Genomic DNA, 49,902 nt, shown 5'->3' with positions numbered 1-49,902 from the left:
CAAGTAGGAAATGTATCAAATGGCAATTAAAAATGTACCACTTGCCAATCCCTATATTTACTTATTGTGTAATAATGATTCTTTATACCGGTAGCTTTCTCCATTAAATACAATTAAATGAGAATGGTGAATCAGCCGATCGATCACAGCTTCCGTTAAGATCGGATCCCCAAATACGTGATTCCACTGACCAAATTGTAAATTCGTCGTCACAATCATGCTCTTTCTTTCATAACACATTGAGATGACTTGAAAAAGAAGTTCTGCCCCCTGTTTATGTAGAGGGATGTACCCTATTTCATCAAGAATCAGAAGATCGAGTTTCTCTATCTGCTTAAAGACCCGGCTCAACGAGCCTTTTTCGTGCGCATCTAGTAAGCTATTCACTAGACCAGTTACCGTATAAAATTTGATGCGCTTCTCTAATTTTTGAATCGCGTTTAAACCAATTAACGTGGATAAGTAGGTCTTTCCGGTACCCACACCTCCATAAAAGATTAGATTTTCTCCATTTTCAATAAAGTGCCCGTTTAACAGATATTCTGCTGTGATGCCTTGAGCCATTTGAATGTGGGTCCATTCAAATGGCTTTCCTGCTATTTTAGGCAACGTTGCCTGAGAGAGTAATTGGTAACCTTTCGTTTTTCCCGTTGTTTCACTTCTTGTTCAAAGAGTTGGAGAAGATACTCCTCATGGCTCATTGCTTCGATTTCATGATAATGCTGACGAATCCAGCTTAATTTCAACCGTTTTGCATATTCTCGAATCTTTTGATCCATCACTGCTTCCCTCCTCTAGAAGGGAAAAGCTGATCATAATGCTCTAACCCTCTTGTCGCATTCGGTATGACAGGTAACGAACCTTTCGGTTGAATGATAGGGCGCTGTCCTCGTCCGTTAATGAGTTGATAAAACACTTGTTTAATCGACTCTACAGATGGATGCCCGTTTTCAGAGGCAAGCTGTAAAGCTTGCGTAGGTAACTCAAAATCGTAGTCTTTTAGAATCACCGATAAGAGCTGTAATGCTTGTTGTTTTTCTGACAGCGTACATTGTGTAAAGTATTGTTGCCACAATGGAGGTAACTGATCGTAAAAACTTGTGTATTTCATCGCTGTCGGTCTTTTCGACATCAACGTTAGATACGGTTGCCATATCATCGATTTTTGTTTATTACCGTAAAGACGTGGATGGCAAACAATCGTGTCATAATCTTCTGTTAGGATCTCGATTCGGTTGTACGAGATTTTTGCCAAAACTGTGGATTTGGCAAAACGCGGAGACGTCGAATAGAGTTTATTTTCCACTCGAATATAGCCATACTTATCAGCTTTTACTTGTTCATACCGCACACACTCATACTCTTTCGCTGGTAACTGTAAAAACTGCTCTTTATCTGCCAAATACAGTTCGGCAAGTACAATACCTTTTTGATAATGAAGACGGTTTCGTTCCTTTTCTGCCTTTCCCCATAGCGTTTCATTCAGTTGTTCTATGTCATGCACCACAAGCTCCGGAAGAAAGAAGTTGTTTCGAACATATTTCACCATCGATTCCACATGTCCTTTTTCGTTTCCACTAGCCGGATTACAAAATTCATATTCAAAACCATAATGGCAAACAAAACGCTGAAACTCCTCCGTTAGCTCTCGCTCCCCATTAGGTAATACTTTTTTCACCGCAGGTGATAAATTATCAAAACGAATTACTCTAGGTACTCCACCTATGTGATGAAAGATTCGTTTCAACCCTTCTAAAAAGCAATCCCGATTTTCAGATGGAAACACCTGAACGTAAAAGGTATTACTATAGGGAAACGATAAAACCAAATATGGCCATGTCACTACTTCTCCACGATATTTAAATGGTGCCTCCCTAAAGTCCACTTGAGCTGTTCCTGGCTTCGACTCTAATGGCAATGCAGCTGTTTCTGTTTCTTCGGAAAGCTGTTTTTTACGTTGGGATACATAATGCCGAACGGATCGTGCGGAACCTTCAAACCCATATTCTTCGACAAGTTGCGTATACATCCGTTGAGCAGTTCGTTGAAACTTCTTTTTCTTCTTCAAGTCTTCTTGAAGCCATTGATCTAGAATCGGTTTCACAGGATCCATGACTTTTGCTTTTCGTTTTTGCTTTGGTACTTCTGAAGGACTAAAATCCTCCACCTCTGCATATTTCCGAACCGTTCTACGGTCTCGACTCATTTGTTTGGCAATAGAGCTATACGAACGCCCTTTTTTATTTGTTCATGTCTGATATAATTAATTTCTGCCACTGCTAACATCTCCTTCATCGCCTCCTGTCATTTTTGCCCAATAACAGGAAGTTTATTTGAATGTAGGAATGTTGGCAAGTGGTTTTTTTATGCCCGAAAAGGGCTACATAAATTAATTGCCAAACTGTACATTTTTAGTTTGCCATAAACAATCAGCGCAGCTTGCTTTAAAATATCATTCTCCATCAGTAAACGCTGATTTTCTTTACGGAGTTTGATCAACTCTTCTTCTTCAGGTGTTCGGTTATCCTTCTCTTTAAATGAACCAGATGTTTGGCTCTGTTTCACCCATTTGTCTAATGCCGAAGGCGTTAAATTGTATTCACTTATAATGTCTTTTCTAGGCTTACCACTTTCATATAGTTTGACCATTTGAGCTTTAAATTCGGGAGTAAATGTTCTTCTAGTTCTCGTCATATCGGCGTACCTCCATTAACTGAATGAGATGAAGTAGACTTCCAAATTTAGAGGGTAAACACCGCAACTTGACAAGGAACCTCTACGGGCATGCTTTCCCAGCCAGGAAACCAGATGATGAAAACATCTGGCTTGCCAAACAGACTAGCATACCCGCCTCTCCTAGTAAAGTTGCTGGTATGGGATCTCTTACGTTTGTTAGCAGTATACCCAGATTAGGTAGTTAGTCTACTTGACCTTAATTTTTTTGTCCAGTTAAGTGTAGCCGATTCAGATGTTTGGCTACTTGGGCAGCATCGATTAGTCTGCGGAGACAGTACAAAGAAAGACACCTTTAATGTCTTGATGGATGGGAAAACTGCTAATTAGGTAGTTACGGACCCTCCATATAATGTTAACTATGAAGGCACTGCTGGAAAAATCAAAAATGACAATATGGCTAACGAAGCGTTCTACGATTTCCTGCTTGCAGCATTTCAGAACACCGAAGCAGTAATGGCGAAGGACGCTTCTATTTATGTATTCCATGCGGATACCGAAGGACTCAATTTTAGAAGAGCATTCTCCGATGCAGGATTTTATCTTTCCGGTACTTGTATTTGGAAAAAGCAGTCCCTTGTTCTCGGTCGCTCTCCTTATCAGTGGCAGCATGAACCTATTCTCTTTGGGTGGAAAAAGAAAGGCAAGCATAACTGGTATTCCGATAGAAAGCAGACCACCATCTGGGAATTTGAGAAACCGAAGAAAAACAGTGATCATCCTACGATGAAACCAGTTGCACTTGTGGCCTACCCTATTTTGAACTCAAGCCTTTCTAATTGTATCGTGCTTGATCCTTTTGGTGGTTCAGGAAGTACACTGATTGCTTGTGAGCAGACAGATAGAATCTGTTACACCATTGAACTGGATGAAAAGTACTGTGATGTTATTGTGAAAAGGTATATTGAGCAAGTTGGAAACTCAGACGGTGTGTTTCTTTTAAGAGATGGTTCGAAAATAAGATATTGTGACCTGCCGGAGGTGAATGCAGATGAGTAAATTGACACTCGGCTCCCTTTTTGATGGGAGCGGAGGTTTTCCTCTAGGCGGTCTGCTCTGTGGCATTGAGCCTTTATGGGCATCTGAAATTGAGCCGTTTCCTATAAGAGTTACGACCAAACGCATCCCTCAGATGAAGCATTATGGGGATATAAACAAATTAAATGGTGCGGAGCTTCCACCTGTAGATATCATAACATTTGGCTCTCCCTGCACAGATATGAGTGTGGCGGGTAAAAGAGCTGGTCTGGACGGAGAACAATCCGTCCTTTTTTATGAAGCAATAAGAATTATCAAGGAAATGAGGTGTAAGACCAATGGACAATATCCAAGGTATGCAGTCTGGGAAAATGTACCCGGCGCATTCTCGTCAAATAAAGGAGAGGACTTTAGGGCAGTCCTCGAAGCGGTCATCGGTGTCAAAGAGCCGAACACCTCGGTGCCTTTACCTGAAAAAGGACGATGGCCATACGCTGACATCTATATGGGAGACGGATGGAGTGTGGCTTACCGAACTATCGATGCGCAATATTTCGGAGTACCCCAACGTCGTCGTAGAATCTACCTTGTCGCAGATTTTGCAGGCAGATGTGCCGCAGAAATACTATTTGAGTCCGAAGGCATGCCAAGGAATTTTGCGCCGAGCGGCAGCCCGTGGCAAAGAACTGCCGGAAATGCTAAAAACTGCACTGGAAAGACAGGCACTGTATGCTTAAACGATCAAGGTGGACAACGCATCGATGTGCTTGATGGTAAGACAGCAACACTTAGAGCAAAAGCAAATCATCCACCCTGTGTAATGTTTGAAAACCACAGTCAAGATACACGATACAAAGGCCCCGTTGATGTAGCACCAACTGTATCCGCTACATATGGGAAGGGTGGTAATAATCAACCTTTTGTAACAACTGCTGGATTCTGCACAGAACATTCATCGGATAGTCGTAGTATTGGATATGAGGAGGAAATTTCACCAACGTTAAGGGCAGGAGTCGTACCAGCGGCTGTATCATTAAATGGTGTGAAGGTGGCGGTAAAGGTGCGTTAATTCAAGATGATAAGTCTGCGACCCTTGGATGCAACAATGACCAGACCGTTTTTGTGCCTACTGCATTTGGCATCTGTTCTGATAAGAGCAACTCTATGCAGTCAAGCAATCCTCATAGCGGTATATATGAAGCGGATACTTCCCGAACCATCGATGCTAATGGTGGAAATCCGGGATGTAATCAAGGTGGTATTGCAGTAGTTGCTCTTCAAGGCTCGATGATTGGAAGACAGGATAAAAACGGTCCTCAAGGCGATGGTATAAATGACAATATGAGTTTCACTCTTAATACAGTGGATAGACATGGTGTTGTGTATGCAATTGATCGTGAAACCTTTAACTGCGGACAGAATTTTGCTAGAAATTTAGGGATAACAGAAGACAGTGTTGCATCAACATTAAATGCTCAAGGTCCATCGGCTGTGGCACAACCTTATCAGAATGTCAGTGGTACGATTTCTGCAGGCGCACATCCAAGTGGTTTTAACGGTCAGGATGCATCAAACGATATGCTTGTTACAGTCAAGAAAAACGATGAGCCAGAATATATCGTTCGAAGGCTTACACCAACGGAATGTGCAAGATTGCAAGGTTTTCCTGATGATTGGTGTGATGACCTCGGTACGGAAAACCCTACAGAGGATGAAATTTTATTCTGGACGGAGGTTTGGGAAACTCACCGCAAAATCATGGGTAAGAGCAGCAAGCCAAAAACAAGAAAGCAGATTATAAAATGGCTTAATAACCCTCATTCTGATTCAGCTGAGTATAAAATGTGGGGTAATGGTGTAGCACTTCCATGCGTCTGTTATGTGCTGACTGGCATTGTGTTATCTGCTGAAAATACCGCCGATTAATGGAAGAGTCTTTTCTACAGAAAGATGCTCTAAATGACTTGATATTAACAGCCTTTAGAGAGATATATGTATGTACCGAAAATAGAAAGGCGGTATAAAAAATGCAGATAAACTATAATGTCACAGGAGAAAAAAGAAAAGAGCTAGTCAACGCAATCAGCCAAAAACTGAATGCTCCTGCAAGATATCTTGGAGCGCCTACATTTGCATATGAGGTGGCAGATTACAACATTGACAAAAACGGGGTGGTCAGAGGACCAGATAATTCTAAACTGGTTAATGATCTATTAGGCCTTCATGACTTTAAGGCGGTTACAGAAGAATATGACACACCACTTCCAGCAGCAGAGCCTGTTCTTGAAAATATTCAAGTTCCCAATGAAGCGGCTCTTGGGGGTAGGGTAAATCCAAATAGTGATTACGAAGAACCTCCCGTATACAGCGAATCAAATGAAACCGAAGAAGCTATTAGTTTGATTATTCAAATGCCGAGGGCGGGTTTTAGCGAAACTGCACTTGGTAACCTAAAAGGATTGGTAGAAAGTAAAGAAACCCTTATAAAGAAAGCACTTGATACTGACTCTATTCCCATTATCATAAATGAGGAATTTATAACCTTCCCTTGGTTCCAGAGTGAGTGCTCCGCAGAGGAGGTTAAGGCTTATACCCACTTTGTAACAGCACTTTGTGAAATGGCAAAGAAGCAGACCCGCGTCAACTCGACCGAGAAATCAGTGGAGAATGAAAAGTACGCTTTCCGTTGTTTCCTTCTAAGACTTGGCTTTATTGGGCCAGAATACAAAACAGAACGAAAAATTCTCCTCTCCAAACTGTCCGGTAGCTCTGCCTTCAAAAGCGGAAGTGCCAAGCATGAGGAGGTGAGTGAATAATGAATATCATTCATCCAGAAATGCTAAAGCAACTTAGAAGTTATTACACTCCAGGAACTCGTGTCATGCTACTTAAGATGAATGACCCTTATACCAAGCTTCAGCCAGGAGATAAAGGTACGGTTACTAGTGTTGATGATATGGGAACTATCCACGTCAGTTGGGATTCAGGCAGTTCCCTTGGAGTGGTTTTTGGAGAGGATTTATGCAAGAAAATCGAAGAATAAAAACACACATTTTAACCCCAATATGGCAGTAAATATGTAGATTTATATTGCAGAATTGTCTTGCTATATAAGCCTTTTAGAGTGATATATGTACATGCCGAAAGGACAAACACACTTTAAAAGGAGCGATACACGATGTTAAGTGCAAAATTCGGGATTGAGATTGAATTTACAGGGATTACAAGGGAAAGGGCGGCTAGAGTCGCTGCAGAGTTTTTGCAAGGCATTTACAGTGAAGGCGGGACTTACTACGACACCAAGAAGGTAAAAACTTCAGATGGTCGAGTGTGGAAGTTTATGTACGATGGGAGCATCAACTGCCAAAGAAAAGAAGGTAGAAGAAAAGTAGCTGCAGGTAGAGATTATAGTGTTGAGCTGGTTAGCCCAATACTAACCTATCGGGAGGACATTGAAACTTTGCAAGAGCTAGTAAGAAAGCTTCGCAAAGCTGGAGCCTTTACAAATACATCTTGCGGAATTCACATTCATCTAGACGGTGCTGAACATACCCCACGAAGCATTCGAAACTTTGTAAATATCATTGCAAGTAAAAATGACTTATTTTATAAAGCACTTCAGATTGCACCGCAGAGAATGAATTACTGCAAAAAGATGGACAGCATTTTGGTTGAGAAGATAAACCGTAAAAAGCCTAGAACCATGAGACAAATTGAGGACATTTGGTACGAGGGCTACAGCGAGAGTAGAAGCACTCATTATCACAACAGCCGCTACCATTTCCTCAACCTTCACAGCTTTTTTACCGGAAACCATACAGTTGAACTTAGAGGGTTCAATAGCGAACTTCATGCAGGAAAGATAAGAAGCTACATTGTTCTAGCACTTGCCATCAACCACCAAGCCTTAACACAAAAGTGTGCATCAGCAAAGAAACCGCAGGTGGAAAACGAGAAATTTGCCATGAGAACCTATCTAAACCGGATTGGTTTCATTGGGGATGAATTTGCAAACTGCAGAGAACATTTGACAGCAGCACTTTCGGGTTCAGCTGCATGGCGGTTTCGGGCGGCCTGAGCTGCCCCTAACCTACAAAGCTAAGAAGGAGGATTACAATGAAGAATAAATTATACCTTGCCTATGGCTCCAACCTTAATCTAAAGCAAATGGCCGACAGATGCCCCACAGCGAAGGTGGTAGGAGCAAGTCAAATCAATGACCACCGCCTATTATTTAGAGGGGCACACGCGGGCGCTGTGGCGACAATCGAGCCTTTTGAGGGTGGCAACGTACCAGTTTTAGTTTGGGAGATTACACCGACCGATGAAGCGGCACTTGACCGTTACGAGGGATGGCCGTTCCTTTATCGAAAGGAAACAATAAAAGTGAAGTTGGGAGGCAAAACCGTCAAGGCGATGGTCTACATCATGAATGATGGTAGACCGCTTGGACAGCCGAGTTGTTATTATTACAGTACAATTTTAGAAGGCTATAAGAGTGCAGGCTTCGATGTGGAAATCCTGCGCAAAGCGACAACCGATTCAGTAGAATCGGAGGAGGTAGCCAATGAATGAGATAATTAAGCAACAAATCCTTTCCATCCGAGAAAGCGGAGTCACAAATATGTTTGATGTGGACCGAGTACAGTATGAGGCAAATGAACGAGGGTTTTATGAATTGGTAGTCTATTTAATAGACCATAAAGCAGAATATGCCCATTTCATACTGACGGGTGAAGTGGATAAAAAGAAATAACTAAATCTAAATAGGATAGAGAAAAGGGCTTCATCTATAGATTGAGGCTCTTTTCTTATGTCCTTTTCCATAAAAGGGGCGGTGTTTATGCGGAAACTGAAGAAATATAAGCCGACCGCCTTTATAGCTGAAGGGTCATATTACGATAAGGACGCTGCTGATTACGCTGTGGCTTTTATCGAAGCACTCTCCCATACGAAAGGTTCATGGGCAGGCAAGCCTTTTGAACTTATCGATTGGCAGGAGCAAATTGTCCGTGATTTATTCGGTATCTTAAAACCTAATGGATACCGGCAGTTTAACACGGCTTATATAGAAATACCTAAAAAGATGGGAAAAAGCGAGCTTGCAGCAGCAATCGCACTTCTCCTCACTTGTGGAGATGGTGAAGAACGAGCAGAGGTATACGGTTGTGCCGCAGATCGCCAGCAGGCATCAATTGTATTTGAAGTAGCAGCCGATATGGTGCGGATGTGTCCAGCGCTGAATAAACGAGTGAAGTTGCTGGCTTCAACTAAACGACTGGTGTACCTGCCGACCAACAGCTTTTATCAGGTATTGTCGGCTGAAGCCTATTCAAAACACGGCTTCAATATACATGGTGTTGTTTTTGATGAACTTCATACTCAGCCAAATAGGAAACTATTTGATGTTATGACAAAAGGGTCTGGTGATGCGAGAACCCAACCGCTATATTTTCTTATCACCACTGCAGGGACGGATACCCAGAGTATCTGCTATGAAACACACCAAAAAGCGGTTGATATTATTGAGGGCAGAAAATACGATCCTACTTTTTATCCCGTAATCTACGGTGCCAAAGAAGAGGATGATTGGACTGATCCTAAAGTATGGAAGAAAGCAAATCCAAGCTTAGGAATTACAGTAAGTATCGATAAAGTTAGAGCCGCTTGTGAAAGTGCAAAGCAGAACCCTGCTGAGGAAAATAGCTTTCGACAGCTGCGTCTGAACCAGTGGGTTAAGCAATCTGTCCGTTGGATGCCAATGGCAAAGTGGGATGCCTGTGCGTTTCCAGTAAAACCAGAGAGCCTTGAAGGTAGAGTATGCTATGGAGGACTTGATTTATCCTCTACCACTGACATTACAGCCTTCGTGCTGGTGTTCCCACCGGAAGATGAAACAGATAAATATACCGTTCTCCCGTATTTTTGGATGCCGGAGGATAATATTGACCTCCGAGTTCGACGAGACCACGTGCAATACGACCTTTGGGAGAAGCAAGGCTATATTTTAACCACCGAGGGAAATGTAGTCCATTATGGATACATTGAAAAATTCATTGAAGAACTGGGGGAAAAGTACAACATTCGAGAGATTGCTTTTGACCGCTGGGGAGCAGTTCAAATGGTTCAGAACCTTGAAGGAGCAGGCTTTACTGTTGTTCCATTCGGTCAAGGCTTTAAAGATATGTCACCGCCAACCAAAGAACTAATGAAATTGACATTAGAAGAAAGAATAGCCCACGGTGGGCATCCAGTGCTTCGTTGGATGATGGACAACATCTTTATAAAAACTGATCCAGCGGGCAACGTGAAGCCGGATAAAGAAAAAAGTACAGAAAAAATAGATGGCGCGGTGGCAACTATCATGGCACTTGATCGTGCTATTCGTTGTGGCTCAGGTAATAGTGGAGATTCGGTGTATGACGAGCGAGGTTTGATTGTCTTTTAAACCTTAATGGTTAGCACAATGTTGATATTCGGAGGTGATGCCTATGAATCTAATAAAAGGACTGTTTCGTTCAAGAGACAAACCGCAAAATCGTGTGGGTAGTGCGTTCTCCTTCCTGTTTGGCGGTACGTCATCTGGCAAAATGGTTAATGAACGTACTGCAATGCAGGCAACAGCAGTGTATGCCTGCGTAAGGATATTAGCTGAAGCGATTGCCGGACTGCCACTTCATGTATATAGATATCGTTCTGATGGAGGTAAAGAAAGGATTCCTTTCCACCCGCTGTATTACCTTCTTCATGATGAACCAAATCCAGAGATGACTTCATTCGTGTTTCGAGAAACACTGATGAGTCATCTTTTACTTTGGGGAAATGCCTATGCACAGGTGGTCAGAAACGGTCGTGGGCAGGCAGTTGCACTTTATCCCCTACTTCCTAACAAGATGGAAGTTAGTCGAGCAACAAACGGAGAGCTGGTCTATACCTACTATCGTGATACTGATGAAAGTGGCCTAAACCCAAAAGGTGGCTATGTCACACTCCGTAAAGATGAAGTTCTACACATACCTGGCTTAGGTTTTGATGGACTCATTGGCTATAGCCCAATCGCTATGGCAAAAAATGCAATCGGTATGTCACTTGCTACTGAAGAATACGGTGCGGCATTCTTTGCCAATGGTGCTAATCCGGGAGGTGTGCTGGAACACCCAGGAGTAATCAAAGATATACAGAGGGTCAAGGATAGTTGGAATAGCGCCTACCAAGGCACAGGAAATGCTCACAAAATTGCTGTGTTGGAAGAAGGCATGAAGTTTCAAGCCATTGGTATCCCGCCGGAACAGGCGCAATTTCTTGAAACACGGAAATTCCAAATTAATGAGATTGCGAGGATTTTCCGAGTACCGCCTCATATGGTGGGTGATCTTGAGAAGTCTAGTTTTTCCAATATTGAACAGCAGTCTTTGGAGTTTGTAAAATACACCCTCGATCCGTGGGTGGTGCGATGGGAACAAAGTCTCCAGCAATCGCTTATTTTGCCTTCTGAGAAAGCTTCACTGTTTATCAAGTTCAATTTGGACGGTCTGCTTCGTGGTGATTACCAAAGTCGTATGAATGGCTACGCTACAGGTCGTCAAAATGGCTGGATGTCAGCCAACGATATCCGTGAACTGGAGGACATGAACAGAATACCGGCTGAGGAAGGCGGCGATTTATATCTGGTTAACGGAAATATGACAAAACTGGCTGACGCAGGTGCGTTTGCCAAAACCGAAGGAGGTCAGTAAATGAGGAAGTTTTGGAACTGGGTGCGAGATTCTGATGAAGAACGTACCCTCTATTTAAATGGAGTGATATCCGAAGAAACGTGGTGGGGCGATGAGGTCACACCTAAGATTTTTAAAGATGAATTGCTGGCAGGCACCGGCGATATTACGGTGTGGATTAATTCCCCTGGTGGTGATGTGTTTGCAGCAGCTCAGATTTATAACATGCTGATGGAGTATACCGGAAAAGTCACTGTAAAGATTGATGGGCTTGCGGCAAGTGCGGCATCCGTTATTGCAATGGCAGGTGGGGATGTGTATATGTCCCCAGTTTCCATGCTGATGATCCATAATCCATCAACCATTGCTATCGGTGACAGTGAGGAAATGATGCGAGCAAAGGCTTTATTGGATGAGGTTAAGGAAAGCATTATTAATGCCTATGAGTTAAAGACAGGTCTTTCTCGAACAAAACTCTCCCATCTGATGGATGCAGAGTCCTGGATGAATGCCAATAAAGCGATTGAACTTGGTTTTGCAGATAAGATCATGTTCATGGAAAGTGAAACACCGGATTTGACAGATAGTCTTATCTTTAGCAGGATGGCGGTTACTAACTCGCTTATCAGCAAACTGCCAAAACAACCAAAACAACCAAAACAGAAAACAGGTACACCCATTGAGTCGCTGGATAAGCGGCTTTCTTTAATTTCGCACTAATTTTAAGGAGGAAATAACAATGAGTAAAATTCTTGAATTGCGTGAGAAACGCGCTAAAGCTTGGGACGCAGCAAAGGCATTCCTTGATTCAAAACGTGGCGGTGATGGACTGTTATCCGCTGAGGACACGACAACCTATGAAAAAATGGAAGCCGATGTGGTGGCTCTTGGTAAGGAAATTGAACGTTTAGAACGCCAAGCATCTATCGACTTGGAACTGTCGAAAGCAACCAGTAACCCAATTACCAACGAACCTACTAGAACTGGAGAGGAAAAGACCGGTCGTGCAAGTGCTGAATACAAAAAAGCTTTCTGGAATGCGATGCGTGACAATGTTAGCTATGAAGTAAGAAACGCTCTAAAGATTGGCACTGATTCTGAAGGCGGATTCCTTGTACCAGATGAGTTTGAACGTACGCTAGTAGAAGCTCTTGAGGAAGAAAATATTTTCCGTAGATTGGCTAATGTAATCACTACATCTTCTGGTGACCGTAAGATTCCTGTTGTTGCAAGCAAAGGTACAGCAAGCTGGATAGATGAAGAAGGAGCTATCCCAGAAAGTGATGACAGCTTCGGTCAAGTATCCATCGGGGCCTATAAACTAGCGACAATGATTAAAGTCTCTGAGGAGCTACTAAAAGATTCCGTGTTTAATCTCGAAAGCTACATCACAAGAGAATTTGCCCGTCGCATTGGGAACAAGGAGGAGGAAGCCTTCTTTGTAGGTGATGGCACAGGTAAACCAACAGGTATTTTAAATGCCACAGGCGGCGGTCAAGTTGGGGTTACTGCGGCAAGTGCCACTGCCATTACTTTGGATGAGGTTTTAGATTTATTCTACAGCTTGAAAGCACCTTATCGTAATAAGGCAGTATTCGTAATGAATGATGCCACTATAAAAGCTATCCGTAAATTAAAAGACGGTAATGGCCAGTACCTATGGCAACCTTCCATCCAAGCGGGAACACCTGATACGATTCTTAACCGTCCGCTGTACACCTCATCCTATGTACCTACTATTGAAGCAGGTGCAAAGACTATGGTATTCGGTGATTTTAGTTATTACTGGGTGGCAGACCGTCAAGGACGCGTATTCAAACGATTAAATGAACTCTATGCTGTTACAGGTCAAGTAGGATTTATTGCGACTCAGCGAGTTGATGGAAAGCTTATCTTACCGGAGGCCGTTAAGGTACTCCAACAGAAAGCCTAACGGAGGTGCTTTATGAGTTATAACACGAAGAATTATACCGAACAAGGCGGAGAAAAAACTGTCATCGGAGGTGTTTTAGAAATTAAAGAAGGGGCCTCGGTTATGGGGCTTCCTGTTGCTGTAAACCAGGCAGACAGCACCGCCACCGATGTTGCTGGTCTAGTTACGGACTTCAATGCCCTGCTTGCCAAACTAAAAGCAGCGGGGCTTATGGAGACTGACTAAGGTGGAATGTAAAGGGGGTTGGTGGTATGGCAGTGACAGACAATCTTTTGCCTAAAGTTAAGGCAAACTTAATTTTGGCGCATGACCAAGATGATGCCCTCCTTATTGGATTTATCACTGCTGCAGTCTCATATGCACAGAGCTATCAGCACGTTCCTGAAGACTATTATGAAACCCATGCCATGCCTCCAACAACAGAACAAGCAGTGATCATGTTGTCGAGTCATTTCTATGAAAGTAGAGATGGCTCGACGGCAGGTTTCTTTGCTGATAGCGTACAGGCGGGACAACAAGTATGGAATACAGTGAACTTGCTTTTACGACTTGATCGAGAGTGGGGTGTTTAGTGTGAGCTTTGGGAAGATGAACACCTTTATCGATATCATTTGCACGATACCCACAAAGGATAAGGAAGGCTTCGCCACAAAAGATGACAACATACTCGCAAGTGTACTTGCTTACAAGGAAGATCGGCATGGCAGTGAGCGATGGACGAATATGGCATCATTTTCATCTGCAACTTCCCTATTCAGGTTTAGAAAAATCTTCGGACTTAAGGTGACCAATGAAATGGTTATCGTCTGCGATGATGGCAGATATCAAATTTTAAGTGTTGAGGATGTAAGAAACCGAGGGATGTATGTCGAGGTTTTAGCCGAAAAGCTAGAACCAACTGTGAGGTGATGGATATGGCAAAAGCGAATATAAAGATGCCAGAAGAATTCCTTTTAAAGGTATCCCGATTAGCTGACCAGACCGATGTGATTCTTCCTAAGGTTTTGAAAGTTGGCGGTGAAGTGGTGCTGGATAAAGTTAAGGGAAATCTAAGTAAGGTGGTAGGCAAGGGCACGAAATATCCATCCAAAAGCACTGGCGAGTTGCTATCTTCATTAGGACTCTCGAGTGCAAAGCAGGATAGAAATGGTAACTTCAATGTAAAAATTGGCTTTGCTGAGCCGCGATCTGATGGTGAGAGCAATGCTAAACTTGCCAGCATTATCGAATATGGCAAACATGGTCAGCCTGCAAAACCCTTCCTAAAGCCTGCGAGGAATGCATCTAGGAAACCTTGCATCAATGCAATGGTCGCCAAGCTGGAGGAGGAGATCGAGAAGATATGAATATTTTAGAGGAATTGAATACCCTTGTTTCCACTATACCGCTCCCCGTGGAAACTGGGGTTTTTTCGGGTTTGGCACCAGATGAGTATGTCGTGATTCTCCCTCTTTCGGATATTTTTGAAGTTCATGCGGATAACCGTCCAGGCTTTGATGTGCAGGAAGCGAGGATATCACTGTTCTCAAAAAATAACTACCTAGAGCGGAAAAGACAGCTCACAACTGCTTTAATAAATGCAGATTTTACTTTGACCGAACGAAGATATATCGGTCACGAGGATGATACTGGATATCATCATTACGCCATCGATGTGGCGAAAAACTATAGATTGGAGGATTAACACATGGCAACGATTGGTCTTGATAGACTGTACTATTCAAAAATAACCGAGGACGCTAACGGTGAGGAAACTTATGCCCAACCTTCCGTACTTGCAAAAGCCATCACTGCTGAACTCTCGGTAGAACTGGTGGAAGCAATTCTGTATGCTGACGATGGTGCGGCTGAGGTTGTGAAAGACTTTAACAGTGGTACTCTCACTCTCGGTGTTGACGACATTGGTCCGACAGTTGCAGCGGATTTAACTGGTGCTTCTACAGATGACAACGGAGTATTAATCTCAGCCAGTGAAAATGTGGGTATACCAGTTGCAGTAGGGTTTCGTGCACAAAGGGCTAATGGAACATACCGCTATTTTTGGCTGTATCGCGTTAAGTTTGGACTACCAGCAACCAACTTGCAGACAAAGGCTGATTCCATTACCTTTTCTACACCCACCATCGAAGGAACCGTTATGCGTAGGAATAAGCTGGATGGATTGGGCAAGCACCCATGGAAAGCGGAAGTTACAGAAGGTGATCCTGGTGTTTCATCGACCACCATAACAGGCTGGTTCACTGAAGTCTATGAACCTGTATATACACCTGAACCATAGGAGGGGAAATCATGGATAATGATAGAAGTGCCTCAATCAACATAGGTGACAAAGAGTATGAACTGGTTTTAACTACACGTGCAACAAAGGCCATTGCCGGTCGTTACGGTGGTCTTGAAAACCTTGGAGAAAAACTGATGAAATCAGAAAACTTCGAGATGGCACTGGACGAGATTGTTTGGCTAATCACGCTGCTTGCAAACCAGTCCATTTTGATTCGTAATCTTAAGAATAAGAACGCACCAGAAGAATTGCTTACAGAGGAAGAAGTGGAGCTTCTTACTTCACCGCTTGACTTAGCGGCATATAAAACTGCAATTACCGAGGCAATGTTCAAAGGTACAAAGAGAAATGTAGAAAGTGAGGAGGAAACTCCAAAAAACGTGGAAGTCGGGTAACGGACGCTGAGGTCTTTACCCGGCTTCTTTATTATGGAACAGTCCAGATGGGCATGGAGGCAGAGGAGTTCTGGCTTCTGCCAATTGGACTGTTTTTTGATTTATGGGCTTGCCATAAGCAGTGGCATGGCATTGAAAAGCCAAAGAAAACTCAGACCATTGACGATATTATCCCACTAGGCATATAGGAGGAGGTGAAGGTATGGCGGATAATTTTGGATTAAAAATAGGTGTCGAGGGTGAGCGAGAATTTAAGAAGGCACTCTCCGAAATCAATCAATCATTTAAGGTACTAGGTAGTGAAATGGCCCTTGTAACCAGTCAATTTGATAAAAACGATAAATCCATTCAATCGATCACGGCACGAAATGCCGTTTTAAATAAAGAAATTGACGCACAGAAAGAAAAGATTTCTACCCTTAAGGCTGCCCTTGATAATGCCTCCTCCTCTTTCGGTGAAAATGACCGTCGTACCCAAAACTGGCAGATACAATTAAATAGGGCTCAGGCAGAACTGAACCTTATGGAACGTGAACTTGAGGAGTCTACAATTGAAGCGGATAATCTCGGTGAAGAGTTAGAGGATTCCGGTAAAAGTGCAGAGGATGCTGGTGGCAGGTTTGAAAAGCTTGGCGGTGTACTCAAGGGTATTGGTGTGGCGATGGGTGCGGTTGCCGTTGCCGCTGGTGCCGCGGCTATTAAGTTAGGTAAAGAGGTAGTTACTCAGTTCGGAGAATTAGAACAAAACCTAGGTGGATCGGAGGCGGTTTTTGGAGCATATGCTGCATCGATTCAGAAAACTGGTGAGGAAGCCTATAAAAATCTAGGTGTTTCCCAAAGTGAGTACCTAGCAACTGCCAACAAAATGGGCGCGTTATTCCAAGGTTCTGGTATACAGCAACAGAGGAGTCTTGAGCTAACTGAAAAGGCCATGCAACGTGCGGCAGACATGGCATCTGTTATGGGTATTGATATGTCCTCGGCATTGGAGGCAGTCACTGGGGCGGCAAAGGGTAACTTTGATATGATGGATAACTTAGGTGTTGCGATGAACGCTACAAACATCGAAGCCTATGCTCTCGCAAAGGGTCTGGATTTCACTTGGAATACTGCAACACAAGCGGAAAAAGCCGAAGTAGCAATGCAAATGTTCTTTGAGAACACAGAGCAGTATGCAGGTAACTTTGCAAAAGAATCAACCGAGACAATCTCCGGTTCTATTGGGTTACTACAGGCCGCACTTGGTTCATTTACAGCTGGACTCGGTAATGCCAATGCTGATATGACGAATCTGACTGAGAATCTTGTTGATGCTTTCGAGGCGGTTGTCACTAATATTGTACCGGTTTTAGAAAATATCGTAGCCGCCTTGCCAACAGCGACAGGCGCAATATTAGCGGCGGTTGCAGACTTGCTACCAATGCTTCTTGAATTGGTTACAAATATATTCGCGCAAGTACTGGAAACAATTTTGAGCCTTTTACCCGAACTTATTCCAGCGACGGTAAGTGCTCTAATGACGATTGTCGGTGCATTAATTGATAACCTTCCACTGCTAATAAATGCAGCAATTGAATTAGTAACAGCACTTGTGGAGGGAATCGGCATAGCGTTACCACAACTCATCCCTGCGGCAGTTTCTGCAGTTATGCAGATTGTCCAAGGATTGATGGATAACCTACCACTCATTTTGGATGCCGCTTTGCAGTTGATTATAGGATTAGCACAGGGATTGGTAGAGGCAATACCTCAGCTTATTTCTGCCTTACCGGTCATCATCAAAGCAATAGTGGATTTTATCATTGCATCTATTCCACAGATTATTGATGCGGGTATTCAATTATTGACCTCACTGGTCACAGCTTTGCCTACCATTATTACAGCAGTTGTGGAAGCAATTCCGCAAATTATCGATAGTATCATCAGTGCTGTTATAGGGTCGATTCCTTTGATTATTGATGCAGGTATCCGGCTTCTAATATCACTCATACAGGCATTGCCACAGATTATAACTACTGTTGTAGGTGCTATTCCCAAGATTGTTAGCTCGCTGGTCAATGCCATTATTGGTAACATCGATAAGATTATCTTAGCGGGTGTACAACTGTTTGTGGCACTGATTGCAAATCTGCCAAGGATAATCGTGGAGATCGTAAAAGCCGTACCGCAGATTATCTCTGGACTGGTTAGGGCCTTTACTGGCTATATCGGTCAAATGGCACAAGTGGGCGGCAATTTGATTAAAGGGTTGTGGAAGGGTATATCAGACGCAGGTGCATGGTTATGGGGTAAAATATCCGGGTTTTTCGGAAATGTTGTATCGAGGATAAAAGACTTTTTCGGTATCCGCTCCCCTTCAACTCTATTTGCTGGAATTGGCCACAACATGGGTGAAGGTATCGGTGTAGGTTTTGAGGATGCAATGACAGCAGTTTCAAGGGATATGCAAAATGCAGTACCAACTAGCTTTGATTTTAATTACAGAGGTGTATCTGGGCAAGGGAATGCTACAGGTGCAAGTATTACTCAAAATATTTCAGTTGTGACACCTAAGGCTCTATCAGAAAAAGAACTAGCACGGGAGTTTAAGAACCTATCCCGTAAACTGGCACTGGAATTGTAAGGGAGGTACGGCAATGGAACTAACATATACAAATAGAGATGGAGAGAGCATTACGCTTAAGCAAAGCCGACCGTACTTTCTTACGAAGGTAGACGGCACTGGCAATATGCGTCAAACCGTCAACACTTTCAAGGCGCCAGATCAGGATGGCGCTTTTTATATTTCCTCCACGTTAGATATGCGAAACATAACGATTGAAGGTACGGTTGTTGCTGATACTCCCGATGAAGCCTTTAAAAGGAGACAACGATTCCTTAAAATATTCAGCCCAAAGCTACTAGGGACCCTTCAATACCGTGACCGACAGATATCCTGCGTGGTGGAGGAGGCAGGTTTTAGTGTTTCTAATCGGCAACGAATACCAAACTTCTTTGTCAGTCTACTCTGCCCATCCCCTTTCTTCGAGACATTAAATGAGGTGCGAGAGGAACTGGCATCATGGATACCGCTATTTGAGTTTGAATTAGAAATCCCAATGAGCGGGATGGAGTTTGGAATGCGTCAGCCTAGCCAAATCATTACGGTGGAAAATATCGGGGATGTATCTTGCGGATGTGAGATTGTGTTCCGAGCTTTAGGTACTGTGTCGAACCCTGAACTCTTAAAGATAGACACTGGTGAATACATTCGGCTTCTTACGACAATGGATGCCGGAGACGAGCTGCGTGTATATACTCATTTCGCCGGAAAGCGTGTAGTAAAAGTGGAGGGTTCTTCGATTACAAATGCTTTTTCGTTATTAGATACCACTTCGGCGTTCTTTCAACTTTCCGCTGGTCTTAACACACTGCGCTACGATGCTTCAGTCAATATGGAACTGTTAGAGGTTAGTATTTACTTTCGTCCACAGTTTCTGGGGGTGTGAGTATGGAACTATATATCTTTAATACAAATCGGGAGCTTGTGGGAATTGTGGAATCTTTCGAGTACTTGCGCTGGACGAGGCGCTATTCCCAGTGTGGCTCATTTGAATTAAAAGCGATTGCAACTCCGGAGAATACAGAACTCTTAAAGGAAGGGAATATCATCTGGAAAAATGATGATGAGGAAGCCGGGATCATTGAGCATCTGGAACTTTCTCAAACCGAGCATGAAATTATTACTGCAAGTGGTCGCTTTGCAACTTCCTTCCTTTCCCGCCGCATTGTATGGCAAACGGAGAAACTCTCTGGTGACATTTCTGTATGTGTAGAGCAGCTGATAAATAATAATCTTATCAATCCTTCTGATACAGCAAGGAAGATATCAAATATATCTTTTTCTGCTCCAAACTTAAATGCTCCCATCAGCACACAGGTATCGTATCGAAATTTGATGGAGGCTGTGACAGGACTATGTGTTGCTTCAGATATTGGCATTAAGACCGTGTTCACTCCTGCGACGGGTCTTTTTACCGTATCGTTGTATAGAGGAACGGAATCACAAGCAGTATTTTCTAAGGAATATGAAAACCTTACAGAACAGATTTATACAATAAGTGCTGGAGATTATGCCAACACAGCTCTTGTTGCTGGCGAAGGAGAAGGTGAAGACAGAACTTTTGTTGCAATTACAAGTGGCTCTGGTGAGACAAGGCACGAAATTTTCGTGGATGCTAAGGACTTGCGGGCAGAAGACTTTGGTTCAGAATACATTGATACACTAATCTTTCGAGGTCAAAGTAAGCTGAGTGAGCAAGCCATACGCTATTCATTTGATACATCTATCAATCCACACGGCAATTTAACATATAAAGTAGACTTCGATCTTGGGCAGACTGTCAAAGTCATTTCCAAAGCCTGGGGTGTATCCATGACGACGCGCATCACCGAAGTCGAAGAAACCTATGACGCAGATGGACAGAGCATCAGCGTAGTGTTCGGAAAAGCGGAGTTGACAATCGCCCAAAAAGTCCGCTCTGAGTTAAGTGAGGTAAAAACAGCAATATCCGCTCCAACTGGCATATCTGAAATTGCACAGGCTTTAGGAGCCGTGGAGGATACGCTAGTAACAGTTGAGGAAACCTTAGGCGACTTGACGGAGGTAGATTCAGAGATTCAAGGAGACAACGTTGCATCTACTATTAACAATCTATATGGAAAATTACCTGCACTGGAGATTAATGTGGGTGGAGGTACTATATCGATTGGCCAATATGCGTTGTACCATATGAACCCTGGAGATGCCTTTTATTTCACTTCATGGAGCGGAAATAAGTTTAGTGACCAGCCAAGTGACGATGGGCATGTCTTTTTGATAAAACATAACGGTGACGATACGGGAAATGGCTATCAGCGGGCAATGGGTTTCTTCATTTCTCGCAATACCATGACATTCTATGTGATTTCCGTTTTCGTATTTGATAATCCTTCTGGTCAAGCAAACTGGCTTAATATCAATAACGAACCTGTAACTACTGCAAGAATTGCAAACGGAGCAGTTACAGGTTTAAAAATTGCAGACCGTACAATTACTGCTACTAAACTGGCTTCTTCCTTTAGCGATTATTCAACTACAGAACAAAACACAGGGCGACTATGGATAGATGGCAAGACGATTTATCGTAAACAGATAAATCTCGGTTCCCTTACAGATACAACACCAAAACATGTACCTCATGGTATAGCAAACCTCAGTACTGTTGTCAGTTTATCCGGCTTTGTCACGAACGGAAGTGTTTTCTTGCCACTGCCCCTTGCTCGGTATAACAACTTTGAATCGCAAATTGGTCTCTTCGCAAATAAGACCGACATTGTAGTCGAACCAGGCAATGATAGAACCGCGTATACAGGCTATGTAGTAATAGAGTATACAAAAACGATATAGAAGGAGGAGTGATTAATGGAGAAAAGTGGATTTTTCAATTCATCCGATGGGGATAGAGTCTATGATGCAACGGACTTCGCTGCATACTTTGGAAGCCTTGTCTCGAATGGTGTGTTTTATGCGACACCAACAAACTTACTGGTATCTCCTGGGATTGGATTAGCAGTAACCATAGCACCGGGCAGTGCATGGATTAATGGTTATAGATATGAAAATACGGATGTTTTAAATAAACCCCTTGCTACAGCAGATGGGAGCAATCCTCGCATAGACAGGGTTGTGGTTCGTTTAAGTCAAATTACGAGAAGCATTCAGCTCGCCATTGTTACTGGTACTCCAACGGCATCGCCCATAGCTCCGGAGTTGACAAGAACAAGCGATGTCTATGAACTAGGTATTGCTGATGTTCTAGTACCTTCAGCTGCTACATCGATTTCAGCAAATAACATTATTGATACTCGGTTGAATACTAGTCTTTGCGGGTTGGTAAACTCGCTAGTTTCTGCGGTTTATGAATAGGAGGTGAATATAAGTGGCGGATATTAACGGCATCACTCTGCAGGCGGGTTCCAGCCCGACCGTTTATTACACGATTACTTATACTAAAAGCCGACCTAATAATAGCCAGATGACATACAACTTTACCATATCCGCTGCATTGGGTTCTTCAGGTTCCTTCATCCATAATGGTTATGCATTGCTTTGTACAATGACTGTAAATGGATCTTCTTCGCAGGTGCGAATCAAAGCGGCGGACGGGGATAACTGGGATGGAACTACACCAAGACTCAGGTATGTTTCGGTGACCTGTGCTTCTACTACAGGTAATGCAACCCAGCCAGTCACATTCAAAGTGGTATCTGATGGGCGATTGCCATTATCCTCTGGTGTAATTACCAATTCGAGTTATACAGTATTAAGCTCTCCATTGCTTACTACAGCATGTGGAGCACCGACATCTTGTACGGTTTCCCCGACACTTGCGGAAGGGGATGTGACTCTTTCTTGGAGTGGTGCTTCTGGGGGCATCAATAATACAATCTCTAGTTATGAGATTCAATATAGTGATTCTGCCGATAACATCACATGGGGAGCATGGACTGCTCTGACAACTGTGACCACCACAGCATCAAGTGGCAGTGTATCAGTAGCACCGCCCTCAACGCGAGGTAATTACCGAAGATTTCGTGTACGAACCCGTGGTACAGCAGGAGCTAGTTATTACTCTAGCTGGAAAGTATCCACAAACAGCGTCCGCAGGAATACGGTACCAAAGCCAGCAACGACTGCTGTTGCCTCCCCTGCGGCATATAGTAATGAGACTATCACGCTTACTTGGAGCGGAGCGTCTAGCGGTACCAGTCCAATTAAGGGGTATCAAATTGCCAGTCGCACATCCACGGATAACAGCACATGGAGTGCGTGGAATGTGTTGACCATGTTGACATTGGCAGCAAGCGGTGGTAGCTATAATCCAATTGTATCGAGGACCCCAGGAACATATACACAATTTGGTATTTGGACAATTGACACATTTGATGTTTACTCAATAGAGAAAATCAGTAATAGCATTTATTGCAACATCACTGCCTGTGCAGCACCGACTGCCTGCACGGTAAGTGCAACATTATCTGAAGGAAACGTTACTCTTTCGTGGAGTGGAGCAGCTGGTGGCGCAGGTAATCCCATCACTTCCTACGAAATACAATATAGTGATTCGCCAGATAATAGCAATTGGGGTGCTTGGTTGGCATTGGCGATAGTCAATACTTCTGCAACAAGCAGTATTTTAAATGTCAGTCCACCTGCTACACGTGGTCATTATCGTCGTTTCCGAATAAGAACTCGTGGTACGGCTGGAGAGGATTTTTACTCAGACTGGACTATATCCAGCAATACTGTACGTAAAAATATACTACCCATACCGCCGACTACTTTTGCCGCAACCCCTCCTATATATGAAGCTAACACAATAAATCTTTCATGGAGCGGAACGGTACCAGGAACCAGTGCGATTAAGCAGTATGTCATACAACAGGCTACATCGGCAGATGGTGTGAATTGGTCGGCATACGAAGCACTGACGACGAGTATTTCAAGCAGTACTTCAGGTAGCCTTCAGGTAAATGCCTCACAGATAGCTGGTCGGTATACCCGTTATCGAATAAGTGTTACAGATGCACTTGATGCTGTTTCTGCCTTTGTAGTTAGCAACACTGTAAAGAAAAACAGCCCACCAGCAGCACCAATAGTGAACTGTCCATTGTCTGGAAATTTTACTTATAACACCACGCCACGTTTTATGATCACAACAGGTATCGAACCAGATGGGCAATCACAAATAGTAGAGGTAAAGATCGACTCTGGCCCATGGGAAAACAGCGTAGACAATCCTGAGAGGTTTTCCATAAGCGGCTACCTTGGTAATGGGGTCAGGACCGTTTACCAAGCTGAACCGCTTTCAGTAGGAAGCCATACAGTTACTTTTCGTTGTCTTGACAGTGATATCGAATCGGCAAGCACAGAAGTTGTTCGTACCTTCACGATTTTAGCATTACCTTTTGAAATCATCACTGCTAATGTAACACACGTAAAGGCAGCGCATATTCAGACGCTTCGAACTGCTATAAACAGGGTGCGTAGCTATTACAATCTGTCCCCTGCAACTTGGAAAGAGGAGATTATCTCAGGAAAGACCACTGTTAAGAATTGGCCATTTCATATCGTTGAAATACGCAAAGCAATTGATGCGATTATTTTGATGATTAGTAGTTTTGATTCTTCCCAGGCATTCGATATACCACCTGTCACATGGTTGCCTATCGGTTCAGGACGACCCAAGGCAGATGTAATGCAACAAATTTATGACCTAATAAAAATCATGTAAAGGTAACATTCAGCGCTCTTGTAATTTGCAGGGGCGCTTTTCTATATGGAAATACACGAATGGAGGTGTCTTTAATGAAAGAGATTTGGAATTGGATACAACTGGCTATTGCCACAGTCGGTGGATTTCTTGGGTGGTTTTTCGGCGGTTATGATGGATTTCTTTATGCATTGGTAGCCTTTATAGTCATCGATTATGTGACAGGAGTGCTCTGTGCCATTATAGATAAAAAATTGTGTAGTGAAATAGGTGCCAAGGGAATTTTCAAAAAGGTACTCATCTTTGCAATGGTGGGTATCGCTCATATTAGCGATACACAAATTTTAGGTAGTATCGGAGATAATAGTGGAGCCTTACGCACAGCAGTAATCTTTTTCTATCTAAGTAATGAAGGGATATCCATTTTGGAGAACGCTGGTCATATTGGACTGCCCATCCCAGAAAAATTAAAATCGGTTCTTCGGCAACTACATGGACGTGATGAAGAGCCACGTAAGCCAGGTGATGGAGTATGATTGGCTCAGAATGTCTAATTAGAGGTGATTATAATGAATTTACGTAAACTAATACTTACAAAAAACGCTTGTTACAAGGCAGGCAAAACAATAAAACCGAAGGGTATAATGATTCACTCAACAGGGGCTAACAACCCGTGGTTGAAGAGATATGTTGGTCCAGATGACGGTTTGCTCGGAAAGAACAAATACAACAATCATTGGAATCAGGATAAACCCGGAGGTCGTCAAGTTTGTGTCCATGCTTTTATTGGTAAGTTAGCAGATGGCTCCATTGCCACCTATCAAACATTGCCTTGGAATCATCGTGGTTGGCATGCTGGAGGAGATGCGAATAACACGCATATAGGATTTGAAATTTGCGAGGACGGTCTAACCGATGCCTCGTATTTTTCTGCTGTTTATAAGGAAGCAGTAGAGCTTTGTGTACATCTTTGCAAACTCTATGGACTAAGTGAGAAGGATATCATCTGTCATAGTGAAGGCTATAAGCAAGGTTTAGCCAGTAACCATGCGGATGTTATGCACTGGTTTCCTAAGCATGGCAAGACCATGGATACCTTTAGAGCAGATGTTAAGAAACTTCTAAGCGAAGAAGAAAAATCAGCAGAACCAGCGAAAAAGAAATACTATCGTGTACAAATAGGTGCATACACTGTCAAAGCAAATGCTGAGGCACAGCTTGCAAAAGCTAAAAAGGCAGGATTTACGGATGCATTTATTAAGTATGATTAATCAAGGGGAGCGAGTTAATAGGCAATTATGCTTTAGCTTTACAGAGTTTCCCTAAAAAATATTAACTATTAGATGTATATAGCCTGTGGGGGTTATTCCCTTGCAGGCTCTTTTTTTATGCTCTGATTTAATTTAATTTTTACAAATCCTCAACTTCGACCTGTTCCCGCGGCTATTAGGTAGGAGGTGATTCTACATGAATCAGCATGAGGATAAAAAAGTTATGAAGATCTCAGATGGGGTTATAGACAAAAGCACCGAATTAAAAAAAATGTCACAGGAGCAGCTACAGCGTGAGTTTGATTATATTCAAGCAGAGAAATTACTTAGAAAGATGCTTCAAAAAGGTTTAATAACGGAGGCAGAATTCAACAAGATAGATGTACTCAACCGCCAAACTTTCTCTCCTTTTTTAGCAGAGATAATGCCTGAATTCGTTGATATATAAGGGCTTCAGAGGTAATATGTGACCTACCAAGAAGGAGGTGAGGCGATGAAAAAGATAACGAAAATAGAAGGAAATAAGGTTGCATCGATTATCAAACCTAAACTACGAGTGGCCGCATACTGTCGTGTTTCTACGGGTAGTGATGAACAGTTAGTAAGTCTACAAGCACAAAAATCCCATTATGAGACTTACATAAAGGCAAACCCAGAATGGGAGTATGTTGGCTTGTATTATGATGAGGGAATTAGTGGCACTAAAAAAGAAAACCGAACGGAACTTCTAAGAATGCTGTCAGATTGTGAAAACAAGAAGATTGACTTAATTATTACAAAGTCCATTAGTAGGTTTGCAAGAAACACTACGGATTGTTTGGAGATGGTTCGTAAACTGTTGGACCTTGGGATTTATATCTACTTTGAGAAAGAGAATATCAATACCCAATCAATGGAAAGTGAACTGATGCTTTCTATATTAAGCGGGCTTGCAGAAAGTGAGTCAATCTCCATTTCGGAAAATAACAAGTGGGCAATTCAAAGGAGATTTCAGAACGGAACTTTTAAGATTTCATACCCACCATATGGTTATGACAACATTGACGGTCAAATGGTGGTAAATCCTGAGCAAGCAGAAATTGTGAAGTATATTTTTGCAGAAGTATTATCAGGCAAGGGTACACAGAAAATAGCAGATGATCTTAATCAAAAGGGTATCCCTTCTAAAAGAGGCGGTCGTTGGACTGCTACCACAATTCGAGGAATTCTAAAAAATGAGAAATATACCGGGGATGTTATACTGCAAAAAACCTATACAGATTCCCGTTTTAATAAGCGCACCAATTATGGTGAGAAAAACAGATATTTAATAGAAAATCACCATGACGCAATTATCAGCCATGAAGTGTTTGAAGCAGTAGAGGCTGCCTTAAATCAAAGGGCAAAAGAAAAGGGAATAGAAAAGCGTAATGATAAGTACCAAAACCGGTATTCTTTCTCCGGAAAAATTATTTGCTCGGAATGTAGTAGCACCTTTAAAAGACGAATTCATTCATCCGGCACAAGAAAATATGTAGCCTGGTGTTGTAGTAAACACTTAAAGCAGATAACAGAATGTTCAATGCAGTTTATTCGAGATGAGGATATAAAGACGGCCTTTGTTACTATGATTAACAAGCTGATTTTCGGTAGAAAACTTATTCTACAACCACTATTAGATGCTTTGCGTGGAATGAGCAACTCAGATAACCTTTCAAGAATTCAGGAATTAGAGAAGCAAATTGAAAAAAATGCAGAACAGAGAGAACTGCTTGTAAAGCTTATGGCAAAGGGTTATCTAGAACCTGCCCTTTTTAACAGAGAAAACAATGAACTGCAAATGGAAGCAGATAATTATATGGGGCAAAAAGAAGCTTTAATTCATGCTTTAAATGGTGAATTATCAAAGGTGCAGGAAGTCAGTAACTTAATAAAGTTTACAAATAAGGCTGAAATGATAAATACCTTTAGCGAGCAAATTTTCAATGATTATGTTGAAAAAATTATCGTTTACTCAAGGGTAGAGATAGGTTTCGTTCTGAAATGTGGAATCACACTAAGGGAAAGGATGTGAGAAAAGTGGCACATACGCCTTACGGCTATAGGATAGAGAATGGTAGAGCAGTTATCGATGAAGAAAAAGCTGAAAAGGTTAGGAGTTTGTATAGGGGATACTTATCAGGCCTTTCTTTATCGGTCGCAGCAAAGACTGCTGGAATAGATGCTTATCATGGAACTGCTGGAAGGATGCTAAGAAATGAACGTTATCTTGGTGATGATTATTACCCTGCCATCATTGATAAAGAGACCTACGAAAAAGCAGAAGCAGAGAGGGTAAAGAGAGCGAAAAAGCTAGGTAGAATCTTTGAACCCAAGAAAGAAGACAAACCTACTATTTCTAAGAAGTTTACCATAGGACAAGTAATTCAGAAGTATACAAATCCTTTTACACAAGCGGAGTATGTTTATAGCTTAATAGAAAGTGAGGGACAGTAAGATGGCAGTTAGTAAAAATGTAATGATTATACCTGCAATAAAACGCATGGGCAACAATCGAAAAGAAGATGAAACACCAAAACTTCGGGTTGCTGCTTATTGTCGAGTTTCTACCGACAGTGATGAACAAGCTAGTAGTTACGAAGTGCAGATTGAACATTATACTGAATTTATTAAGAAAAATTCAGAGTGGGAATTTGCAGGGATCTTTGCTGATGATGGTATCAGCGGTACAAATACAAAAAATCGTGATGAATTTAATCGAATGATTGATGAGTGCATGGCAGGGAAAATTGATATGATTATTACCAAATCAATAAGCCGATTTGCTAGGAATACCTTAGACTGCCTACATTACATCAGAAAATTAAAAGATAAAAATATTGCGGTATATTTTGAAAAAGAAAATATCAATACACTGGATGCCAAAGGTGAAATTATGCTAACTATTATGGCTTCCTTAGCGCAACAAGAAAGCCAGTCATTAAGCCAGAATGTAAAGCTTGGTTATCAATACCGATACCAACAAGGAGAAGTAATGGTCAATTGCTCTAGGTTTTTAGGATATACCAAGGATGAGAATAAGCGATTAGTAATTGTACCGGAGGAGGCTGAAATAGTTAAGAGAATTTACCGAGAATATCTTGAAGGCTCCAGTATGGATAAAATTAAAAAAGGACTTGAAGCAGATGGCATACTTACAGGAGCGGGCAAAAAAAGGTGGCATACCAGTACCATAAGGAAGATATTAAGCAATGAAAAATATATTGGTGATGCATTGCTCCAAAAAACTTACACAGTAGATTTTCTTACAAAAAAGAGGGTTGTAAATAACGGTATCGTACCTCAATATTATGTTGAGAATAGTCATGAAGCTATTATCCCGCGTGAAATTTTCATGCAGGTTCAAGAAGAGTTAGTTCGTAGAAGTAAAGGACATATAAGTACTAGCGGAAAGAAAAGAAACTTTAGTTCAAATCATGTATTTTCGCAAATTATCTTCTGTGGTGAGTGTGGCGAAATATACCGTAGAGTTCATTGGAATAACCGAGGTAAAAAATCGATTGTTTGGAGATGCGTCAGTAGGCTTGAGAATACAGGGTTAACTTGTCATTCCCGAACCGTGCTGGAGGATATGATAGGCCTTGCTACGGTTGATGCAATTAATAAACTAATAGGGCAAAAGGATGGCTTTTTAACTATCTTAAAGGAAAATATAGAAACAGTGATAAGTGAAACGGACAATAATATTGTTTCCGAGATAGATAAAAAGCTAGAGGAATTACAAAAAGACCTTTTGAGACTGGCCAATTCCAAAGAGGATTATAACGATATAGCCGATGAGATTTACAGGCTCAGAGAGGAAAGGCATAAGGCTTTAGCAGAAGAAGCTGGCAAAAAAGGCTCCAAGCAAAGACTAGAAGATATGGAAAAGTTCCTAAATGAACAATCCACCCTCCTTGAGGAGTATGATGAGCAACTAGTAAGGAGACTTATAGAGAAAATAACGGTTTATGATGATAAACTAACTATTGAATTTAAATCTGGTGTAGAAGTAGATGTATAAACACAACCTTCATGAATGACCACCATTCAGGAGATATATTCTCTTGATTGGTGGTTTTCTTCTTATTGACTGGAATTGGTAAAAGGCATATAATCTTATTAACAATGTTGTTGATATTGTTATTGATAAGGAGATGACAACATGGGCGATGTTAATGAGTTACTAGAAGAAGCTATTAAGGAAACTGAAAACTTGAATGCAGGTGAAGTCTTTCTTGTTAAAGACCTGTTCAAGGGTTATGTATGGAATAGAATACCCAGAAAGGATCGACTTCTGCTTGGGACTTTATTTTTAAACTACGTAAATAAAATGGAAGGTAATATAAAGGCTATTGAAAAGACTTCATCTAATCAACAGAGGTATCAGAAGGTTTGAGGATATAGTAAAACTATTATGAAAAGTAATAAAGAATTATAAATTATATAAGGGTGGATGGGGTGGATGCTTTGCTTAATTTAAGGCAATTAGTAGATGACTTTTTCTTGTTTGTGCAGTCTAAGAGTATTGAAATTTATAATGAGTTTAGCCTCCAGCATGAGCTGGGGATATTCCTACGTGAAAAGCTTCCGGATTATCGTATTCAATTTGAAAGAAATGTATCATACTTCACACCAGACAATAAAACTATAAAAAAAGAAATAGATATCACTATATTTAATGAAGATAAATCGGAGAAGTATGCAATTGAACTTAAGTGCCCATTAAATGGCCAGTATCCAGAACAGATGTATTCATTCGTGAAGGATATTAAATTTATGGAGGAGCTTAAGAACCGAGGATTTACTAGAACAGCTGCTGTTGCTCTTGTTTCGGATAGACCTTTTTATGAAGGGCGCAACAATGAAGGTATATATAGGTTTTTTAGAGAAGAATATTCTGTTTACGGTTGTATTTTTAAGCCAACAGGTGTAGGAAAAAATAAAGATAGCATTGCATTAACAAGCAGATATGATTTTATCTGGCAGGACTTAAGTGACGGTCGTAAATATTACGTAATCGAGCTTTGATTGAAACGAGATTTTATCTCTATGTGTAATATGAGGGGGGTAATATATGAAATGTGCATATTGTGGGAAAGAAGCGAAAGGAACTAAAGAACATATAATTTCAAGTGCGGTTCTAGATTTATTTCCAGAATGCTTTTTAACATTTGATGATGCCAGAAGCGTAATACACGAAGCAGACCCAATGGTTAAAGATGTATGTGCTGATTGCAATAATAATAAAATTGCCTATATTGATAGCTATGCAAAAGAATTTATTAGCCAATATTTTACGAGAAGATATAATGAAGACGATACGGTTGAGATAGAATATGACTATGTGATGATTCAGAAAATGCTATTAAAATATGCATTTAATGATAGCCGGTCTCATAAAGAAGATTGCTCTTTTTTTGATAAGGAAATACTGCATTACATTATGAATCCATGTGATAATGCTCCGAAGGAAAATGTTACAGTACTATGTGGATTAGCGATTAATGTCTCTCCTATGCATGAAGCCATGTTTGGAAATTTGAAATTACGTTGGTGCAAAAATCCTTTGTTTTATTCAAATAGTACAATAAGAAATATCGATTATGAAACAGGGCAGATTTTTCTTAATGAAAATGTAGAAAAAGAGGAGTTCCCTGATTTACAACTTTCATACATATTTAGGTTTAATAGCGTACAATTTTTGTTGATGTGCTGGAGTAAAAATTCGAAGAAAATCCAGCAGAACAATGTTGTTTTAGAGCACCAATATCCATACCATCTAATGAAAGTAAATGATGAGAAAGTAGCTCTACCGATATGTACCAATGAGTTTAATTATCATAATTATGAACATATACATGTATGTTGGGATGGATTGTTTGAAGTCGGTTATTTGAGAAAACATGCGAGTGGTGGCACGTATAAATATAAAGAATTGTTCGAAAAAGAATGGGTAGTAGAAGAAAAAAGAATAAAAGATAAACATCCCCGTTAAGGGGTTGAGTTACTGTAATATTTTGAGTTAGCAGGCTCATTGACAAATTCGAGCTAGGGATAGAATATAATCTGTTTCAAATATGTGGATATAGATGACGTGTTCCCGCCTACCGATAGTGCAAAAAGTGCCTTTGACTTGTTTCCGACTACCGACAATGTAAAAGACATCAATCCACCCCGCTCGTTGCATGTGGAATGTGTTGCGTTGTTAACGCATGTAGGCGAATAATTGCATAGCGAAGAAAGTGAGGGGAGATCCCCTCGCTTTTTTTTATAATCTTGACCACCACTAGAACTCACTTTATGATGAGGTTAACAAATTGATTGGGGGCTATTTAGGAAATGAAAGAAGTCATTGAAGCCATTGTTCTAGCGGCTGGCTATTCAAGCCGTGCCAAGAATTTTAAGATGACCATGCCCCTTGGTGAAAAACCGATACTAGAGCATACGATATCTAAATTCGAAGGGATTTGCCAAAGGGTCATCGTCATCACTGGATACAAGCAGGAGAGAATAGAAAAAACGATTTCTAAGATGGATATAACAGACATGAAGATTGAGTGTGTTCACAATGAGCATTTCATACGAGGAATGTTTAGTTCGATTCAAAAAGGCTGTGAGTATTTAAGGTCTTCAACATTTTTTATGACGCCTGGAGACTACCCTCTTGTCAGTAAAAACACGATACAGAGTTTAGCTAATGAAAAAGGCGAAGTTGTGATCCCGAGCAACCAATATAAAGCAGGGCATCCGATTAAACTATCAAAAGATGTAAAGGAAGCTATTCTTTGTGCAGATTCTAACAGCAATTTACGTTGCGTTCTGCGTGCTTTTGAAAAGAATTACATGAACGTATATGACCCTGGAATACTCATCGATTTAGATACCCCTGAAGATTATAGAGGAATTGAAGAATACTATCATAACTATTTTTCAATATAAAAAGACAGAATCTTTTAAAAAATACCGTGAGATTATCTTACAAGAAGCATTAAAAAAAAGTTCACTTCCTTTATAATAAATAAAATTCATTTATGAGTTCGATATTCGTATTTTTAAGGCGTCTACTGTAGATGCCTTTTATCATCGGTCGGAAGGTGTTGCTATTATGCTGACAAAAGATATTAGTCAATCGGTCATGAAAAAGGATCATATTGAAAAAGTGGCGGGCCAACTTCCTTATGTTAGCGACGTTAAATTGGAAGATATGCTCTATGGGGTGTTGTATCGCTCAAAGGTAGCTTTTGGGAAAGTTCTTTCCATCAACTATCCACCACTTCCTGATGGTTATTATGTAGTAGATGCAGACGATATCCAAGGAGATAATTTTGTTAAAATCCTCGTTCCAGACCAGCCGATTTTTGCCAATGAATGGGTCAACTATATTGGCGAACCGATCTTTATTTTGGTTGGAAAAGAATTAGCTATACTTTATGATTTGCTTGAAAAAGTGGATGTGCAAATGGAAGAACATGAAGCAACCTACACACTTGATGAAGCGATCGATTCTATGAATGGAGTGATGGCTACCCATGAATTCGGAGAAAAGCCAGAAAAGATCACAGAAGTGGAACAAAATGCTTATCAAATCATTGAAGAAGTATTTGAAACAGGTTATCAAGAGCATGTCTACTTGGAACCTCAAGGGATGCTCGGCATCTACGAGGAGGATGAAATTCAAGTAAAAGGTTCGATGCAGTGTCTCTATTATATTAAAAATGCGTTAACGAGTGCCCTAGCTTGCAATGAAGATGAAGTCAGGGTGATACAAAGTCCAACGGGTGGCGGCTTTGGCGGGAAAGAAGAATTTCCCTCGATGATGGCTTGTCATGTTGCGATTGCCGCACAGGCCGTCAAAAAGCCAGTCATGCTTCTGTTTGAACGCTCGGAGGATTTAGAGGTTACGACAAAAAGACATCCAGCGAAAATGAAGTATAGAACAGCGCTTGATGAAAAGGGAAATATTTTGAGTATGAATGTGGAATTATTCCTCGATGGGGGCGCAAATACCGGATTAAGTCCTGTTGTTCTTCAGCGGGCATTGCTTAATAGCGCAGGTGTGTATAAAATCCCTCATTATCATGCAAAAGGATATGTGCTGAAAACAAATACCGTTCCAAACGGCGCATTTAGAGGTTTTGGGGCACCGCAAAGCTTCGCAGGAATTGAAAGTCATATGGGGCATATTGCTCGAGTAGCAAACATGGATCCATTAGCATATAAGCGAAAATATTTAGTGAAGCAAGGGGATCCAACGATTACGAATGGTCGTTTCCGGGACCCGATTTTAGTAGAAGAGATGATCACTGATCTTTCAACAATCATAAATTATTGTCAGAAAAAAGATCAAATTGCTCAGTTTAATCGTCAAAATAGCCGATTCAAAAAAGGTTTAGGAGTGTCGCTTTTTTTACATGGATGTGGCTTTACAGGAAGTGGAGAAAGAGATCATATTAAAGCGACCGTTAAGTTAATCAAGTCAGAAGACGAGAAAGTATTCGTGAAAATATCAAATTCTGATATGGGGCAAGGAATTTTTACAACACTGAGTAAAATTGTCTCTCAGGAACTAGATATTCCATATGAAAAAATTCAATTCCCATATCCAGATACAAAGGAAGTTCCTGATTCAGGACCGACGGTAGCTTCTCGAACAACGATGATCGTTGGAAAATTACTGGAACGTGCAGCGAAAAGACTAAAGGAACAATGGCAACATGGAGTCATACAAGAAATTGTGGAGCATTATGTTCATGAGGAAATGATTCCATGGGACGAAGAAAATTTCACAGGAGATGCTTATCCAGCTTATTCATGGGGCGTCAATATGGTTGAAGTTAAGATCGATATATTAACTGGTACTGTCCAACTAGAAAATGTTCATGCCGGTTTTGATATTGGAAAAGCGATCGATGAACGAATTATTAAGGGACAGATAGATGGCGGAATGGCACAAGGGCTTGCCTATGGCTATATGGAGAAAATGACTTCAAAAGAAGGAAAAATACAGCAACGGAGTATTACGGATTATGGACCTCCGACTTCAATGGATATCGTTCCGATTAAAAGTAAGCTTTATGACAATCCATATGCTGGAGGACCTTACGGAGCAAAAGGCGCAGGAGAACTAACGTTGATTGGTGGTGCGCCAGCCATTCAAGCAGCAATTGAGGATGCACTACAAATAAACTTTCAGCAAATCCCAATTACACCAGAGGTAATGATCGAAATTCTGAATAAGAAAGAAGGAGAAGCCGGTGATTAAATTTATGCTGAACGGAAGGGGTGTCGAAACAGAGGCCCCTTCTACAACGAGATTATTAGATTTGCTAAGAGATGAATTCGGTTTAATCGGTTCAAAGGAAGGCTGTGGAGAAGGAGAATGTGGTGCTTGTAATGTTCTTGTCGAAAATCGTGTGCAAAATAGCTGCTTAATTCCGATAGGTGCGATGGAAGGACTGGATGTCCAAACGATTGAAGGGTATTGCGAGACACCACGATATCAGGTTTTGAATGAATGTTATTCAACAGCTGGTGGTGTGCAATGTGGCTTTTGTACACCAGGAATGATCATTGCGACGGAAGCCCTACTGTCGAAAAATCCTCAGCCAACGGAAGAGGAAATTCGTGAAGGGATATCTGGTAATCTATGTCGCTGTACAGGATATAACATGATTGTCGATGCGATTCAATTGGCATCAAAAAAGGGTGAAGGCTTATGGTGATGCAAAGCTTAACCTCGTATCGATTTGATACGTTGGCACAAACGATAACAAAGCTCAATGAAGAAGAATGTTTACTCATTGCCGGTGGCACAGATGTGATGGTTCAGAGTAAGAACAGACGTGGGGTTCCAGCGAAGATAGAAAAACCAGTCGTATTTATCGATCATCTATCAGAGTTGAAACAAATTTACATGGATGGTCGGGAGCTTCATATTGGTGCATGTTCCACGTATCAAGAATTATTGATAAACTCTTTTATCCCCACTATTCTCAAGAAAGCGATTCGTGAAATAGCAGCGCCAGCCATTCGTAACAGAGGAACTTTAGGCGGAAATATTTGCAATGCGTCACCAGCTGGGGATACACTTCCCCTTCTCTATATATTTAATACCAAGCTGCTTCTTCGTTCGATTGATGGTGAGCGGATCATTGGAATTGAAGAATTTATTCAAGGTCCTAGAAGGATCGCTCGAAACAAAAATGAAATATTAGTAGAAGTGATCTTACCTGAATTAGATGAAAAGAATACCCATTTTATTTTTGAAAAAGTAGCCAATCGAAAAGCAGATGCGATCTCAAAAATCTCGTTTGCTGGAATGCTGCAGGTCACTGGCAACAAAATTAAGGATGCTCGTTTTGCCTTCGGGGCAGTGGGACCCACGATGGTTCGCTCGCTACAATGTGAAAAGAAAATAATAGATAAAGAGTTTCCTTTAGAAGAAGGAATCTTAAATGAAGTCGTGGCTGATTTTGCAACCATTATCCACCCCATCGACGACCAGCGTTCAACGGCTTTTTATCGAAAAATCGTTGCTCAAAATTTATTACGCTACTTTCTAGAAGCGAAGGGGAGATTTTAACATGTTGCTGATGGAAAAAGTAGGGAAATTAGTTCGTCAAAACGAAACGTTTGCGTTAGCAATGATTCTTGAATCAAAAGGCTCGACTCCGAGGCATGTGGGAAAAATGATTGTCTATCGAGATGGCTCCATTGAAGGAACAGTTGGCGGAGGGTTAGCTGAACATTATGTGATTGCTGAGAGCATCAAAGCAATTGAAAATGGACGCTCCATAGTCGTCGAATATAAGCTCAACAAAAATGCAAAAGACGGTATCAACATGCATTGTGGTGGAACCTTAACGGTCTTTATTGAAGTGTATACGAATAGACCGGAAATGGTCATTGTTGGGGCCGGTCATATTGCTTATGCATTAGCGCTGCAATTTGATTTTCTTGAATATCCGTATCGAGTCGTCGATGATCGTCCGGAATATTGTACAAGAGAACGCTTTCCCAATGCGACAAGTATTCATGTGCATAATCGGATCGAATCGGCGGTTTCTGAAGCAAAGCTTGATGAAAAATCCTTTGTTATCATTTGTACAAAGGATGGCGATGATAGAGTATTAAAAAAATCACTGGAATATCCATGTGCCTATATTGGTATGATCGCCAGTAAGCGAAAGGTGTTGCAAATTTTTAATAAGCTAAAAGAGTTAGGATGTACAGAGGGACAACTCGAGCAAGTGTACACTCCAATCGGTTTCGAAATCGGTGCTGAGACGGTGGAGGAGATAGCCATCAGCATCATTGTTGAAATTATCAAAGTGAGCAAAGGAGATATTCAAAAAAATAAGAAATTGGAAAGGGAAAAGTTAATTCAAAGTTTGACATAATAAGCGGCTTCTAAAAAGGAGGAGTTTCATGAACGATATTTGGAATGCCTTTGTTAAAGATGACCTTCATCTTAAACCAGTGGGAGAAGGTAGATTAACAGGTTTAACCGGTGCTGTCAAAGACGTTTTTTTTATAAAAAACTATCGAAACACAGCCGGAAATCCCGACTGGTATCGAACGCATAAGCCTGCTGAAGAAAATGCTCCTGTCATTAATCTATTATTAGAGCAGGGAGCGAGGCTAATGGGCACTACCCATACGGATGAATTGATGTATAGCTTAAACGGCGAAAATTTTCATTATGGAACTCCAATCAATCCAGCAGCTCCTGACAGAATTCCGGGGGGTTCTTCAAGTGGGTCCGCTGTTGCGGTTGCTGGTGAACTTGTGGATTTTGCCATTGGTACTGACACGGGAGGCTCAGTCAGAATTCCTTCATCCTATTGTGGGATATTTGGGTTCAGACCGACTCATGGCCTTGTCGATATTACTGACGTGATTCCCTTAGCTCAAAGCTTTGACACGGTAGGCTGGATGGCAAAGGATGCAAAGGTATTACTAAAAGTTGGAGAATCATTGATTCCTTACGCACCTAAAGTTGGCCAAGATTTTTCTCAATTTTATTTAGAAGAGGAAGCATGGTCATTTTTGGATGAAGAAACGAAAGAATGCTTACTAAAAAAAGTGGAGGCGTTACCGTCAAAAAGGTATGTAAAGGTAACGAAAGATGGACTTACCGAATGGGCTAGTTTATTCCGTACCATGCAAGGTATTGAAATTTGGGAATCGCATCATGAGTGGATTGAAGAGGTTAAGCCATTTTTTGGACCAGGAATTGCCGAGAGGATTGAATGGACGAGTACTTTAAATAAAGATGAGCTTTCGGCAAAAAAGAGCAAGCAGCAAATGATTAGCACAAAGCTATCTAATCTATTAAAGGAAGATGGATTATTAGTGATCCCGACCGCTCCAGGAGAAGCCCCTAAGAAGAATTTATCGCTTGAAAAAATGGAGCAATATCGCTCAAAAGCGATGCAATTAACATGTATTGCTGGATTGGCAGGTTTTCCACAAGTGACGATTCCACTTTTGAAGGATAATAGATATCCGATCGGATTGTCCTTTATCGCAAATAAGAATGAGGACTTGAATCTGCTAAAATGGACAAGTCAGTTTGTGGAGAAGTGAGGGAGGTAATCATGGCTAAAAAAACATATTCATCCTACCGGCCAACGACGATGGCAGCAAATGGCATGATCACAACACCACACTATTTAGCTTCACAAGCAGGTATGAAAGTTTTGCAAAATGGAGGAAACGCTGTTGAAACGGCAATTGCAGCAGCCTCGACGATTGGCGTTGTTTATCCCCATATGAATGGAATTGGTGGGGATAATTTTTGGCTCATTTATAACGCAAAAGAGAAAGAACTGAAAGCGATAAATAGTTCGGGAAGTGCTGGAGATAAGGCGACGATTGAATTTTATAAAAGTCAGCAATTCGAAAAAATCCCCTCTAGAGGGGTGCTGGCTGCCAATACCGTACCTGGGGCGGTTGCTGGCTGGGATTTAGCCTATCAATTTTCACAAAAGAACCTAAAGGGTACATATACCTGGGGACAATTGCTTGAAGCGGCCATTGATTATGCGAAAGAAGGCTTTCCCGTAACTCCGAGCCAGCAATATTGGACGAACACGAATTTAAATAAAGAGGATAACGAATTGCGTCATTTGCAACGTTTTCCTCAATTTTGCAACGTTTTTTTGAAGTCAAATGGTCTTTCATATAGCCCAGGAGAACTGATGAAACAGCCTGATTTAGCATCAACATTAGAGGCGATTGCAACGGAAGGGAGTCAAGTTTTCTATAAAGGGAATTTGGCGAAAATAATGGACCGTGATTTTCAGGAAAATGGCGGTTTGTTAACATATGAAGATTTTGCTCGGCATAAAAGCGACTGGGTCGAACCGATTTCGGTTAAATATCGGGGTAACACTGTCTACAATGTACCACCGAATTCACAAGGATTTGCCTCGTTATCGATCTTAAATATTTTAAACCATTTTAATCTGGATTTAGTAGAAGAAGGCTCTGTGGAATATTATCACTTACTAATTGAAGCGATCAAACTAGCTTTTGTGGATCGAGATAAATATTTAACTGACCCGGAATATTCACCAATTCCATTACAATACTTACTATCACCTCAAAGAGGGCTAGAGCTTGCAGAAATAATTAATTTTACAAATGCGAAGAATTTCGATCAGCAACTGGATCCGAAAGGTGACACAATTTGGCTTGGAGTCGTGGATAAGGAAGGCAATGCTGTTTCTATGATTCAAAGCATATATCATGAATTTGGTTCGGGGTATATTCCGAAAAATACAGGTATTGTTCTACAAAATCGCGGCAGTTTCTTTTCACTTGATCCAGAACATGTCAATTGTCTGCAACCGAATAAACGTACCTACCATACATTAAACCCAGCAATGATGTTTACGGATGACAAGCTTTCCTTAGTTTATGGAACGATGGGGGGAGAGGGCCAGCCGCAAACGCAGACAGCACTTATAACAAGAATTGCTGATTATGGCTATCCGGTCCAAGCTGCGATAGAAGCTCCGCGATGGTTATATGGACGAACATGGGGTGTTGAATCTAATCGTTTAAAGATGGAGGGAAGGGTGTCTAAAGAGGTTTTGCAAGCACTTCGTGAAAAAGGTCATGATGTAGAAATTCACGAAGATTTTACAGATGTCATGGGTCATGCGGGCGTGATTAAGATTGACCATGCTACAGGAGTCAAATATGGAGGTGCGGATCCAAGAGGTGATGGAGCAGCATTAGGATATTAAAGGATGATGTTAGGAAAATGAACATGATAAATAGTGTCTAGTCTTCGGGCTAGGCTCTTTTTATGCGGTATTTAGTTAAGATCAACAAAACAGAATGAAAAGTTTGTCAGCAATAACTAATGTCAAAGCGGAATGTGAATTATATAATGAGAATATATTACATATAACGTTAGAAAACATAACATAAGGTATTATTGAGGAGGGATCAGGTTTGGGGAACGAGGTAGTCTCATTTCAACAGGTTGATAAGGTCTATACGACTGGTACTGTCGCACTGAGTCAATTGGATTTGTCCATTCAAGAAGGAGAGTTGATTAGTTTCCTAGGTCCTTCAGGATGTGGGAAATCTACGGCTCTGAGGATGGTAGCAGGACTAGGAGATGCGACGAAGGGGAAGATTGAAGTTTTTGGCCAAAATCCGAAAGAAGTCATTCAAAAAACAAATGATCTGGCATTTGTCTTTCAAGACGCAAATTTACTACCATGGAGAACGGTCCTTGATAATGTACTATTACCACTAGAATTAAGGGGTTCTGATAAAGATAGTCGCATGGAAAATGCCGTCAATGTTTTAGAAATGGTTGGGCTTAAGGATCATCTGAAATCCTATCCTAGACAGCTTTCAGGCGGAATGAAAATGAGGGTCTCTATTGCACGTGCTTTAGCAGCAAAGCCGAAGATGCTCCTGATGGATGAACCTTTTGCAGCTCTAGATGAGATGACAAGGCAAACCTTGCAAGGGGATTTGTTGAACATTTGGGAAAAAGAAAATATGACCATCTTATTTGTTACTCATAACGTCTATGAAGCAGTCTATCTATCATCAAGAATTGCTGTAATGTCAGCTAGACCAGGCAGATTATCTACATTTATTGATGTTGAACTCCCGAATCCTAGAGAACGTACGAATCGTCGGTTTACGGAATATGTGGAGCTTGCCTCTCGAAGTCTTGAACATAGTATCGGTCGAAGGGAGCTAGGGTAAATGTCTGTACAAACAGTTACAAGTAAAAATGAAAATATCGTTCAAGACGTCCAATCTTCAAAGACTAAGTTTAAATTGAAAAGAACGATAATTGGACCGATCGTCGCACTCGTTATTTTTCTAGCAATCTGGCAATTTATGCCTCTTATGCTTGATATAAAGCCTTTTATTTTACCGAAGCCATCAGACATTATTGCGGTTGCGATTTCAGAGTGGCATTTATTATGGCCAGCGATCCGAATCACTGTCACTGAATCGGTGATTGGATTTTTATTAAGTGCTGTTATTGGGATTGCTGTTTCAGTTTTACTAGCAAGCTCAAAAGTGCTTGAGATTAGTCTTTATCCTTATGCTGTTATTTTACAAACAATTCCTGTCGTCGCGATGGCACCGATTGTCGTCATTTGGTTCGGATCAGGCTTTAACTCGATTGTGATCATTGCCTTTTTGATTGGATTTTTCCCCGTTGTTTCGAATACATTGATGGGCTTGAAATCAGTCGATAAGGATATGTGTGATTTGTTCGCCTTATACAATGCTTCAAAATGGCAAACAATGTGGAAGCTTAGAATTCCAGCTGCACTTCCATACATTGTGTCTGGTTTAAAGGTTTCCTGTACGTTAGCGATTGTTGGGGCTATTACTGGAGAGTTTGTTGCAGGGATAGGCGGTGGAAAAGGTGGGCTTGGGTATGCGATAACGGTGGCAGCAGTTCAGTTGAAAACTCCATACTTATTTGCCTGTGCGATTGCTGGGGCGATCTTTGGGATCACGTTCTACCTTCTAGTAAGCTACTTCTCTCATTTAATGCTTAAGTCATGGCATGAATCCGCAATTAAGAATGAAAAATAGATACACATTGAATAAAAATAGTAGAGGAGAGAAGATGAATGAAAGGGTGGAAAAAATTACGATTTATACTTGTGTCGATGGTGTTCATTATGGTTCTAGCAGCTTGTGGCGGAGAACAATCTAGTTCGTCGTCAGAGGAAGCTAAAGAGGTGAAATTGGTTTTGAACTGGTTCGCGAAATCACAGCATGGCGGAGTGTATTCAGCTATAGAGGAAGGTTTGTTTAAAGATAATGGATTAAATGTGACCGTGGAGCCAGGAGGTCCGCAGGTATCCTCGATCAACATGGTCGCTTCAGGCAATGCAGAATTTGGACTTGCTCATGCAGACCAAATTGTAATGGCAAGAAATGAAGGGATAGAATTAGTCGCTGTAGCGGCAGCGATGCAAGGCAGTCCACAAGCTTTTATGTTTCATAAAGGATATGGGATCGATGAGTTTGAAGACTTAAATGGAAGAAAAGTATTTATCCAACCAGGGATTATCTACTGGGAATTCTTAAAGAATCAATATGATTTAAGTGGAGTAGAGGAATTAGCTTATACAGGTCAGCATGTCAATTTTATTGATGATATGGATGCGATTACGCAAGCATTTTTAACTTCTGAACCTTATTTCATGGAATTAGAAGGTGTTGAAGTTGAGACAAAGCTTGTTTCGGATGCTGGTTATGATCCATATAATGTAGTCTTATATGTCTCAAAGGACTATTTAGAAGATAATAAAGAGACGGTTAAAGCATTTACGGAAGCCTTTGTGGAAGGATGGAATGCGTATAAGGACTCATATGAAGAGATTAATCCAATCATTCAAGAGGATAATCCAGATATTGAACTTGAATCTTTACAGTTTGAATCCGAATCTCAAGAAGAGTTCGTCTATGGGATGGATGCGGCAGAACACGGCGTAGGCTACATGACGGAAGAACGCTGGGCAACTCTCATCGATCAGTTATACGAACTAGGACTAGTAAATGAGAAATTTGATGCAAGTGAAATCTTCACGACAGAATTTCTGCCGCAATAGACCATACACCACTTAATGTAGAATGAAATTTGAAGCTTGGGCTCCTTGCGAAAATGGATAAATCTCAATTCAGCAGGGCTCCATTGCCAGCAGATAAAAATCGAAAAAAATAAAAAGTAAGAGGATAAAAACGTATTGTTTTTAATCTCTTGCTTTTTTATGAATCAGCTTTTTATTTGTAAGAGAAACTTGGTGAATCTAATTTTTAACTATTGACAATATACCTATAGGGGTATATCATAAACGTGTCATGGATAATTGTTTCGTTGTTAGAGGCATAAATGATATATTTAATTGAAATGTGCAATTATGAATTTGATTATGTAAATATACAATTTTCTAAAGTCTAAAACGATTCTATAAAATGAGTAAACTAAACAAAATGGTTGATACTTTAAAGAGGGAGGAAAAGAAATGGGTTATAATGACCAAATTAAAAATCGAGTTAAACGTATCGAAGGGCAGCTTAGAGGCATATTACGCTTGATGGAAGAAGACAAGGATTGCAAAGAGGTTATAACACAGCTATCTGCTGCTAGAACAGCAATTGATCGAACAATGGGGGTAATTGTAAGTTCAAATTTAATCGAGTGTGTTAAACAAGCGGATGAAACAAATGAAAAAAGCACAGAAGAATTGGTAAAAGAAGCAGTAAATCTATTAGTAAGAAGTCGATAAAAAAGGGTTGACACCCTCTTTTATTTTAATAAATATAATACCTATAGGGGTAAGGGTAATGACTTGATTATATCTAGCTAAATACCCGTATGATAAATAAACAATAAATAGGAGGTCATAAAATGACAGAAAAGAAAAAAACAACAATTGTCCTATTAAGCGGAGATTATGATAAATCAATGGCAGCTTATATTATAGCGAATGGTGCAGCAGCTTATGATCATGAAGTAACAATATTTCATACTTTCTGGGGATTAAATGCGTTAAGAAAAGATGAAAGTATTTCCGTTGAAAAAGGATTTATGGAAAAATTATTTGCCAAAATGATGCCTAGAGGCGCTGAAAACATGGGATTATCCAAAATGAACTTTGCTGGTTTTGGACCTAAGTTAATCAAGAAAGTAATGAAAAAACACAATGCAATTCCTCTATCACAATTAATTGAGATGGCACAAGAGCAAGATGTGAAATTAATTGCCTGTACTATGACGATGGAATTACTGGGTTTACAGAAAGAAGAACTTTTAGACAATATTGAATATGCAGGAGTAGCGGCATATTTAGCAGAAGCTGAACATGGGAATGTCAACCTATTCATCTAATTGAGTAGATTTCACCATGTATCCAAGGTGAATAGTAAACGGCTAAAGAAAATGGGTACACAAAAGTAACAAATGTCAAAGGCGACATGAACGCCGGTTATAGTGAACATAAGGAGGAACGAACCATGAAAGAAATGACTGCAAAAGAAGTTGAATCGAAGTTAAATGAAGGAAAAAAATTAAATATTATTGATGTTCGCGAAGTTGATGAGGTAGCGGCTGGGAAAATACCAGGAGCCGTAAACATTCCATTAGGACTTATTGAGTTCCGAATGCATGAATTAGATAAAACAAAAGAATATTTGATCGTTTGCCGGTCAGGAGCCAGAAGCGGCCGTGTTTCACAATTTCTTGAGTATTACGGATTTAATGTAACTAATATGAAAGATGGAATGCTTTCTTGGGGAGGAAATGTAGAATAATTTTTTTAATCACAAAGATACCCATACAGGTATAAAACAGGAGGGAAAAGAATGGTTAACATGAGAGCAGACGTAATTATTGATGCAACTGGATTGGCATGCCCGATGCCAATTGTAAAAACAAAGAAAGCAATCAATGAAATAGAAGCTGGTCAAGTACTGGAAGTTCAGGCTACAGATAAGGGATCCAAAGCTGATATCAAGGCATGGTCTCAAAGTATTGGTCATCAGTATTTAGGGACGTTAGAAGAAGGTGAAGTATTAAAACATTATATAAGAAAGTCTTCTAATGATGAATCAATCGAAAAAAACATCCGAACGTAATTAACAATGATGAACTCGAACTGAAACTTAACATAAGTGAAAATATTGTGGTTCTTGATGTGAGAGAAACAGCAGAATATGAGTTTAGTCATATACCAAATTCTATCTCAATTCCATTGGGTGAACTAGAAAAGCGTTTATATGAATTAGATAAAGAAAAAGAAACTTATGTTATTTGCCGAACAGGAAACCGTAGTGACCTTGCTGCTCAAAAATTAACTAAAAAGGGATTCACTAAAGTCATTAACGTCGTACCGGGGATGAGCCAATGGACTGGAAAAAGAATAGAGGTCTCAAAATGAACCCGATTGAGTAGATTTTACCAAGGTAAATTAAAAAACGAACCATTACAGAAATTCTTTTGTTGATGTACTGGAAATATACTCATTTTCTGTAGAATTCATTCCCTAACGTTCGTTTTTTACTTGAAGTACGACTTGATGAAATTGATTCAATGAAAGTAATAAAAAGTGATTATCCATATTGTATAAATAAAATTGAACATATATTTTTTAAGTTAAATAATACTATAGGGGGTATATTGATGACTGTTAAAGTAATGACGTCAAAAGAGATAGTAAAAAAAGTATTTAATAAGGAAGAATTGTTTATTCTAGATGTTCGTAATGCAGATGACTTTCAGGATTGGAAAATCGAAGGTCAAAACTTTGAGTATCTAAATGTTCCATATTTCGAATTGCTTGATGGTGTTGAAGGAATTATGGATAAACTTCCCTCTGATAAAGAGGTATTGGTAGCATGTGCAAAGGAGGGATCTTCTATTATGGTCGCTGAAATGCTCTCTGATGAAGGGCTTACGATTTCTTACCTAAAGGGCGGTATGAAAGCTTGGAGTGAGTATTTAGAGCCTGTAAAAATCGGGAATTTGAACGATGGCGGCGAGCTTTATCAGTTTGTGCGTGTTGGGAAAGGGTGTTTATCCTATATGCTGATATCGAAGGGTGATGCTGCTATTTTTGATGCCACTCGTATGACTGATGTATATCTTGAATTTGCTGACAGTATGGGTGCCAAAATTACTCATGTCTTTGATACTCATTTACATGCGGATCATATTTCCGGTGGAAGGGATATTGCAGAAAAAATAGGTGCAACCTATTGGCTGCCTCCAAGAGATGCAACAGAAGTTACGTTCCCTTACGAACCATTAGAAGATGGAAATGTTGTTGAAATTGGAAACGTCAATATTAATATCCATGCCTTATATTCTCCAGGCCACACCATTGGATCTACTTCGTTTATTGTTGATAAAAAGTTCTTGCTTTCAGGTGACATTTTGTTCATTGACTCAATTGGAAGACCTGACTTAGCGGGATTGGCTCAAGATTGGGTAGGAGATTTAAGAGAAAGTTTATATCAACGTTATAGAGAACTGTCAATGGAATTAATCGTTCTTCCTGCTCACTTTATGATATTGGAAGAACTAAATGAAGATGGTAGTGTATCAGAAAAATTAGGAACTTTATACGCTAACAACCATGGCTTGAATATTAAAGATGAAAATGAGTTTAGAAAGATGGTAACAGAAAATCTACCACCTCAACCGAATTCGTATCAAGAAATTCGTAAAACGAATATGGGAAAAATCAATCCTGATAAAGAAAAGCAACGTGAAATGGAAATAGGACCAAATCGTTGTGCAGTTCGATAGGGGAAGCAAATAGTAGGAGGCAAAGAAATGGAAGTAACTAAAATTTTGGATGCAAAAAGATTGGCATGTCCTATGCCGATCGTAAAGACAAAAAAGGCAATGAGTGAATTAGAAAGCGGTCAAGTTTTAGAAATCCATGCTACGGATCAAGGAGCAAAAAATGACTTTCCGGCATGGACAAAATCAAGCGGTCACGAGTTAATTAAACACGAAATCGATAACGATGTTTTAAAGTTTTGGATTAAAAAAGGTTAAGAAAAGGGAACCAGATTGGGTTCCCTTTTCTTAAAGGAGAGACTGTATGATGGATATTGGATTTATCATTACCATCTTCTTAATTGGTTTTATTGGTTCCTATATTTCTGGGATGTTAGGAATTGGTGGTTCCATTATTAAATATCCGATGCTTTTATATATCCCGCCCTTATTTGGTTTAGCTGCATTTAGTGCCCACGAAGTATCAGGAATAAGCGCTGTTCAGGTGCTTTTTGCGACAATCGGTGGGGTTTGGGCATATCGTAAAGGTGGCTATTTAAACAAATTACTAATTGGGTATATGGGAATAAGCATTTTAATTGGTAGTTTTGTGGGCAGTTTAGGTTCAAGGATGATGACAGAGGGCGGTATTAATTTAGTATATGGCATTTTGGCAATCATAGCTGCTGTGATGATGTTTGTCCCAAAAAAAGGAATTGATGATATTCCTCTTAAACAAGTGAAATTTAATAAATGGATTGCAGCTTCTCTAGCATTATTTGTAGGAGTTGGTTCTGGAATTGTTGGAGCGGCAGGAGCTTTCTTATTAGTTCCAATCATGCTAGTTGTTTTAAAAATACCAACACGAATGACGATTGCTTCTTCATTGGCTATTACGTTTCTATCTTCAATTGGCACTACAGTTGGAAAAATTACCACGGGACAAGTTGAATTCTTACCTTCCGTCATAATGATCATTGCCAGCCTTGTTGCCTCACCATTAGGTGCAATGGCTGGAAAAAAGGTAAACACAAAAATTTTACAAGTTATATTAGCTTTATTAATTTTAGCAACCGCCATTAAGATTTGGATTGATATACTATAACCCTAAACAAGATTATCTCACTATTGTAGCTTTACTATGGTAGGTTTTCATCTTAACATTATCTTGATATTTCCTATAAAGGTTCTGGAAATTAATTTAATATAATGAACTTGAAAGAAGAAATAGGAAATGGATGAAAGGGAGTTGGCTTGTAATGAAATGGAGTTATTTGTTGACAACAACTGCTTTCGTAGGTTTTTTTTCATTAGGTGTTATGGTTACTCCAAATGGCATGTCATCAGCAACGGTAAAACAGCAAGATGCTAGCAAAGGTTTGTCCGTTATTCAAACAGTCGATGAACAGGAGAGCAATCAAGAAGGAGAAACGGAATGGATTTGCCCAGTGACAGGAGAATCCAACGGGATGAGAACTGGGATGGGTATGACAGGCGGAATGATGACTTCTATGTCAGAGCTACTTTCTGATGGACTAGGTATGACAATAGAGGAATTCCAGACAGCACGTATGGAAGGTAAGTCTGTTGCTGAGATGGTTGAAGAGAAAGGGATTAAGTTTGAAGACTTAGTGAAGGCAGTAATAGAAGAAAGAAAGAGCGAACTTGCCCAGCAAGTGAATGATGGAGTACTAACACAAGATCAAATGGAAAATAGATTAAGAAATATGGAAACGATGATGAACCGGGCATTCGAACAGGATGGTACAGGTCATATGCGCGGCAGTAAAATGGGTATGAAGCAAGGTAGCAGATGGAGTAATGATGCCAAACCTCAGCAAACTCAAATCGGAACTGGTACACAATTTTAGTAGGATAACTAACAATGTTTAAACTCTGGGGCTTTGCTTCAGAGTTATTTTGGTTATGTACCGATTTAACTTGGCAGACATATTTGTCCTGATTGAACAGTTTTTCCTCCTAGTATAATAGTAAATGAGGAAGGTAAGGAGGTTAGAATGTGAGTAGAGTCATTGCTGTTGTGGATGATGAAGTGAGAATACGAGATATGGTGAAAACATTTTTACAGCAAGAAGGCTTTGAAACAGTTGAAGCAGCAGACGGAGAAGCAGTGGTTCAGTTAGTAGAAAACCATGATCTAGACCTGATCCTATTAGATGTTATGATGCCGAAAAAAGATGGACTACAAGCATTAAGAGATATCCGCTCTAAACATAAAAAAATACCCGTTATCATGTTAACAGCAAAATCTGAGGAAATAGATAAATTATTAGGTCTTGAAATGGGTGCGGATGATTATGTTACCAAACCCTTTAGTATGCGTGAACTCACTGCAAGAATAAGGGCGGTTTTGAGAAGGTACAGTATCGATGAGATTAATGATGAAATAGATGAACTTTTGATTCGTGACGATATTGAAATTAATTTATCGACATATGTAGTAAAGGTAAACACCGAAATCATAAATCTAACACCTACAGAATATAATATTTTGGTGACACTGGCTAGAAAGCCAGGCCGTGTCTATAGTCGACTTCAATTAATGAACAGTGTGATGGGAGAGGAGTATGTTAATTATGAGCGTTCGATTGATACTCATGTCAGTAACTTAAGAAAAAAAGTTGAAAAAGACCCAGCTCACCCAAAGTACATACATACGGTTTATGGAATTGGCTATCGTTTTGGTGAAAAAAGATGAAGCTGCAAACAAAGTTGATCATTGCATTTATCTTGATTGTTTTGTTAATGGGAATTAGCCAATCAATCTTTGTACAATCTAGTATCCGCACAACTTTCCAAAATTATCTAGACCAACACACGAACAATTTTTTGCTGCGAATGGAACAGACTCTGGAGCAATATTATGAAGAAACAGGCTCGTGGAATAAGGCACAGGAGCTTTTTTTAAATTATGATTCCACAAATGAGCAAGGTCATGGTATGATGAGACGCACTATGTTCATGAATATGTCCACACCTAATAGCGATTTATTAATACTTGACTTGAATGGGGTTATCATCGGTGATTCAACTGGTGAGAGAATTGGTTTGGATGGTACGGATATATCTGGAAAGAAAGTGGCTTTAAGTGTCAATGGCGAAAAAAAAGGGACCCTAGTCCTCTATCAAAATAAGCTTCAAAATCTTGAAAAAGAGTTTCTGCAATCATCCAATAAGGCTATTATAATTAGTGGTTTATTGGCAACTATAGTGGCAGCGGTGTTTAGTCTATTTATATTAAGAAAAATATCTGAACCTTTAAAGGTTTTAATGATCGGAATTAAACAGTTAGCTAGTGGAAAAAGAACAACCAAAGTCCATATAAAGTCAACCGATGAATTCTATGAGCTTGGGGAAGCATTTAATGATATGGCACAGAAGATACAACAAAATGAAGAAAAAAGACGTGCTATCGTGGCGGATGTGGCACATGAGTTACGTACACCTTTAGCAATATTGCAAGGAAAAC

The 49,902-nt window shown here is 40.5% G+C and carries 51 protein-coding genes and 5 pseudogenes (1 of these 56 only partly in view); 53 read left to right on the top strand and 3 right to left on the bottom strand.

Translation table 11 applies throughout. The features are described from left to right. Positions 1-57 precede the first annotated feature (57 nt). The 3 pseudogenes from istB to BMSHG_RS14265 all read right to left on the bottom strand — a co-directional run. Positions 58-779 (bottom strand): annotated as a pseudogene (gene istB / locus BMSHG_RS26230) (IS21-like element helper ATPase IstB). Further along, positions 779-2,286, bottom strand: a pseudogene (gene istA / locus BMSHG_RS26225) (IS21 family transposase). The pseudogenes istB and istA overlap by 1 nt, the downstream one beginning before the upstream one ends. Positions 2,287-2,442: 156 nt before the next feature. Continuing rightward, positions 2,443-2,694 (bottom strand): annotated as a pseudogene (locus BMSHG_RS14265) (transposase); the annotation flags it as partial. Positions 2,695-2,967: 273 nt separating this feature from the next. Here BMSHG_RS14265 and BMSHG_RS26220 point away from each other — a divergent pair. The 53 genes and pseudogenes from BMSHG_RS26220 to BMSHG_RS14000 all read left to right on the top strand — a co-directional run. Continuing rightward, positions 2,968-3,732, top strand: a pseudogene (locus tag BMSHG_RS26220) (DNA-methyltransferase); the annotation flags it as partial. Continuing rightward, a complete protein-coding gene (locus BMSHG_RS28880; protein ID WP_316245670.1) occupies positions 3,719-4,780 on the top strand; it encodes a DNA cytosine methyltransferase in 1,062 nt (353 codons plus the stop codon). The pseudogene BMSHG_RS26220 and the gene BMSHG_RS28880, both read left to right, overlap by 14 nt. A gap of 95 nt (positions 4,781-4,875) precedes the next feature. Further along, positions 4,876-5,637, top strand: a complete 762-nt coding sequence (locus BMSHG_RS28875) for a DNA cytosine methyltransferase (protein ID WP_225228794.1) — start codon at positions 4,876-4,878, stop codon at positions 5,635-5,637. Positions 5,638-5,738: 101 nt separating this feature from the next. Then, the gene (locus BMSHG_RS14250; protein WP_019155122.1) at positions 5,739-6,527 is read left to right on the top strand and encodes a hypothetical protein; all 789 of its coding nucleotides are present in this window, start codon (positions 5,739-5,741) and stop codon (positions 6,525-6,527) included. Next, on the top strand, positions 6,527-6,754 hold the full coding sequence (locus BMSHG_RS14245) for a DUF4314 domain-containing protein (protein WP_019155121.1): 228 nt from the start codon (positions 6,527-6,529) through the stop codon (positions 6,752-6,754). The genes BMSHG_RS14250 and BMSHG_RS14245 overlap by 1 nt, the downstream gene beginning before the upstream one ends. A 135-nt stretch (positions 6,755-6,889) precedes the next feature. Beyond that, positions 6,890-7,789 (top strand): amidoligase family protein, encoded by a 900-nt coding sequence (locus tag BMSHG_RS14240; RefSeq protein ID WP_019155120.1) that lies wholly within the window; start codon positions 6,890-6,892, stop codon positions 7,787-7,789. Between the two features lie 38 nt (positions 7,790-7,827). Next, positions 7,828-8,286 carry a gamma-glutamylcyclotransferase family protein gene (locus BMSHG_RS14235; protein WP_019155119.1) on the top strand — a complete coding sequence of 153 codons (459 nt, stop codon included), beginning with the start codon at positions 7,828-7,830 and terminating at the stop codon, positions 8,284-8,286. After that, complete coding sequence (locus tag BMSHG_RS14230; RefSeq protein ID WP_018664388.1) at positions 8,279-8,467, top strand: DUF5049 domain-containing protein; 189 nt, start codon at positions 8,279-8,281, stop codon at positions 8,465-8,467. The genes BMSHG_RS14235 and BMSHG_RS14230 overlap by 8 nt, the downstream gene beginning before the upstream one ends. Positions 8,468-8,554: 87 nt before the next feature. Then, positions 8,555-10,159 carry a terminase large subunit gene (locus BMSHG_RS14225; protein ID WP_019155118.1) on the top strand — a complete coding sequence of 535 codons (1,605 nt, stop codon included), beginning with the start codon at positions 8,555-8,557 and terminating at the stop codon, positions 10,157-10,159. A gap of 43 nt (positions 10,160-10,202) precedes the next feature. Further along, positions 10,203-11,447: a phage portal protein gene (locus BMSHG_RS14220; protein ID WP_019155117.1), complete on the top strand. Its 1,245-nt coding sequence runs from the start codon at positions 10,203-10,205 to the stop codon at positions 11,445-11,447. Further along, complete coding sequence (locus tag BMSHG_RS14215; RefSeq protein ID WP_019155116.1) at positions 11,448-12,146, top strand: head maturation protease, ClpP-related; 699 nt, start codon at positions 11,448-11,450, stop codon at positions 12,144-12,146. Positions 12,147-12,165: 19 nt separating this feature from the next. Beyond that, on the top strand, positions 12,166-13,359 hold the full coding sequence (locus BMSHG_RS14210; RefSeq protein WP_019155115.1) for a phage major capsid protein: 1,194 nt from the start codon (positions 12,166-12,168) through the stop codon (positions 13,357-13,359). Between the two features lie 12 nt (positions 13,360-13,371). Continuing rightward, entirely contained in the window at positions 13,372-13,584 is a 213-nt protein-coding gene (locus BMSHG_RS14205; protein ID WP_019155114.1) for a head fiber protein, read from the top strand. 26 nt (positions 13,585-13,610) lie between these two features. Then, on the top strand, positions 13,611-13,931 hold the full coding sequence (locus tag BMSHG_RS14200; RefSeq protein ID WP_019155113.1) for a head-tail connector protein: 321 nt from the start codon (positions 13,611-13,613) through the stop codon (positions 13,929-13,931). A gap of 1 nt (position 13,932) precedes the next feature. Next, complete coding sequence (locus tag BMSHG_RS14195; protein ID WP_019155112.1) at positions 13,933-14,268, top strand: head-tail adaptor protein; 336 nt, start codon at positions 13,933-13,935, stop codon at positions 14,266-14,268. Between the two features lie 5 nt (positions 14,269-14,273). Further along, positions 14,274-14,705: an HK97-gp10 family putative phage morphogenesis protein gene (locus BMSHG_RS14190; protein ID WP_019155111.1), complete on the top strand. Its 432-nt coding sequence runs from the start codon at positions 14,274-14,276 to the stop codon at positions 14,703-14,705. Continuing rightward, positions 14,702-15,043: a hypothetical protein gene (locus tag BMSHG_RS14185; RefSeq protein WP_019155110.1), complete on the top strand. Its 342-nt coding sequence runs from the start codon at positions 14,702-14,704 to the stop codon at positions 15,041-15,043. The genes BMSHG_RS14190 and BMSHG_RS14185 overlap by 4 nt, the downstream gene beginning before the upstream one ends. 3 nt (positions 15,044-15,046) lie before the next feature. Further along, positions 15,047-15,637 (top strand): major tail protein, encoded by a 591-nt coding sequence (locus BMSHG_RS14180; protein WP_019155109.1) that lies wholly within the window; start codon positions 15,047-15,049, stop codon positions 15,635-15,637. An 11-nt stretch (positions 15,638-15,648) separates the two neighbouring features. Beyond that, positions 15,649-16,035, top strand: coding sequence for a hypothetical protein (locus BMSHG_RS14175; RefSeq protein ID WP_019155108.1), 387 nt, complete (start codon positions 15,649-15,651; stop codon positions 16,033-16,035). Positions 16,036-16,237: 202 nt separating this feature from the next. Then, entirely contained in the window at positions 16,238-18,658 is a 2,421-nt protein-coding gene (locus tag BMSHG_RS14165) for a phage tail protein (protein WP_019155107.1), read from the top strand. Positions 18,659-18,671: 13 nt separating this feature from the next. Beyond that, entirely contained in the window at positions 18,672-19,523 is an 852-nt protein-coding gene (locus BMSHG_RS14160; RefSeq protein ID WP_019155106.1) for a phage tail family protein, read from the top strand. 2 nt (positions 19,524-19,525) lie between these two features. Continuing rightward, positions 19,526-21,463, top strand: a complete 1,938-nt coding sequence (locus tag BMSHG_RS14155) for a siphovirus ReqiPepy6 Gp37-like family protein (RefSeq protein ID WP_019155105.1) — start codon at positions 19,526-19,528, stop codon at positions 21,461-21,463. Between the two features lie 15 nt (positions 21,464-21,478). Then, positions 21,479-21,982, top strand: coding sequence for a hypothetical protein (locus BMSHG_RS14150; RefSeq protein WP_019155104.1), 504 nt, complete (start codon positions 21,479-21,481; stop codon positions 21,980-21,982). A 13-nt stretch (positions 21,983-21,995) separates the two neighbouring features. Next, positions 21,996-24,350 carry a phage tail protein gene (locus BMSHG_RS14145; protein WP_019155103.1) on the top strand — a complete coding sequence of 785 codons (2,355 nt, stop codon included), beginning with the start codon at positions 21,996-21,998 and terminating at the stop codon, positions 24,348-24,350. A gap of 74 nt (positions 24,351-24,424) precedes the next feature. Then, the gene (locus BMSHG_RS14140; RefSeq protein ID WP_019155102.1) at positions 24,425-24,865 is read left to right on the top strand and encodes a phage holin family protein; all 441 of its coding nucleotides are present in this window, start codon (positions 24,425-24,427) and stop codon (positions 24,863-24,865) included. A gap of 33 nt (positions 24,866-24,898) precedes the next feature. Then, positions 24,899-25,600 carry an N-acetylmuramoyl-L-alanine amidase gene (locus BMSHG_RS14135; protein ID WP_019155101.1) on the top strand — a complete coding sequence of 234 codons (702 nt, stop codon included), beginning with the start codon at positions 24,899-24,901 and terminating at the stop codon, positions 25,598-25,600. A gap of 196 nt (positions 25,601-25,796) precedes the next feature. Then, positions 25,797-26,048 carry an SHOCT domain-containing protein gene (locus tag BMSHG_RS14130; RefSeq protein WP_019155100.1) on the top strand — a complete coding sequence of 84 codons (252 nt, stop codon included), beginning with the start codon at positions 25,797-25,799 and terminating at the stop codon, positions 26,046-26,048. A 45-nt stretch (positions 26,049-26,093) separates the two neighbouring features. Continuing rightward, positions 26,094-27,653, top strand: a complete 1,560-nt coding sequence (locus tag BMSHG_RS14125) for a recombinase family protein (protein WP_019155099.1) — start codon at positions 26,094-26,096, stop codon at positions 27,651-27,653. Positions 27,654-27,658: 5 nt separating this feature from the next. After that, on the top strand, positions 27,659-28,075 hold the full coding sequence (locus BMSHG_RS14120) for a recombinase family protein (RefSeq protein ID WP_004103225.1): 417 nt from the start codon (positions 27,659-27,661) through the stop codon (positions 28,073-28,075). Between the two features lies 1 nt (position 28,076). Next, the gene (locus BMSHG_RS14115; protein ID WP_019155098.1) at positions 28,077-29,642 is read left to right on the top strand and encodes a recombinase family protein; all 1,566 of its coding nucleotides are present in this window, start codon (positions 28,077-28,079) and stop codon (positions 29,640-29,642) included. A 141-nt stretch (positions 29,643-29,783) separates the two neighbouring features. After that, positions 29,784-30,017, top strand: coding sequence for a single-stranded DNA-binding protein (locus tag BMSHG_RS14110; RefSeq protein ID WP_019155097.1), 234 nt, complete (start codon positions 29,784-29,786; stop codon positions 30,015-30,017). A 62-nt stretch (positions 30,018-30,079) separates the two neighbouring features. Continuing rightward, on the top strand, positions 30,080-30,649 hold the full coding sequence (locus BMSHG_RS14105; RefSeq protein ID WP_019155096.1) for a hypothetical protein: 570 nt from the start codon (positions 30,080-30,082) through the stop codon (positions 30,647-30,649). Positions 30,650-30,695: 46 nt separating this feature from the next. Continuing rightward, positions 30,696-31,616 carry a hypothetical protein gene (locus tag BMSHG_RS14100; RefSeq protein WP_019155095.1) on the top strand — a complete coding sequence of 307 codons (921 nt, stop codon included), beginning with the start codon at positions 30,696-30,698 and terminating at the stop codon, positions 31,614-31,616. A gap of 344 nt (positions 31,617-31,960) precedes the next feature. Next, the gene (locus BMSHG_RS14095; protein WP_019155094.1) at positions 31,961-32,560 is read left to right on the top strand and encodes a nucleotidyltransferase family protein; all 600 of its coding nucleotides are present in this window, start codon (positions 31,961-31,963) and stop codon (positions 32,558-32,560) included. Between the two features lie 166 nt (positions 32,561-32,726). After that, on the top strand, positions 32,727-34,883 hold the full coding sequence (locus BMSHG_RS14090; RefSeq protein WP_019155093.1) for a xanthine dehydrogenase family protein molybdopterin-binding subunit: 2,157 nt from the start codon (positions 32,727-32,729) through the stop codon (positions 34,881-34,883). After that, positions 34,876-35,343 carry a (2Fe-2S)-binding protein gene (locus BMSHG_RS14085; protein WP_019155092.1) on the top strand — a complete coding sequence of 156 codons (468 nt, stop codon included), beginning with the start codon at positions 34,876-34,878 and terminating at the stop codon, positions 35,341-35,343. Before BMSHG_RS14090 ends, BMSHG_RS14085 begins: the two co-directional genes overlap by 8 nt. After that, entirely contained in the window at positions 35,337-36,203 is an 867-nt protein-coding gene (locus tag BMSHG_RS14080) for an FAD binding domain-containing protein (RefSeq protein WP_019155091.1), read from the top strand. The genes BMSHG_RS14085 and BMSHG_RS14080 overlap by 7 nt, the downstream gene beginning before the upstream one ends. A 1-nt stretch (position 36,204) precedes the next feature. Then, positions 36,205-37,020, top strand: a complete 816-nt coding sequence (locus tag BMSHG_RS26210; RefSeq protein ID WP_019155090.1) for an XdhC family protein — start codon at positions 36,205-36,207, stop codon at positions 37,018-37,020. Positions 37,021-37,048: 28 nt separating this feature from the next. Further along, complete coding sequence (locus tag BMSHG_RS14070; protein ID WP_019155089.1) at positions 37,049-38,209, top strand: amidase; 1,161 nt, start codon at positions 37,049-37,051, stop codon at positions 38,207-38,209. 11 nt (positions 38,210-38,220) lie between these two features. Further along, entirely contained in the window at positions 38,221-39,876 is a 1,656-nt protein-coding gene (gene ggt / locus BMSHG_RS14065) for a gamma-glutamyltransferase (RefSeq protein ID WP_019155088.1), read from the top strand. A 211-nt stretch (positions 39,877-40,087) separates the two neighbouring features. After that, positions 40,088-40,861, top strand: coding sequence for an ABC transporter ATP-binding protein (locus BMSHG_RS14060; protein ID WP_019155087.1), 774 nt, complete (start codon positions 40,088-40,090; stop codon positions 40,859-40,861). Next, positions 40,862-41,713 carry an ABC transporter permease gene (locus BMSHG_RS14055; RefSeq protein WP_019155086.1) on the top strand — a complete coding sequence of 284 codons (852 nt, stop codon included), beginning with the start codon at positions 40,862-40,864 and terminating at the stop codon, positions 41,711-41,713. Between the two features lie 38 nt (positions 41,714-41,751). After that, positions 41,752-42,738: an ABC transporter substrate-binding protein gene (locus BMSHG_RS14050; protein WP_019155085.1), complete on the top strand. Its 987-nt coding sequence runs from the start codon at positions 41,752-41,754 to the stop codon at positions 42,736-42,738. A gap of 414 nt (positions 42,739-43,152) precedes the next feature. Continuing rightward, the gene (locus BMSHG_RS14045; RefSeq protein ID WP_019155084.1) at positions 43,153-43,416 is read left to right on the top strand and encodes a metal-sensitive transcriptional regulator; all 264 of its coding nucleotides are present in this window, start codon (positions 43,153-43,155) and stop codon (positions 43,414-43,416) included. A gap of 122 nt (positions 43,417-43,538) precedes the next feature. Continuing rightward, on the top strand, positions 43,539-44,018 hold the full coding sequence (locus BMSHG_RS14040) for a DsrE/DsrF/DrsH-like family protein (RefSeq protein WP_019155083.1): 480 nt from the start codon (positions 43,539-43,541) through the stop codon (positions 44,016-44,018). Between the two features lie 125 nt (positions 44,019-44,143). Further along, positions 44,144-44,440, top strand: coding sequence for a rhodanese-like domain-containing protein (locus BMSHG_RS14035; protein ID WP_019155082.1), 297 nt, complete (start codon positions 44,144-44,146; stop codon positions 44,438-44,440). Positions 44,441-44,491: 51 nt separating this feature from the next. After that, positions 44,492-45,066 (top strand): annotated as a pseudogene (locus BMSHG_RS26205) (sulfurtransferase TusA family protein). Positions 45,067-45,308: 242 nt separating this feature from the next. Next, on the top strand, positions 45,309-46,436 hold the full coding sequence (locus BMSHG_RS14025) for an MBL fold metallo-hydrolase (RefSeq protein ID WP_019155081.1): 1,128 nt from the start codon (positions 45,309-45,311) through the stop codon (positions 46,434-46,436). A 27-nt stretch (positions 46,437-46,463) separates the two neighbouring features. Further along, positions 46,464-46,691 (top strand): sulfurtransferase TusA family protein, encoded by a 228-nt coding sequence (locus tag BMSHG_RS14020; RefSeq protein ID WP_019155080.1) that lies wholly within the window; start codon positions 46,464-46,466, stop codon positions 46,689-46,691. Between the two features lie 49 nt (positions 46,692-46,740). Then, positions 46,741-47,517, top strand: coding sequence for a sulfite exporter TauE/SafE family protein (locus tag BMSHG_RS14015; RefSeq protein WP_026073460.1), 777 nt, complete (start codon positions 46,741-46,743; stop codon positions 47,515-47,517). 154 nt (positions 47,518-47,671) lie between these two features. Then, entirely contained in the window at positions 47,672-48,283 is a 612-nt protein-coding gene (locus BMSHG_RS14010) for a hypothetical protein (RefSeq protein WP_019155078.1), read from the top strand. A gap of 149 nt (positions 48,284-48,432) precedes the next feature. Continuing rightward, on the top strand, positions 48,433-49,131 hold the full coding sequence (locus BMSHG_RS14005; RefSeq protein ID WP_019155077.1) for a response regulator transcription factor: 699 nt from the start codon (positions 48,433-48,435) through the stop codon (positions 49,129-49,131). Further along, a protein-coding gene (locus BMSHG_RS14000; RefSeq protein WP_019155076.1) for a sensor histidine kinase crosses the window boundary here: on the top strand, positions 49,128-49,902 show its 5' portion. The gene runs 596 nt beyond the window's last position; the window shows 775 of its 1,371 coding nt (coding positions 1-775); its start codon is at positions 49,128-49,130; its stop codon lies beyond the right edge, outside the window. Before BMSHG_RS14005 ends, BMSHG_RS14000 begins: the two co-directional genes overlap by 4 nt.

This window comes from Robertmurraya massiliosenegalensis JC6, from assembly GCF_000311725.1.
GTDB classification, from domain to species: domain Bacteria; phylum Bacillota; class Bacilli; order Bacillales; family Cytobacillaceae; genus Robertmurraya; species Robertmurraya massiliosenegalensis.
Note: the sequence above shows the minus strand (reverse complement) of the source record. Positions and strands in the feature narration are given on the sequence as shown.

Excerpts from the sequence above, each read along its gene's own strand:
- BMSHG_RS14205 (WP_019155114.1), top strand. The coding sequence starts at position 13,372 with ATGAGTTATAACACGAAGAATTATACCGAACAAGGCGGAGAAAAAACT.
- BMSHG_RS14225 (WP_019155118.1), top strand. The coding sequence starts at position 8,555 with ATGCGGAAACTGAAGAAATATAAGCCGACCGCCTTTATAGCTGAAGGG.
- BMSHG_RS14130 (WP_019155100.1), top strand. The coding sequence starts at position 25,797 with ATGAATCAGCATGAGGATAAAAAAGTTATGAAGATCTCAGATGGGGTT.
- BMSHG_RS14015 (WP_026073460.1), top strand. The coding sequence starts at position 46,741 with ATGGATATTGGATTTATCATTACCATCTTCTTAATTGGTTTTATTGGT.
- BMSHG_RS14155 (WP_019155105.1), top strand. The coding sequence starts at position 19,526 with ATGGAACTATATATCTTTAATACAAATCGGGAGCTTGTGGGAATTGTG.
- BMSHG_RS14115 (WP_019155098.1), top strand. The coding sequence starts at position 28,077 with ATGGCAGTTAGTAAAAATGTAATGATTATACCTGCAATAAAACGCATG.
- BMSHG_RS14230 (WP_018664388.1), top strand. The coding sequence starts at position 8,279 with ATGAATGAGATAATTAAGCAACAAATCCTTTCCATCCGAGAAAGCGGA.
- BMSHG_RS14175 (WP_019155108.1), top strand. The coding sequence starts at position 15,649 with ATGGATAATGATAGAAGTGCCTCAATCAACATAGGTGACAAAGAGTAT.
- BMSHG_RS14125 (WP_019155099.1), top strand. The coding sequence starts at position 26,094 with ATGAAAAAGATAACGAAAATAGAAGGAAATAAGGTTGCATCGATTATC.
- BMSHG_RS14135 (WP_019155101.1), top strand. The coding sequence starts at position 24,899 with ATGAATTTACGTAAACTAATACTTACAAAAAACGCTTGTTACAAGGCA.
- BMSHG_RS14040 (WP_019155083.1), top strand. The coding sequence starts at position 43,539 with ATGACAGAAAAGAAAAAAACAACAATTGTCCTATTAAGCGGAGATTAT.
- BMSHG_RS14080 (WP_019155091.1), top strand. The coding sequence starts at position 35,337 with ATGGTGATGCAAAGCTTAACCTCGTATCGATTTGATACGTTGGCACAA.
- BMSHG_RS14235 (WP_019155119.1), top strand. The coding sequence starts at position 7,828 with ATGAAGAATAAATTATACCTTGCCTATGGCTCCAACCTTAATCTAAAG.
- BMSHG_RS14245 (WP_019155121.1), top strand. The coding sequence starts at position 6,527 with ATGAATATCATTCATCCAGAAATGCTAAAGCAACTTAGAAGTTATTAC.
- BMSHG_RS14215 (WP_019155116.1), top strand. The coding sequence starts at position 11,448 with ATGAGGAAGTTTTGGAACTGGGTGCGAGATTCTGATGAAGAACGTACC.
- BMSHG_RS14110 (WP_019155097.1), top strand. The coding sequence starts at position 29,784 with ATGGGCGATGTTAATGAGTTACTAGAAGAAGCTATTAAGGAAACTGAA.
- BMSHG_RS14050 (WP_019155085.1), top strand. The coding sequence starts at position 41,752 with ATGAAAGGGTGGAAAAAATTACGATTTATACTTGTGTCGATGGTGTTC.
- BMSHG_RS14165 (WP_019155107.1), top strand. The coding sequence starts at position 16,238 with ATGGCGGATAATTTTGGATTAAAAATAGGTGTCGAGGGTGAGCGAGAA.
- BMSHG_RS14020 (WP_019155080.1), top strand. The coding sequence starts at position 46,464 with ATGGAAGTAACTAAAATTTTGGATGCAAAAAGATTGGCATGTCCTATG.
- BMSHG_RS14200 (WP_019155113.1), top strand. The coding sequence starts at position 13,611 with ATGGCAGTGACAGACAATCTTTTGCCTAAAGTTAAGGCAAACTTAATT.
- BMSHG_RS28880 (WP_316245670.1), top strand. The coding sequence starts at position 3,719 with ATGCAGATGAGTAAATTGACACTCGGCTCCCTTTTTGATGGGAGCGGA.
- BMSHG_RS26210 (WP_019155090.1), top strand. The coding sequence starts at position 36,205 with ATGTTGCTGATGGAAAAAGTAGGGAAATTAGTTCGTCAAAACGAAACG.
- BMSHG_RS14010 (WP_019155078.1), top strand. The coding sequence starts at position 47,672 with ATGAAATGGAGTTATTTGTTGACAACAACTGCTTTCGTAGGTTTTTTT.
- BMSHG_RS14210 (WP_019155115.1), top strand. The coding sequence starts at position 12,166 with ATGAGTAAAATTCTTGAATTGCGTGAGAAACGCGCTAAAGCTTGGGAC.
- BMSHG_RS14100 (WP_019155095.1), top strand. The coding sequence starts at position 30,696 with ATGAAATGTGCATATTGTGGGAAAGAAGCGAAAGGAACTAAAGAACAT.
- ggt (WP_019155088.1), top strand. The coding sequence starts at position 38,221 with ATGGCTAAAAAAACATATTCATCCTACCGGCCAACGACGATGGCAGCA.
- BMSHG_RS14045 (WP_019155084.1), top strand. The coding sequence starts at position 43,153 with ATGGGTTATAATGACCAAATTAAAAATCGAGTTAAACGTATCGAAGGG.
- BMSHG_RS14150 (WP_019155104.1), top strand. The coding sequence starts at position 21,479 with ATGGAGAAAAGTGGATTTTTCAATTCATCCGATGGGGATAGAGTCTAT.
- BMSHG_RS14240 (WP_019155120.1), top strand. The coding sequence starts at position 6,890 with ATGTTAAGTGCAAAATTCGGGATTGAGATTGAATTTACAGGGATTACA.
- BMSHG_RS14035 (WP_019155082.1), top strand. The coding sequence starts at position 44,144 with ATGAAAGAAATGACTGCAAAAGAAGTTGAATCGAAGTTAAATGAAGGA.
- BMSHG_RS14140 (WP_019155102.1), top strand. The coding sequence starts at position 24,425 with ATGAAAGAGATTTGGAATTGGATACAACTGGCTATTGCCACAGTCGGT.
- BMSHG_RS14160 (WP_019155106.1), top strand. The coding sequence starts at position 18,672 with ATGGAACTAACATATACAAATAGAGATGGAGAGAGCATTACGCTTAAG.
- BMSHG_RS14250 (WP_019155122.1), top strand. The coding sequence starts at position 5,739 with ATGCAGATAAACTATAATGTCACAGGAGAAAAAAGAAAAGAGCTAGTC.
- BMSHG_RS14070 (WP_019155089.1), top strand. The coding sequence starts at position 37,049 with ATGAACGATATTTGGAATGCCTTTGTTAAAGATGACCTTCATCTTAAA.
- BMSHG_RS14095 (WP_019155094.1), top strand. The coding sequence starts at position 31,961 with ATGAAAGAAGTCATTGAAGCCATTGTTCTAGCGGCTGGCTATTCAAGC.
- BMSHG_RS14025 (WP_019155081.1), top strand. The coding sequence starts at position 45,309 with ATGACTGTTAAAGTAATGACGTCAAAAGAGATAGTAAAAAAAGTATTT.
- BMSHG_RS14090 (WP_019155093.1), top strand. The coding sequence starts at position 32,727 with ATGCTGACAAAAGATATTAGTCAATCGGTCATGAAAAAGGATCATATT.
- BMSHG_RS14055 (WP_019155086.1), top strand. The coding sequence starts at position 40,862 with ATGTCTGTACAAACAGTTACAAGTAAAAATGAAAATATCGTTCAAGAC.
- BMSHG_RS14185 (WP_019155110.1), top strand. The coding sequence starts at position 14,702 with ATGAATATTTTAGAGGAATTGAATACCCTTGTTTCCACTATACCGCTC.
- BMSHG_RS28875 (WP_225228794.1), top strand. The coding sequence starts at position 4,876 with ATGCAGTCAAGCAATCCTCATAGCGGTATATATGAAGCGGATACTTCC.
- BMSHG_RS14220 (WP_019155117.1), top strand. The coding sequence starts at position 10,203 with ATGAATCTAATAAAAGGACTGTTTCGTTCAAGAGACAAACCGCAAAAT.
- BMSHG_RS14180 (WP_019155109.1), top strand. The coding sequence starts at position 15,047 with ATGGCAACGATTGGTCTTGATAGACTGTACTATTCAAAAATAACCGAG.
- BMSHG_RS14190 (WP_019155111.1), top strand. The coding sequence starts at position 14,274 with ATGGCAAAAGCGAATATAAAGATGCCAGAAGAATTCCTTTTAAAGGTA.